Raw genomic sequence first — 57,671 nt, 5'->3', positions numbered from 1 at the left:
CTGACTTCTTATGCGATTCCTCCTCAAGCTCCAGCTTGGACATCCGTGCCTTGAGAAGGCCTATGTGTTTTTCCGTGGCCTTATTTTTCTGGGTTTTTTTAATTTCGTCCTCTATTTCCTTTATTCTTTCCTGTATTGTCATTTTCTCACTATTAGCTCATACAACCTGATAGTTTCAAAATCAAAACTCTCTGACGCAATTTCTGTAAATAGGTAATTTTTATTTTTCCTTATAAATGATTCTATATCTGTAAGGTCAGATAGTATAATATAAATGTTCCCGCATCTATTCAGGTATTTATCTGCAGATGCAAGGAACCTGCCAGTAACCGCAAACCCATCACTGCCCCCGGCCCACTGCGGGCTTTCGTTTTCCACCGGGAGGTAGGGGGGATTGAATATCAGGGTATCGTATTTTCCGTGGACATTCTGGAAAAGGTCCGATTCGATTACTTCAATGCTAACGTTATTGATACGTGCATTATGGTTTATCAGTTCAACGGCATCATGGGATATGTCCACTGCCGTCACTGTATGTCCCTGGAGTGCAAGATTTATGGAGATTATTCCTGTTCCAGCTCCCATCTCCAGAACTTTTTTTCCGCATTTTACATGATCTATTAAGAGGTAGGTATCCTCTGCAGGCCTGTATACCTCATCGGAATAATCAATATTAATCATTGTTCTTTATAATACTACAGGGATATTTTAGTGTTTGGTGTTTTGTATGAAAAATCATGCATTTATAAGATGCTCCCTGCATTAACCCTGCCATGCGATGAATTTTATGAGAATGGTGAAAAGTAATTATGATGAAATTACACGTGTAGTGCCATTGTGTTTTACCATTTCATAAGATGAGTCCGCAACTGATATCAGTTCACTGTGATGCGTTATCATTATCATCTGTGGCACTATGTTATCACCCTTCAGTGAATAAAGTATAATATCCTTCAGATTATTCCTTCTGTCCTCATCCAGGAAATTTGTGGGTTCGTCCATTATGATTGTACTTATCCGGTCAAGAACATATTCCGTTACTGATAGGCGCAACGCAATTGCAAGTGCGGTTTTTTCACCGCCGCTGAGTGATTCAAGTGTCTGTTCCATGGAATTCTGTGTTACCTTTATGTCAAAATTCTCATCAATTCCTATATCGTCAAAATCGAGGTTGAATGATTGCAGGTATTTTCTGGTTAGGTTTGTCATGGATGCTGATGCATCCTTCCTTATCATGGACTGTATTCCATTGTAGTCAAATGACTCCCTGATTTTATTCAGGGTTGAGATGGTGTCCATAAGCTTGCTGTACCTCCCTGCATCCCCCTGAAGTTTGCCTATGGTATTTTTATCCTCGTTTATACGTTCACTGTATGTTTCCACAAGGGTACTGAACTTCGTCTGTTCCTTTATTGAATCAGAATGTGTATTTTCTGCATTTCTTAGTTCTGTATCAACATCCTTATATGTATTCAGTTGCTCCCTGGCATCAGAAAGTTTTTTTTCTACGTCAATTATTGATCTGTTCCTTTCCTCTATTTCATCATTAATGGATTTGACTGAAGCCTTAAGGTTTCTGGCCCTCTCCACATCTGATCGCATGTTTTCAATCTCCTTTGAAATGGATTCTATTTTTTCATATTCTGAGGGATCCGGTTCAAATCCTATTTCCCCAAGAAGGCTGGCGGCATCCCTGCGGGCCTCCATAAGCATATCCCTTGATTCACCTAACTCCCTGATCAATTCAGTAATATTGATCCCAGAAATTATATTTGAATATTTAACATAATCATCCTCATATTTCTGATATTCTTCTAGTTTCTTTGATATTGCATCATTTTCAGCTGATTTATCCATGAACAGTTTATGCCCACTGTAGTTGCTTCCCAGTTCTGACTCCAGCCTGGAAAGTTCATTTTCAGTTGACTTGATATCTGACAGGTATGAAACGGCAGTGGCAACCTCGTGGCTGTTCAGCTGCCGGTACATGTTTTCCATTTGGGCAATCTCCGAATCGATCTTCTGTTTTTCCACCTTGAGGCTATCAATGCTGGCAAGGATTTTTTCCTCCCTTTCCCTGTATTCCTCTGAAATTTCTGCCATGTGGTCCTCTGTAAGTTCTGTGCCGCATAGGGGGCATTTACTTTTTCCCCTCAGTGTCTCTTCGTTTTCCCTGATTTCTCCCAGCATGCTGTTATAGCTTACAACAGTGGATTTGATTTCAGAAATCCTTGTTTTTTTACTGATTATCTCCTGGTTGATTTTCTCCCTCCTGCTGGCAGAATCTGCAAGTTCTTCCAAACGCATTCCGCCTGTTTCCAGAAATTTTTGGACAAAGGCATTTTCCGAATCTATACGGGCTCTGAGGGATTTTACAATTCCCACAAGGTTGCTGTATCTTTCATGGCTTTCCCTGTATTTTATTATCTGCCCATTATTTTCGTTATATTTCCTCTTAAGTTCAGAATATTCCATATGCCGACCGGCAAGCTCCTCTATCTTTCTGGAATAATTATTATATTCCTCATTTGATGTTTCAAGTCTTCTTATATCCTTTTCAAGGTTTGAAATGCCAGTTTTTTTTATAAAATATTTATTTATGGCATCCCTTTTAATGTAATAAGGATTGGATTCCAGGGCATTCAGCCTATCAAGTTTCGATTTCAGCTGGAGAAGATCCGATTCCATGCCTTTTATTTTTCCCTTGCGGATGTTTATTTCATCCCTGTAGCTGTATATATTTGATTCCAGGTTTTTTATTCTGGATAATATCTCATCTCTTTCCCTTACCATGTTTTTTATTTTTTCCAGATCGGCAGCCAGGTCCTCTGTTTTCCTTTCAGCCACAGCAAGAGCCTGAAGGGCATCAGATTTTTGTGATTCCAGATCCTTTATTTCTGAATTGAGATCCTTTATGCGGTCATTTGCTCCCTGAAGGGTTAATGCCTGATCCCTAAAATTTGCTATAATATCCCTTATTTTTTCTGCACTTTTTGAAAGTGATGTTAGACCTATGATATCAGAAAATATAGTTTTTCTCTCCTTTGGGGTCCCGGTTATCAGTGAATCCATCTGCCCCTGCTCCACAAATACAGAATTTTTGAAAACCTCCTTTGAGACATTGAGGATTTTTGTTATTTCCGCATTAACCCCCTCATATGTTTCAGCCACCATGGTGCCATCTCTTTTAACATATGCGAGCCTCTCGGCATTCTTTGCCTTTTTCACACCGAAATGGCGGTAAACCTCGTAATGTTCACCATTTATGTTGAAATTAAGTGTTATTTCAAAGTAGTTTTTGCCCTTCTTTATGAGCTCGTTGTTTTTTTCATTATTCCTGGATTCCGCAAAAAGTGCGAACTTGATTGCGTCCAGAACACCTGTTTTTCCAGCTCCATTTTTTCCTGTTATAATATTAATGCCGGGCTCGAAATTTATTTCCGTATCCTCATGTGAAAGAAAATTTACTATTTTTAGCGATTCTATGATCATTATTCCACCTTCATTATCTCCCTTATGAGCCGGTATGATGTTTCACTGTCTTCATTTTTTATAGAATTGAATATGTTTTCGGCAAGAATTGCCATATTGGCATCATGGAAATATGCCATAAAATAGTCCTGAAGTTTTGACATATTGGGCCTGGCCTCAACGGTTTTAACCTCTTTCTCAAATACCGGGCCACGGATTATTACATCCCTCAATGCATTTATTTTCATTTTAACCTCTTCACGGTTTGCATCTCCATGTATTGTTACAGAAATGAGGGGGTCCTTTCTGTTTGTCCTTTCCCTTGACATGATTTTATCTATATCCTGCATATAGTTTCCGTAATCAGATGATACTGTATCCTGATATCTTGTTGATTTCAGCCTTATCCTCTGGGCCTCCACAGTACCATTGTGGATTTCAACAAGATTTACGGATTTTCCATTTTTTACGAAGTTCTTCACCTCATTTGTGCTGTTCAGGTCCGTTGACCCTGCATAAGAAAACACAGGATACCTGTCTGTTACCAGATGAGAATCATGCACATGCCCGAAAGCCAGATATTTATAATTTACAGGCAAATCCTTTGAATCCACCTCGCAGGCCTCTGCTATGAGATATGGTGAAACCCCCTGGTGTGACATTAGAATTGAGTTTTTATAGGGCCTGGCCTCAACGTCTGCCTTCCTGTACTGCTCAATCAGGCCATTTTTTCTCAAACCTTTCATATTGGATATTCCTGATAAAAGTATATCCTCTCCTCCATAGTTTATGACAGTATTCTGGAGGCCCTCTGTGCCGAGGAGTTTCACACCGAGAAAATCAAATATCCTGGATGCAACCTCATCTGTTCTTTTAGGGCGGTCATGGTCACCCATTATAAGATACATTACCTTGTTTTTCTTATACAGTTTTATCATTGCTTTTTTGAATTCGTTCATGGCCCTGTTTGATGGAGACCAGGTATCAAATAGATCTCCTGTATGGACAAAAAAATCAACATTTTCCTCCAGGCCAGTATCTATGGCCTCGTTGAATGACTCATAGAAATCTTCCTCACGCAGGTCCATCATGTACTGCCTGTATCCCAGATGTGTATCTGATAGATGTAGAAACCTTGCCATCAGAATTCACCCAGCAGGTCCCTGGTTTTTTTCCGGACTTCAGAGGGGTCATTTCTCTTCCTTACCTCCTCCCTGGCCTCCCTTAGAAGCCCAATGACATCAATATCTGAACCTCCTGCCCTTGTTTCCCTGTCCCTTATTTTTACTATGGCAGGCATCTTCACTATTTCACCCACTATTATGGCCTCTCCTGTATCCAGTGAAGGGAGGTCAGCCATGAGATATCCTGTTATATTCTCACTGCTCTCAAGTATGGCATTCTGGTCAGATGGATTGGTAACACGGAGGATAATCTGTGAATTGCACTGGCTCAGTACATCAGCGTCTATCTTTCCAGGGCGCTGGGTTATAACTACCAGGAATATCCCGAATTTTCTGCCCTCGCCAGCTATCTTTTTTATCATCCGGGCAATATTGCTGTTATTTCTTGGAGGCACAAAATTATGGGCCTCCTCTATGAATACAAATACGGGATATTTGAATTCTGATGAAAGCTTTACATCGTAAATTGAGCTCAAAACCCTGTATGAAAAATAATTTGCCAGAAATTGATCCATTCCAGACAGATCCATAACAGACATTTTTCCTGGTCCAAGGTAATCGGTTATACCGGTTGTATAATCCTGGAATATATCCTTTATTTTATTCAGGAACGCCAGCCTGCCCCGTATTTTTCTGTAGTCCTCCTGCGGAAGCGACTCTGCGGTCTGCAGGAAGTCTGCAAGATCCTTTCTTCCCTTCATTCTCTTGTAGATATCATCAACTATTGAATTTAAATTTGTATACCCTTCCTTTATATCCATTATTCCCTTTACATCCTCCGGTGCCAGGTCACTGAACCTTATTGTAAAATTATTTACAATACCCACATCATCATTTGTGTAACGGCCTGTGCTCAGCGGTGTCCTGAAAACGCTTATGCCATCAGAGTATATCTCCCCATTAACACCCTTTTTCATGAATACATAATCGGCATGAGGGTCAAGGACTATTATTGATGCACCCTTTTTCAGCAGCTCCTCCATAATTACTGATGCTGTATGGCTCTTTCCGGCGCCTGTCTGTGCCAGTATGGCAAGATGCCTTCTGAGGCCGTTGACATTCAGGGATACTTTTACATTATTGTCAGGAAGGCTGCCTATGTCAAGGGCCTCCTCAGGATCAAATGAGAATATTTGCTGTAGTATGTCATCACCAGCAGGGTAAACAGGCATCCCTGGCCTGACTATTTCCCTGGACTGCGTGAGAAATCCATCTTTAATCTTTCCAAGAGTGGTAGAAATGCATATATTCACAAAATCGTTGAGCCCGTTGCTTGAATACCTGTCAATACTCTGGTAGTCCATATTTTCATTCATCAGCTCACTCTTGGATACGACCTCCTCTATTCTGCCTATTACGATTTCGCCCTTAATCATAAGATAAACATATTCCCATTTCTTTATATTGCTTTCATCCGATATGACAAACTGGAATTTCCCAGATGTATTTTCACCTATTGTATAACCTATTTTAAGCCCTGATTCTTGCACGTCTTTCACCCCTGGTTTCATAGAATGTTATGCCCAGTTTCCGCTCCAATGCGCGCATATATATGCGCTCCATTTCAACCGACCTGAATTTTACCTTCTTATCCACATCAACCAGCCACAGATTATAAACCTTGTAGCCCGTATATCCATAAAATATCAAATTTATTATCTTTTCATCCATATTATATGCCCTTGCATCAAGGACTTCCCTGAGGAAATCCCTGGATATGACCTGGACTTTTAAAGGCAGGTCTTCCGGGTCTGGCAGGACATCAAGTGATACATAACTTATATCAGTGCCCTCCAGGCTCCTGCGGTACATAACAGGCTGTGTATATCCTTTATCCATGGCAAATGACTTTATTAGATAATGGTCATTTCTGTATGTCCCAGATTCCTTTTCTATGACCTTTAATGTTTCCGGGTCCTTTCTTGCGGTTCCCAGAAGGTATTTCTTGAAACAGTCAGTATAGCTGCTTTTTGCCATGAATATTAATGTAATATTTTTATCAAGTGCTCTTTTGATCATTTCTTTAAGGGTTTTTACATATTCGTACATGAAATTTTCATAACCCTCAATGGGAAGCGGGTCTATCCTGTGGGAGAGCCTGCCTTTCAGAGACCCGTCAATGAATATATACTCAGGTGAATTTTCTTCCATGAATTTCAGTATGGATTTATGTTCAGAATGTTCCATGAGGAGAATGGTAAAATTCCTCTGGTCCACAGGGTCAACGGCAACTATATCTGCAATGAAGTCAGATGTTATTGTATTCCGGTAAAGGGTGTAAGCCCTGATCAATATAATATTTTTCCCGTTATACAGCATCCTGAGGAACTGGGAACTATCGGTTGCTGCAACGTCAATCTTCCCCGGGTCACTGGGTTCAAATTTATGGTAGCTGGATTCGAATAAATTTCTGTAGAATTTATATATGTCAGATGTTTCATCCAGTTTAAGGTCCCTGCGTATAGAATCCTTATTTTTATCAAGATAGTTCATAAACTCTGAGAAGGTATCCATTTGAAATCAATATAATTCATTCAAAAATAAATCTTTCCATAAAACAGAAATACCTCAAAAATAAAAACCGTAAATTTAGGATGCACCATAAAAGTTTAAAAGCAGTGCTACATTATGAGTTATTGCTACCAGTATTTAGGTTACAGGGAATATAGGTGTTGTTATGCTTCAGAGTGTAAAGATTGAAAACGAGAATATGAAGGGGGTCATTGAAACCGTAAAATCCAAAATTAACACATATGAAGTTATAGCCAATCCTGCAAGCATAAAATTCCTCTTTTTTGACAGTGACAACCCGGATATAAACCAGCAGTTTGATGATCTCCGGAAAGTCCTTGTTCCTGAGGGTTATATCCCATTTCTTGTTCTGGATACGGAACATTATGTAGAGGTGGGCATAAGGCCAAAATCATCCTATAGAAGCAACAGGGTTAATCTGGTAATGCTGGTACTTACCCTGGCATCAACAATATACGTTGGTTCAATATATGCAAGCAGCTTTGTGCATCCTGGCCCCTTTGCCGAGGAATACAAACTGCTCTATGGATTTATATTCTTTTCGCTGCCGCTTATGTTTATCCTTGGAATACATGAAACTGCCCATTATATAGTTGCGAGAAAATACAGCGTGAATGCATCACTTCCGTTTTTCATACCTTTTCCCTATCTTATAGGCACATTCGGGGCATTTGTATCATTACGTGATCCTGTTCCCACCAGGAGGGCTATGGCAGAGATAGGTGCAGCAGGCCCCATAGCTGGATTTGTTGCAGCTGTTCCACTAATGTTTCTGGCACAGTATTTCGAGCACATATTCAAGCCCATAGGAAATTATATACCATTTGTGCTTAACTATCCTGAAATATACCATATTTTCGGCATTGTAGAACCATCAAATGTTCCGGTATTTCCCATGGTATTTGCTGTGTGGGTTGGAATGTTCGCCACTGCGATGAATCTCATACCGGCTGGGCAGCTGGATGGTGGCCATATTGCAAGGGGGATACTAGGACCAAAATCATACATAATAGGTTATATATTCATAGGATTTTTGCTATACCTTACCATTGCATTCCATTACATAGGTTGGTTTTTCCTTGCACTGTTTGTGATATTCATGGGAATGGTCCATCCGCCTGCATTGAATGACTATGAAAAAATATCAAAGTTTGATGTGGGAATAGCAGTCTTTGCACTTGTCATGTTTGTTCTGACATTTACGCCACTACCCATTAAACCCTAAAAAATTAATAACTAAAATACCATATGGATGCAAGGGGCTTGTGGTCCAGTGGTTATGACGCTTCCCTCACACGGAAGAAATCGCCGGTTCAAATCCGGCCAGGCCCATTTTTTGTCAAATGCCGGAAAGATATTATTTTTCTTATATAATCTGCAGTTTATCGTAGGCTTTAGGTAGTCCAGACTATGATAAAAATATGTCATATGGAAATAATGGTATGCATCTAAAAACTTTATTGATTTGAATAATTATACATATATAAATACCGGTAAAAGAAAAAATTTAAGTATAATATGCGGTTGAACTTTTGGTGATAAAGATTAATAAAAAAAGCATTTTGATTTTAACAGCTATTTTTGTGGCGGCTATAATGATAGGAATTCCTGTTTCAGCGGCGGCAACTCCTTCCACACCTTCCTATCTGGCTGCAGGATCTTCCATGAATTACATGTTCACTACTTCAGGATATACATACTGCCAGTCATATTCAGTAATTAATGGAATGACAGCTACAACAACAGATAATACTACAACCACGCCAACCACGTCTTATTACAACGTTACTATAAGTGCTTCCAACAGTACAGCTGTTAATATAACAGTACCCACAAGTACAGGAACAACAGCCTTTACAGATATGCCAATAAATAATGCAAAATACGCCGTTCCTGTATATGTAGGCAATACATCTAAAAATGTTACTATGTATCTAAACGGGGAAAATGGTGTTTATTCTTTTACACCAAGACCCTATACTGTAAATTACACAAAAGCAGTAGGTATGCCATATTATAAGGCACCGTTCGGTGCAGTAAAGGCGGTGGAGTTTGTGATAGATGAACATATAATCACCACAAAGGCAACGTCTAAAACTGCAGCATCATATTGCAATATTACAGGAAGCATATACGCAAATCCTTCAACAGACCTTATACTTGCATACAGTATCAACGATTATTCCTTTTCAGTGTCCAGTGGAACTACCTCAGCAAATGAAACATATACTGCAGCATCCTCTACATTCACAGGAACCCTTGCAGACACAAATGCCGTTCCGATACACACAGATTATGCCGGAGCATATGTGGGTATAGCTATTGCGGCAGTTATACTGGCAGGAGTCCTGTACTATTACTACATAAGGAAACCATCAAAGCCAACTGCAGTTAAGCATGAGAACAGTAATCAGAAGGATGAAAACAAATAAAAATTTTTAAACATAATTTCCATTATATTTTTTGTCCCTGTACAGCAACATAATTCCTGGAATTATTAATATTGCCGTCAGTAAAAGAAACTCAGTATTTGTCACAAGACCGAAGAGGATCATTAACCCGAATCCAGCAAAGGAAAAGATTGATAACCCCAGGTAAAATAGTTTCATATGCATTTTAGATTTGTGTGTATACAGGTATATTCCTGTAAATGCATCCACACCAAATTCCATCATCAGGAATATGCCTGATATGGACAGTAGCTCTGCGAAGAAGCTTTCTATTGACGGCATAAAGAGCATCACGGCATTTATAGATTCGGCTGCCACCCCAATCATGAGGAGATTTGCATAGGGACTCTGCCTTGTTTTATTGAGATATCCGAACTGCCGTGGAAGAAGCCTTTCCCTTGACATTGCATACCAGGCCCTGCTCAGGATATATGTTGTGAGCCATAATGAACTGGCAGTGGATGCTATGACCGCTATATCCATTATAAAGGAGTAATGTGGTATTATATACCCTGACCACGTTGCCAGTGGGTCCAGACTTGCAGAGAGCATGCTCATGGGCGTTTCAATATCCATTAATGTCATGGTTATAAGATAAATACAGAACACTGCAATCAGGCCTAGTATGCCTGTAGTGCCAGGCCATTTCTCCCTGTTGAAGGATTCCTCTGATGCATATGAGTCAATTTCCCAGCCATCCATTATTGTTGCAATCACCGGAAATGCTATCATGAATCTGTAAGGATCATTAAAAAGTTTATTAAACCCGAAAAACCAGCTATAGGATATATTATTTACAGTATGCCCCGGAAGGAAATAAACGGCTATTACTATGAACATGGCAATTATAGAAAGTTCAATAATAAGGAATATTTCTGTTAGCCGTGCTGTTGGCCTTGCACCCAGAATGGATGCCAGCAGCGTAATGCCTATCCACATGCTGCCTATTATAAAAATAACGGCCGGGCTGCTGTATGCCGAATAATTTATAATGCCTGTATTATAGAGAAGGGCCGCGGTGTATTCCCCTGCAGGTATAACAATAGGTGGAATAGAAAAGAAGTATGCAAGGGTAATGATCCAGGCCTGCATTGTGCCGTATCTTCTTGAAACAATCCTGCTCCCCCAGTGATATGAAGCGCCGGCATTTGGATACAGCCTGTTGAATTTTCTGAATATTATGGCTGCTCCCAGCCACACGGGAAAGGTCAGGATGATTGCCATTAAAGAATAAAAGCCAAGATAAAGTGCGATGACCCCATAGGAAGCGGCAATGCTGAAGGCTGGGGCGACACTGGATGTGGACAGTGCTGACAGGTCTGCAAATTTGTGCACATTGCTTTTAAGTGTGCCTGAGCTTTTATTAAGTTTAAATACCATTTATATTCACTTAAGTAAACTTGATAAAAGTGAAGTATACTTTTATATTTAAATATATTTAAAACGTTTACACACTGCTGTACCTAGCCTAAGCCAGCAAACAAAAGAAAGGATAAATGAAATAACTTCAGAATGTGCTCCGACCGGGATTTGAACCCGAGTCATCGGCTCGAAAGGCCGGAATGCTTGGCCTGACTACACCATCGGAGCATGTGAAAAGAGCAGCAAAAACATGCCCTTCAAACTGTATGCCATAATTGCATTATATTAATTAAATATTTGTTTTGTAATGGTCATTTTACGGTCTTCTCCCAGAGATACAATATCAATGCTTTTCCCTGTTTCTTCCTCTATGAATTCCAGGAATTTTCTCATATTTTCGGGCAGTTCCTCATATCCGCCTGAAAGTATTGCGTCCTGATTTTTTATAGTACCCCATCCAGGGAATTCCCTGTACTCGACCCTGAGCTTTTCGAAATCTTCAAGGCGCCTAGGGAAATAATCTATTTCATTCCCATCAATAGTATACCTTGTTGCAACCTTTATGGTTTTCAGCTGTCCAAGAACGTCAACCTTTGTTATTGCAAGAGAATCAACATCGTTCACCATTGTGGTGTACTTCAGGAGTGGCAGGTCCAGCCATCCAACCCTTCTTGGCCTACCTGTTGTCGTTCCATACTCGCTCCCAAGGTCTCTCAGGGTGCTGTCGTTGAGTATTTCCGATGGAAATGGGCCTGATCCTACCTTGGATGTATATGCCTTGAATACACCTATTACGCGATCTACCTTTCTAAAAGAAAATCCGGATCCTGTGGACAGTGCGCCTGCCAGTGTGTTGGATGATGTGACAAATGGATATATGCCGAAATCGATATCCAGCATTCCACCCTGTGCACCCTCGAAAAGGATATTTTTGCCGCATCTGTAATGGTTGTATATTGTGTTTTCTGTGTAATCCATGTATTTGAGAATTAAACTGCCATAGGAATAGAGGTCCTCCACCATTTTTTTCCTTTCTTCCGGGTTTTCGTATACACTACCCTTCAAAAGCTCCCTTTTCATATTGAATATGGTTTCAATTTTATTTGATATTATTTCCTTATTTGAAAGGTCGATAAGCCTTATCCCTGTCCTGGCATACTTATCCTCATATGTTGGACCAATGCCCTGTGAGGTTGTGCCTATATTGAGTTTGGACCTTACTGCTTCCTCTCTTTTATCAAGGCACTTATGCATTTTTGTCACTATGTGTGCCCCTGCACTTATCTTAATTTCTATATCTTTTTTCGATTTTTTTAGCAGTTCTATCTCAGATACAAGTTCTTCAGGATCAATGACCATGCCATTTCCCAGTATGACCATTTTGCTCTGCATTGCACCAGATGGCACCAGATGAAATTTGAATTTCTCACCATTTATCACAACAGTATGGCCAGCATTGCTGCCACCGTTAAAACGGACCACATCGTCATAGTCCCTGCTTATAAAATCTGTAATTTTTCCCTTTCCCTCATCACCAAACTGCAAACCAAGAATGACAGAAATCATTTAAACCTATATGTTATGATAATGAAGTATAAAACTATTTATTTTAAAATATGAAATTACCTTAAATCTGAAAAATAGAATTATAAATTAAAATAATATTCAACTTAGATATTTCTGGACTTCCTCAATTGTGTATATATGGAATGTCTCGCCCACTTTTATGGAAGCGATTTCAGGCTCCTTCATAGATTCAGAATCTGCCACTGCTGATTTAAGTGCTGCGATGCCAAGCTTAACTGCATCTTCAAGGGACATGTCATCCCTGTATTCCTTTTCTATATAATCGGTTACTGCATCCTTTCCTGCACCAATGGCAACGGACTTGTATTCGTTTATTGTGCCTGCCGGATCACAGTCAAAGAGTCTCGGCCCTATTGTGTCCGTTCCTGCGAATATAATTGAAACACCGTAAGGCCTTACACCGCCAAACTGTGTGTACTGCTGCATCTGGTCTGCAACCTTCTTTACCAGATTTTCAATATTTGTGAGTGAGCCATAAGTTACCTTTTCCTGCTGTGCACCAACTCTCGCAAAATCTATAAGCACTCTTGCATCGGCTACGAGGCCAGATGTTACAGTTGCAACGTTATCATCAACAAGCTGTATTTTTTCCATTGAATTTTTTTCAACAAGTCTGCTTCTCACTTTCTTTTCTGATAAAAGCAATACGCCATCCTTGAATTTTATACCTAGGGCTGTAGACCCTTTCTTGACTGCTTCTCTTGCATACTCAACCTGAAATAATCTCCCATCTGGGGAAAATACTGTTATTGCTCTATCATAAGCCATTTGACCCTGTTGCATTTATTCACCTCTTCCTTAATTATAACATAAGATTATAATCTTTTCTTTAAATGCATATGTACATTTCATTATAAAATTTTCCCTTAAAGGTTTAAAGAAAAAAACATTAAATATAGAGCCGTTAATTAATCAAAAGCATAATAAATATAATATCCACTTTATTATCATATATGGCCATATTCAGAACGGTATTTGATAACTTCCTCCATTTGAGAAGAAATGGGTATTTCCTTGATGCCGTGGAAGATTTCAAAAGATATGGTGGCACATCCATGAACATAGTCAATTTCCCGGAATACATATATCCACCGAAAAGGCATTATGAGGAAATTTATAAAGAAACCATTACTGTGGCCGGCAGGGTTTCACATGCCGGGATTAATACAGTTATTACACTTGGGCCTTATCCACTGGATTATTTTTTCTTCCGTTCCTCAGGAGATGACCCTGTGGCTTCTATGAAGGCTGGGATTGATATGGCGGCGGAGTTGATCAGGGATGGCATGGCGGATGCCATGGGAGAAATTGGATTTCCACATTTCCCCGTGGACGGGGATGTGTATGGTGATTCTGGCAAAATTCTTGAATATGCACTGGATGTTTGCAATGATTACGACATACCATTGATACTTCATACAGAGGATATGTCTTCAGATGGCTATGCAAAAATTGAAAACATAATTAAAAGGCATTACCGCACTGACAGGGTTATGAAACACCATGCAAATTCCGTGGACCTTGAGTATCCCGGGCATATCCTCAAATCACTGGTTGCATCCAGGAATAATGTACGGGCTGCACTTGAATCCGGAAAGGATTTTCTGCTTGAAACTGATTATACTGACCAGAAAGAAAAGCCGGGAAAGGTTATACCAGTATATTCTGTCCCCAAGAGGTGCGAAATGATTAAAAATTCATGTGAAAATTATATTGAGGTATTCCACAGGATATTTGAGGAAATACCATACAGATTTTACAGAAAGGAATTTTTTAACCTGTGAATGTGGCTATTGCATGAAGAAACACAGTATTTTAAACGTTCACAGCCAGATACAGCACACACTGATAACTATTTAAATGGCTATGATATTCGCAATCATAATGATTGATGTTAGCAAATATGACAAGCTCCTGGAGGATATAAAATCCATGCTGTTTTCTGAGAGAAAATCCAGAAAGCTGAATAAAATAGAGCCGAATTTCTATAAAAATATATATTCATTATTTGTTGAGCTGAATGCAGAAAAAGAAATGGTAGTATCCACAGACATAACAGAATATATGGAAATAACAAAACTTCTGGACGATGCTAGAAAAAATTTCAAGGCATTTTTCCAGGTCAGATTCGAAAAAATTGCAAAGTATTCTGTATACGATGATATAGAGGAATTCCTGTACAATATGAGCCCTGAAGAAAAAGGGATAATGAGGGAACTAAATGAACAGATGAAAAATTATTACAACGATTTCATCGGTGCAACCAGGCATGTAGAAGAGCAAAAAGAGGAGGAAACTTTGCAGGAGGAAATAGAGGAACCTACCAGAAAAATACCTGAGCCAGAGATTGAGAATAATGAGGCCACAGAAGATCTAATTCCTGTGCGAATTTTAAAGGACCAGCCCCCAATAGCACAGCCAGAGGGGGATTACTATCTGCACAAAAATGATGTAATATATATTTCACCTTCTTTTGCCAGAATGTTGAATAGCCATGGTATCTGTGCATATATTTCAAAAGGTAAAAAATTATAAACACATATTATATTGTCATTATATGGAAAAAATATGCGATGTTACTGGATGCAATGAAAAAAGTTTTCAAACGGTCCCGGCAGACCTGGCCGGGAAGGTATTCTCACTGAAAGAGGAAAAAACCAAGGTACATTTATGCAAGGCCCATTACAAGGAGTATAAAAAGAATACAAAAAAGGAAAGGGAAACCCAGAGAATGGACTGGTAAAAGTTAAATGGAAGGCATTTCAATAGTTGTCACCGTTCTCAACGAGGAGAAAAATATTAGGGATTTAATGGTATCCCTGATACCACAGGAGCAACCCTTCGAGGTCATAGTAGTTGACTCTATGAGCTTTGATAAAACTCAGGATATTATGAATGAATATTCGGCGAAATATGATTTTATCAAATATTACCGGGAAAGGACAACAAGGGGAGCAGGAAGGAATTACGGCGTTTCAAAATCAAAATACAATTACGTAGCGTTTATTGATGGAGATGCTATTGCCGGGGAAAACTGGATCAGGAACCTGAGGGCATACACTGGATATTATGATGTCGTGGCAGGCATTACAAGAAACACCGGGAATATGAACTACTCCATGGAAAGATTTAAGCTATTTTATAAAGGATTTGATGTTACCATGCCATCATCAAATCTAATGTATTCCAGGGATTTATTCAATAAAATAGGGGGATTTGATAGCCATTTTGTTACTGCCGAGGACATAGACCTGAATATAAGGGCTATCAGCCAGGGCGCAAGGCATGCTGTATGCAAAAATTGCATAGTGTACACCAAAACCAGGGAAACCTTCAGGGATTTCAGAAAGCAGGCATACTGGAACGGATATGGCCGCTGGCAGCTTAAGGAGAAGTACAGCAATAAAATAGATTTCAAGCATCACCTAACGGCAAAAGAATTATTTTCACCGGTTTATATGGTTAGAAATTTTTACGGGCTAAGAGGTTATATGCATGGAAGATTCGGCCGTAAAAAGGGATAACGTTTATTTTGAAATGAAGCATGATAAAATTTTCCTTTCTGCATTCCTTATATGGAATAAAACTGTTGGCTTTGAGATAGCGAACTTCTCTGCCAGTTCATCCAGGCTAATTGATCTGGGCCAGTCAAGATAACCGGCATTCAGGGCTTCATGTATAACTTTTTTTTCAGTTTCAGTCAGGTCAAAAAAGTTAATTTCTCTGTTCAGCCGCCTTGATATGTCCATTATCCCATCGCCTGAATCAATTTTAATATAATCATAAAATTTTAACCGGTTATATTTTTCTATGCTATGTATATTATTCATCATAGATTCACGGTTCGTATGAATGATAAAATAGCTCTCACCGCCATTCATGGCAATAAATGGATACATGGGAACCCCACCTGTTTCAAATATGGACTTCATTATACTGTGCCCTGTTTTTGTGCCTGTAAACATATTGACGTGCTTACCTTTGAGAAAGTGTATTTCCCTGAAATCCATGCTATGGTTATCCATTATGGTGCTCCCTATAGAATATGCTATCAGGGAATTCTGGTCATTGTATATATTATAAATGTTTGATATTATTATTTTTGACTGGTTGTTGTCTGTAGATTTGGAAAGGCTGCAATCGCCGTCTACATGCAGGGTCAGGAAATACATGGTAAGCTAGCATTTGCATATATATAAATTTAATGTAATACCACTATATCTATTGCCGAATCTATGTGCATTTGCTGAAAAATTTAACATATTATATTATGCCATTATATATGGCTTAATAATTGTATTTTATGATTACAGATGATACTTTGCGGGAAGGTATGCAAACACCGGGGTTTTCATTTTCAACTTCAGAAAAAATTGAGCTGGCGCGATTGATTTCAGAATCAGGCATAAAAAGGGCACTTGTTTCCTATCCTCCGGCACACAGGTCTGAATTTGATGTTACACGCAGTATAGTAAATAAAGGCTATTTTACAGAGACTTTCGCACTGGGGAGGACATTGAAGCAGGATATAGATATTATCTATGAAACTGGTGCAAGCATATCCCTGCATCTGCCCTTCAAGATTGATAACATGGATCCCATTGTAGATAATATAAAATATGCGTGCTCAAAGGGGAGATCGGTTGAAATTGGATTCGTGGACATTGATATGTTTAATGTGAATGAAATTGTAAAATTCTGTAAAAAAATGGAAGATGCTGGAGTTGATGTTATCCAGTTGCCTGATACAAGAGGAATGCTGGACCCCGGCAAAATATGGAGCGTCATCAAATCTGTCAAAAACGGAACAAAAATAAAAATTGAAGCACACTGCCACAATGATCATGGGATGGCTGTTGCCAATACTGTATCTGCTATCACAGCAGGTTCTGATTATGTTGATACCACGATCTTCGGGACAGGTGAGAGGAATGGAATAGCTGATAGCATGACCATTTCAGACTATCTTGTCAGAAACGGCATTGAGAAGGGGATAAATCTGGATAGGTTGAAAATTGCATACAATTATATGTACGGTTTAATAATGAAAAAAATAGGCTCAAAATTCTTTTCTGACAATATGCCACTGTATGGAAATAATTCTGTAATACAGACAGCAGGAACTCATGTTGCCTATAGTTCTGTTTTTGAGGAAAAAAATTATTCAGTTAATGTTTACACAGGAAAAAAAATGATTATGGAAATACTGAATAAAAATGGAATTAATTATGATGTTAGAAATCTGGATCGCATTGTGTCTCTGGTTAAGGATGAATCTGCCCGTAGGGGCGAGGTGCTTACCGTAAATGATATAATCAAAATTGCAGGTGAAATTGCATGAAACGGGTATTAGAGATAGGGCAGATAGTTGCAGGGCCCACTGCAGGACTTGTACTGGCAGATATGGGTTATGAAATAATCAAGATAGAGAAACCGGGAACCGGGGACGTATCCAGGAACCTAAATGGTACAAGTTCCGGCACCTTTCTGTACTACAACAGGGACAAGAAGAGCGTATCACTGGATATAGGAAAAGAACAAGGAAAGGATATTCTGAGAAAACTCATAAGAACTTCCCATATAATTATTGAAAATATGGCCCCCGGTACCATGGATAGGCTTGGGTTTTCCTTTGATGAGTGCAAAAAAATCAATCCAGATATAATTTATTTATCGTTAAAAGGATACATGCAGGGACCGTACCACGGGAGAAAATCCCTGGATTACCCAATAGAGATAGAGTCTGGGCTTGCGTATATGACCGGCATGAATGGAAAACCTATGAGAATGGGAGCTTCCGTTGTTGACATGGCTGCTGCCATCATAGGGGTTTCCAGAATACTTCAGTTTATCTCTGAAAACAAATCTGGCTTTATAGAAATAGGGCTATTTGAGACCGCAATGTTCCTTGCAGGTCAGCATATTGCCACATACCAGATCGAAAATAAAGATTTGCCACCGATCAATGAAAAAAATTTTGCCTGGGGTGTCTATGATTACTTTTTATCAGCGGACAATAAAAAAATTTTCATTGCGGTTGCAACTGATGCCCAGTGGAAAGATTTCTGTCAGGCTTTTGAAATGAAAAATTTCATTGACAACCCGGACATGGAAACCAATACGGCTAGGTATACACATAGGGACACACTTATTCCTGAAATTCAAAAAGTATTGATTTCTTTAGATTATAATACCATAAAGGCAAGGCTTAATACCTATAATATCAGTTACGGGGTTCTGAACCGCCCGTGGGATCTGCTTCATGATACTCATGCAGGGAGATATCTCATGGACACGGCATATCTTGATAAGGATTATAAAATTCCTGGAATGCCATTTGCCGGATCCAGAAGGCATGTGGCTCCTGATCTGGGAAGGGATACAGAATCGGTTTTATTGGAAGCAGGTTACACCGAAGATCAGATAATGGCGTTTAGGAAAGAAATGGTTATATAATGAAAAACTCTAACATATTATAATACTACTTTATATATACATATATGATGCATTTTTATGCAAAATAAACCTTATAAGGGTAGTGTTTCGGATAGGTTAGAACGCCTTCCATTCAGTTCGGTGCAGAGGGATTTCCTCCTCATGGTTGCAGGCGGCGAGTGGGCTGAGACACTGATGCTTCTGGGCAATGGTGCCATACTAGCACTTGTTGTATCCGTGCTTGGGATATCAGACAGCCTCGGTGCCACAATAATAACAACAGCTTTCTTTCTGGGTGAATTTTTTGGAAGTGCTTTTTTCGGATGGCTAGCAGATAGGCGTGGCAGGAAATTTGTGTTCCTGTATAATTTATTAGTATTCTCAGTGGGAATGCTGATTGCAGGTTTTATGTCTATTCCTATTCTGATAGCTATATTTGTATTCATAGGAGGTATAGGTGTGGGAGGGGAATTCCCACTGGTGGATTCATTCACCACAGAAATGATGCCAGGAAAGGTTAGGGGGAACAGGCTGGCCTGGGTTTATACTATAGCTGTAACCGCAGGATTTGTAATAGCAGTCCTGACCTTTGCAATGCAGAAGGTCGCTCCCGTGTATTATTCCTGGAGAATACTTTTCTGGTTCATGGCAGTAGTCGGATTCGGCATATGGGCTGTCAGGACAAGGTTAAAGGAATCGCCCAGATGGCTTGAAGTGCACGGAGATTATAAAAAGGCAGATACAATAACTACCGACTGGGAGCAGAGGACCATGAAGGCAAAGAACCTGAAAGAGCTGCCTCCCCTAGAGCATAATACACCAATAGAGGAAAACAAAAGCAAATACGAGGATATATTCAAGCCTGATGTCAGAAAGAGGACAATAATGATGCTTATATTCCAGTTCTTCCAGTCAGGGATATTCTACGGATTCACCGCCCTATCACCTTTATTCCTTATTGAAAAGGGATTTGATCTTCCAAAAACACTGGAATTCACGTTTTTGATATATGCTGGCTTCTTCTTCGGTTCAGTTTTCAATCTGTTCATAATAGACAAGGTAGAAAGAAAATGGGGGATAATAGGCACAGCAGTACTTGCAGGAATATTTGGAACGGCATTCGCTGTTGTGAACAATGTATATCTAATAGTAATATTTGGGTTTATAACAACGTTCATACTGTGGAACTTCTCGAACTTCTTCCATGCATACCAGGCTGAAATATTCCCTACCAGAATAAGACCCACAGCAGCAGGAACAGTTTATGCAGTAAGCAGGGTATCCACTGCAATACTTACACTGCTTATAGTTGACATATTCCTGCCACATGGAGTTCTTGCAAGCTTCGGTATAATATGGGTATTCATAGCCATAGTTGTCGTTGATATATGGGCATTTGGGCCAAGAAGCTCAAGGGAGCAGGTGGAAACCATAGCCCAATAAATTTTTATAATGTATTTTTTTATTTATCTTTGGAGATCAATTTACTGTAAAACAAAAAAGATGCCGCGAAGTTAGAAATTATTGCTTTTTTTATGCTATCAGTCTTATTAACAATATTTAACTCTTAAGCGGGAAGCCCTTCGTGTTGGCGATGGGAGGAGGTCATCCATCCATTGCTTCAATAATTCATTCGGGAATAGTAAGCAATCTTATAAAATCTGGAATATCGTTATTTATGGCATATGTTTATAGCAATAGAAACCAAGTCCAAGGAATTCCAAATAAATGGGACCGTCCGAATTTGAATCGGAGTCACCAACACCCCAAGCTGGTAGGATACCAAGCTACCCCACGGTCCCTTTTTTTTATGAATACCAAGATAGGATATAAAATTTTCAATATGCATGGTTTAATAAAATTTATCCATGCTCAATAAATATATTTTTTAGAGTTTATGAGTATGAGATTACTTCCCCAAGAAGGTCCGCGTTTGAAAGGATCATTCTCCTGCAGCAGTATCTCTCAACACCGAGGTTATCCAGAATTTTAGATTTTTCCTCGCCTGTTGGATCGTGCCCGGTATCTTTCCTGATCTTCTTTGATTCCTCTACGAATCTAACGTAATCGGATCCTACCACCTTTCCACAGCTGAAACATCTTACCGGTATTATCATGATATCACCTGTAGGATTTCTGCCTCTTGGCACGTGCTCCTGAACCCATAGGTTTCTTCGGCATTTTTCTTCTTATATCATTTACCAGCATGGTCCTGTCATATGTCCTTATGGTGTTTTCCAGTTCATGGTCGTCAGAGAAGTATTTCACTATCCCCTTAGCCATGGCGGTTCTGGCAGCATCGGTCTGACCTGTATTGCCGCCACCCTCGACCTTTATTTCAATGTCTATTTCATTTGCCCGGTCTCCAAGTATCTTCAGAGGCTCCATGAGTTTATTCCTCAGAAGGTCTATTGGATACAGTTCCACCGGCCTGCCATTAATCAGGACCCTGCCAGTGCCCTTGCGGGTTACTGCCCTTGCAATGGCAGTTTTTCTCTTCCCTATTGTAAGTATCTCATCGCTCATTGGTTCTCACCCAGTATTTTCGAAATATCTCCTAATGTTATGAAACCTGTTGCATTTATATTCATAGCCTTATCGATCTTGATAAATTCCACATCCTTCAAAGATCCAGGTATCCCACTGTATACCTTGCATCTTTTAAGTGCCTCCAGACCCTTTGTTTTCTTTATTGGCAGCATTTCTCCTATAGATCTCCTCATTATCTGATCAGGAGTTCTTGGATAGTATGGACCTTTTCTAACACTGCCTATGTTTCGTCTATGGTTGAATTTGTCAAGGATGAATTTTCTGCTTCCGGTAATGGCAATTTTCGACGCATTTACGATAACAACCTCTTCCCCGGAGAGAAGCTGTTTGGCAACATATGCTGAAAGCCTTCCATAAATATGATTATCCCCGTCTATATATATCATTTTCATCACTTTATAATTTTTAAATCGGTTCCCCTGGGATTTTCCTTTGCAAGTTCCGTTAACTCTATAAACTCGCTGCCTGATTCTGCAAGCTTAAGTTTAGCTTTTTCACTGGCTTTTAGTGCAGCTATCCTTATTTTTTTATGCAGAATCCCTGATGATAATAAATTACCCGCTATTACCACTGTTTCTCCTTCAGAAACAAACCTGTCAAGTTTCCCCAGGTTCACGTTTGCATAATGGTTTCTTGAAGAATTCAATCGAGAGGCGATATCGCGCCAGAATACGCTCTGGTTTTCCCTCGATCTTTCAAGCAGGCTATTTATAACGTCTATTAGATAGACGCTTGTCTTTCTCTCTACTTTGACCGACATATTAGTGTATTGATAATTAATTAATAAATCTATTTATAAAAGACCTGTGAAGGCTATATGGATAATAAATAGTCGGTAAAGCCTAAACGATTCCCAGCCATTAACATAAAAAATGGATTGCAACAGCTGTCTAAGTTCTGGCAGTTGCAATTGTATATATTATTTTAAATATATATTTTCATTAACAAATTATATTGGTCAGGAATTGATATATTAACCAGGACATATTTCCAATTAGTTCCTGACTTTTCTATGTCAGCGCCCTGTTCCTTGGCTCGGGTGCCAGTTTATATGTTATAGAAAACCCGATTATTTCAAACACTACTAAGAATATCAGAACATAAGTAAATGGCAACGTGAAAAGAATCAGTGGAAATGCTATGGTTCCCACTATGGCGCCTATTCTGGATACAGATGTGGCAAATCCCATGGCAGTCCCCCTAATTCTGGTTGGAAAAATCTCAACAGGATAATCATATGTAAGGTTTGTTGGGCCCATGTTGTGGAAAAGATGCATGGTGGCAAATGAAAAGAATGTGAGAAGAATTCCCAGTGCGATGAAATTTGAAACCATGGCAAATATGGCCAGGGATAGTGCAGCCCCTCCGAAACCTATGAGTTCAAGACTTTTTCTTCCAGTCTTCTCAACGTAGTACATACAGATAAGAAATCCTATGAATACTGGAAGTTCCTCAAGGAGCGTTGCCAGCACAACCATAATTATGTTTGAGTTGCTGTAGGCGAATGCAGAAGGAGTGTATTCCCATACACCGTAACTGGAAACATCATAGGAAAACCAGGCCACTGAAACGAATATGGTATAGTAAAGATACTTTTTTGAAAATAAATCTCTTACCCTGGAATTGCCTTTTTCCACCGATGGCAGTTCATTTACCTCCACACCAGCAGATTTGCCCAGATAGTTTGACGATTCCAGCGCCTCAGAATCCCTGCCCTTTCCTGTAAGCCAGAAAGGACTCTCCGGAAGGTTCCTCCTGGATAGTATGACAAAAAAGGGAATTACTGCACCTGTCAGGTAAAGTACTCTCCAGTTAAATGTTACAGGAAGATACAATATTACTGGTATGGCGACAAGCAGTAGGACTACACCGCCTATTGTCCATGAAAATATATTGAATACGAGGAATTTGCCCCTTTTGTTTTTTGGTGAAAATTCTGCCTGGATTGAGGAACTTATAGGATAGTCAGCACCAATCCCAACGCCAGCCAGGACCTCGAAGATGATAAATTCCAAAATATTTGTGGAAATAGCGGTGAGTATCAGAAATACCATGGTTATTATTAAATCATATTCATATATTTTTTTCCTCCCATATTTATCTGAAAGATTACCCAGGATTATACTCCCGAAAAACATCCCTATAAAAAGAGATGACCCCATCAGGGCTATGTAATATACATAAAACGGAGTACCTGAAAAGAGATGAAAATAATCCCTCATATAAAGTATCGCGATTGAGTATATTGAGAGGACATAGCCATCCATAAAAATTCCCATGGAAGAAAGAAATGTAATTTTCAGCAGAAATGGGCTGACCGGTATTTCGTCTACTCTTCTGTGGACAGAAATCATCTTTATCATGACTATATGCTATATATAATCATAAAGTTTGCCGATTTTTTATTTGAGCCTGTTAATGGTCTGCCTCAGTATGCCCATAATTTTAAAGAATTCTGATTCTGTAATATTAGATCTTGCAACTATTCTCCCAAGCATGTTCATGAGTATTTCACTTTCTGCCCCGGTGTAATCAATTCTGGAAAGCAACTCCCCCATTCTCCCCATCAGGACATCCATTTTTTCCCTGCCAATTATATCGTGTGTTATAGTTGCATTTCCAGAATAGTTGTATTTTATCATTTCGTAGAGAATTATTGCAACTGCGTGTGAAAGATTGTATACTGGATATTCGGGGCTGCCTATGATTTTTATGAAGAAGTTGCAGAGCCCCAATTCTTCATAGTTTAACCCATTGTCTTCCCTTCCAAATACCAGTGCTACCTTCTGCCCGGTAAGCCCATTATGGGTCCAGAATTCCTCCGGCCCTGTTGGCACCCTCCTAAACTTTTCCCCGGACTTTGATATATCTGATGTGCCTGCAATAATATCAAAATCTTTTACTGCCTCGCTTAAAGTATCAAAAATTTTTGCATTTTCCAGGATATACCTGCCATGCATGGATCTGTATAGTGCCTCGGTTTCAACGTGGGTTTTTACAATCCTTAGATCACTTATCCCGCTGTTGGCCATTGACCTGGCCACTGCACCTATATTGCCCTGGTATTTAGGCTCTACAAGCACCACGGAAATAAACTTATCAAGTTCCAACATTTACTGACTTTCTTTTACGTTGTCTTTTGGTTTGTCAGTGCTTTCTTCATTTGTCTGCTCAGGTTTTGGTTCCTCAGCAGCCTCTTCCTTCTTTTCTTCTCTCTTGTACAGTTCTTTAATTTCCACATCCTTGTCGGGTATGTATTTTCTGATATCGTTGGCTATCTTGAACTTTGAATCTATCCAGTTAACATCAAATTTGGCATTTTCCGGAATCTGTATACTGATTAGATCGTTGTTAATATCAACGGTGAACTCCTCGGAATCTGTATAATCCATATCTATTATGGCATTTACCTTCTCCTTCACATCATCGATAACCTTTACAACCTGGTATTTATAATAGAGGTCTTTTCCTGCCAGTTCGTGGTTATAGTCTATAAGAACCCTTCCAGGAGTTACTGATATAATTTTTCCGACTTTATTGTTGATATTTACCTCCTTTCCAATTTCAGGATTTATTTTATTCCTCTGGAATTCTCTCATGGGAACTACTTTGATATTTTTATTGTCCCTCATTCCGTATGCGTCCTTGGCCGGTACAGTAACCTCATACTCCTTGCCGATTTCCGCCTGTTTAAATGAGTCATTAATTTCCTTGAATAGTCCCTCAGTTCCTATAACAATAACAGCATTTTTATACTTCTTTTTGTCATCGAATATATCTTCCTTTTTTGCCAGATCTTCCTTGCTAGTTGAGATTAATTTTTTGTCCTGCCCTGCTCTCATTTCAAAGCTCAGTTCTATGAAATCACCATCATTCATCAATAATCACCGATAATTTACTGTATGGAATTATTTATTTCTATTTATATTTATTGAAATCATGTGTTTGCGTGCCAGTAGCTTTAGATATTCCAAGAAATGTGGTATTTAATCAACCTTATACTGAAGATATCTTTTTGATCATAAATATCTATATGCCAAAAATTATCCATCCATAGTGCCACCACGGCGAATTATAAAATGCTTTCATAGTATCCCAATCTAAACACATTTATATTAAATTGGAATGTTATTTTTATGAAAATATATATTGATGGAATATGGAAGGATTCATCAAACCAGGCAGTTCTTAATAAATATAATCCCAGCACAGGAGAGGTTATAGATACATTCCCCGCTGCAACTAAATCAGATGTTGATGCAGCAATGGATTCCTCTGAGGAGGCATTTAAATCCTGGTCTGAAATGGGAAGCCCTGATAGGGCAAAAATACTTTACCGTGCCGCTGACCTTATAGCCAGAAGCAGGGGTGACCTGGAAAACCTTTTAACACTGGAGGTCGGGAAGATAAAAAGGGAGGCTGCTGATGAGGTGGATGGTGTCCTTGACCAGATACAGTACTATGCTGAATTCGAGAGAAAACTTACAGGGGACATAGTTGAGGGAACAACCCCTGACAGGAAAATATTCCAGTACAAGGTTCCATATGGAATTGTTGTTGCCATAACACCCTGGAATTTCCCGGCTGCAATGGTGGTCAGAAAACTTGCACCGGCATTGCTTACAGGAAATACCGTAATTTTGAAGCCCAGCTCTGATACGCCATTAACCGCCGAATGGCTGGTAAAGAAATTTATAGAGGCTGGAATTCCAAAAGGCGTATTGAACTTTATAACCGGGAAGGGATCAGAAATAGGTGATTACATAGTAAACCATAAGAAGGTGGCACTTGTTACTATGACAGGGTCTACTTCAACGGGTCAGAGAATAATGCAAAATGCATCGTCCAACATGGCGAAATTGATTCTGGAACTTGGAGGGAAAGCACCTTTCATGGTATGGAAGGATGCAGATATAATGAAGGCACTGAAAAGCCTTGTATGGGCGAAGTATCTGAACGTCGGGCAATCATGCATAGCAGCTGAGAGGCTTTACATACATGAGGACATATACGATAACTTTATGTCCAAATTCATTAAGGTAACAAAAAAGCTTTCAGTAGGCAACCCGGAAACATCCGATGTCGGGCCTCTGATAAATAAAGGTGCCCTATCTGATATGGAGAAAACTGTTCAGGAGGCTAAGAATTCCGGCTATAAAATACTCACGGGCGGTGCACCGCCAGTACTTCAGGGAAAATTCGGGAGTGGCTACTTCTTCGAGCCCACAATTATCGATAACGTTGACCAGAAATCTAACCTGTTCCAGAATGAAATCTTCGGGCCAATAATAGGTACACAGAAGGTTTCCACGATGGATGAACTTTACGAGAAGGCCAATGACTCTAGGTTCGGGCTTGCCTCATATCTATTTACGGAGAGCCCGGAATTGATGCTTGAAGCCTCGGAGAAAGTAAGGTTCGGTGAACTATACATAAACATGCCCGGCCCTGAGGCATCCCAGGGATACCATACTGGATTCAGGATGACTGGCCAGGCAGGAGAGGGTAGCAAATACGGAATTGGGGAATATCTCAAATTGAAGAATGTCTACGTGGATTATTCAAGAAAACCATTGTTTATAAACACCATAAACAACAGCGTGTTTGATAACCTTTAAAAATTTTATAGGAGATAAATTTATTTAATTTTTTATATATAATTTAATATAATGTTACCTCATTTATATACATGTAATTATTCCTGTGTCCGCATCGATGCTTATTGTTGATCCGGTTTTTATTTCAGATACCAGTTCTGTATTGTAAACAAGTGTTTTCCCTGCCTGCATGAATGTATCTATGATTCTGTTTGTAACATCAGATTTTATTATAGCCGCGTCGTACTTTGAAAAGTCAATACTGCTATCATATCTATCGAGAATAATTATATTGCCCTGGCCAGAACGATCAATGTCTATCTTTCCAGTAATGCTCTTTCCTGCGGGATACCCACGGCCAATGAAGGTTCCGATGGAGAGTACCCTTATATTATTAGTACCTCCAAGGTAAAATGATGGAGATCCGGAAACAACAATGGTTTTCTCGCCGGGCTTTAAATTTGCCAGCGGGGATATTTTTGAGATTATTTCATATATATTTTCTGACTGTGCATATTCTCTGGGAAGCACTACCGGAATTACACCCTTCATCAGGTTCAGGGACCTTGCAAGCCATTCAGACTGTACAACTGCATATATATCATTCACAGGCCTTATGGCAGATATGATCTTTGCTGTATGGCCCGATATTGTAAGTGCTATAATAGAATTCACATCAATGGTGCTTGACATTATTTTAACACCCTTTGCCACTGAAAAGGCTATGGGGTCAACCATGAAATTTTCCGGCTCTGGAAATGACATGAACTGCGATTCAACGTATTTTGAAATTTCGTAGAGATATGTTACAGCTTCAACAGGGTATTTTCCCATGGCTGTTTCCTCCGAGAGCATAAGTGCGTCTGTATCGTCCAGGATAGCATTGGTAACATCTGAGACCTCTGCCCTGGTGGGTGAGTCGGAGTTTACCATTGACTCAAGCATCTGTGTAGCAACTATGGTGGGCACAGCGTATTTATGTGATATGTTTATTATCCTTTTCTGTGCCATTGCAACCTCCTTCAATGGTAACTCCACACCCAGGTCTCCCCTGGCAACCATAATAAAATCTGAAACTTTTACAATGGATTCTATACTATCATATCCGCTTTTTGTTTCTATTTTGCTGATTATATCACCCTGCCCCTTTTTGTCGAAAATATAATCCTGAAGTTCGTATACATTCTCACGGGACTGGACAAATGATAAAGCATAAAAATTAACATTATTTTTAAGGCCTTCCTCGATGAATAATTTATCCCGGTCTGTGAGTACCCCCAGTTCTATATATTTCCCTGGTATGTTTACCCGGGACCTGTCATGTATCACGCCATTATCCATTGACTTTGCCTTTATTATGCCATTATCCAGGGAAACTACATTGAACCTTACACGGCCATCGTTAATAGCTATAACTGTATCCTTATCAAGATAGCTGGAAATTTTATAGTTTATTGAAATATCTGATTTTACAGGGCCTACATCTGAGATTGTATATATTTTTCCGGCATCTATATTCAGTGTCCCGCCGGGGAATTTTCCAGTTCTCAGTTCAGGGCCCTTTAAATCTACCATTACCCCAAGTTTCCTGTTATGCTCTGAATTAATTTTATATATCATTTTGCTGACATCAGTTATATAACCCGGATCTATGTGTGCGGTATTGATCCTTACTGTTGAAAGCCCCTTGTCCGCCATTTTTATGATTGTTGATTCGTTAAAACTGGCAGGGCCGATTGTGGCTACTATCTTAGTTTTTGTCATAAAAATGGATAATTCATAATTAAATAAGCTTATTGGTTAATCCAGGAATAGAATCTTTAAATTTTTTCGAGAAGCTGGATTCCCAGAAGTTCAGAGGAATCCTCCATAATGCGCTTAAATGCCTTCAGTATGCCTATTCTTTTCTGTTCCTCCTCATTTCCTATAACCGGGCAGTTAAGATAGAATTCATTGAAAGATTTTACAAGGTAAAGCATGTAACCGGCTATGATATCCGCCCGTAAAAAATCCACTGAATTCTGAAGATAATATGGATATAGATACATGGCTTTTATAAGGTTTTTTTCGTATTCATTGTATTCTTTGCTGCTACCCGTAGAGTTTCCGGCCTTGGAAAGCACGCTGCATGCACGGGCATATGCATACATTATATACGGTGCCGAATCCCCCTCGAAGTTTAGCGCTTCAGACCACCTGAATGTAAGCGGCTTGTTAGCATTTATTTTCACTATATTGAACCTTATGGATGAGGATGCTACAGCCCTGCTGATCTGGCCTATGGTTTCCTGAGAATAATCTGGCCTTTTTTCCCTTATTATTTTTTCCGATTCTTCTATGGTTTTTTCGTAGAGGTCATTTACCGTGATTATATTCCCCTTTCTTGTTGACATCTTTCCGGTGTCAAGGGATACAAATCCATAAAACAGGTAATCTATTTTAGATGGAAAATCAAGGTAATTATGAAGCACATAGTCAAGGTTTTTTGCGTGGTCCTTGTGGTCTTCCCCCAGCACGTCTATAATCCAGTCAAAATTTTCTGATTTGAACATATGGTATACGAGGTCCCTGGCAAAATAGAGGGATGTCCCGTCCTGCCTTGTCACAAATATTTTTTTGTCCCCTATCTCAAGGTATTTTGCATTTCCCTCCAGCTTTAGTTCATCGGAAAGGCGGTTTATCAGCGAGGACACGTCCCCGTAAAGTATAAAATTAGATTCCCACACATATGTGGATATGTGTATCCCCAGTTTCTCCAGGGTTGCTGTTATTGATTCCAGGACTATGGCTGCAGTTTTCTGTATGCTGCTTATTAATTCACGATCCCCCCTTTCATATCTTTCATCCAGCTCCTGTATTTCCTTTTTGATGTTTGGATCCTTTTCCATGTTCGAATATATCTTCTGGTAACCATCAAGGAGGTTTTCTACAGTCATTGGCTCTCCATCATGATACTTTACATGACCCAGGTACAGGGAGATGACCTGCTTGCCGGAATCGTTAACAAAATACTGTGTGCATGACCTTGTCCCGAAACGGTTTATTATCCTGTATATGGAATCGCCGATTATTGAATTCCTTATTCTGCCTACGTGGATTGGCCCGGTAGGATTTGAGCTTGTATGCTCGATCAGTGCCTTGGATGTATCCTGAAATATGTTAGGATACATTCCGAAGGTTTCAATGGAATTCTCCACAGCGTTGAGCATTTTACACGCCTTGATAAAGAAGTTGATATAATTCCCCTGAAGCTCTATTTTTTCAATATAATCCTTATTCAATGCCGCCTTGATTTTACTGTATACCTCCTCTTTCCTATCCTGGAATTTAAAAATCTTCAGTGTAAAATCACCGTAGTCCCCGTTTATATCCATGTCATTTTCCGATACACTGTACATTTTCTTGATTTCTTCCAGTATATCCTTTCTGTAATCGTCAAAGAGAAGCATAGAATGGTAATAATTTAAATGTAGTTATATTTTTTTATATTGAAAGATCCATAGCATGGCCTCAATCGATTGGTAAATATAATACCTTGACATTATAAAGCATGGAAGTGCTGGAAAGGACCATAAATGGCAGTAATGTAAAAATATATATCGGGTCCGGACTTGAAATAGAAATAAACAGGGCCCTGGAAAAATATAATGGCAATATTAGTTTTGTAAGTTCTATCCTGAGGAGCATATATTCAAAGAAGATCAGGGCTATAAATTCCACAAAATCATTTATGAAAGATGGGGAAAGGGCAAAGTCCATGGCATCACTGAATGCTGTATTCAGGAAGTTGATCAAAATGGAGGTGGAACGTGATTCCTCAATTTCTTATATAGGTGGAGGCACTCTCGGAGACCTCACAGGTTACGCTGCATCGGTGTACAAAAGAGGTGTCCATTATCTTGGAATCCCAACCACGCTCCTGGCCCAGGTGGATAGTTCTATTGGGGGTAAGAATGCCATAAATTTTATGAATATCAAGAATGCCATAGGTACGTTCTACAACCCAGAGGCTATATTCAGTGACACTGATTTTCTTCTGAATTCTGATCCAGCACTTCTCAGGGATGGAATAGCCGAAGCAATAAAAATGGCGCTGATTATGGACAGCCATCTTTTCAAGTACTTCACCGAAAATGATATTAAATCTATATACTGTTCAAAAAACCTTCAGTACATAATAAAAAGAAGTGCAGAAATAAAATTGGACGTGGTTACAGCAGATTTCCTCGATTCCAGGAAGATACGTTACCTGTTGAATTTCGGCCATTCGGTTGGGCATGCCCTTGAATCATACTCAGGAAACACCATATCCCATGGCACTGCGGTTGCAAACGGCATGATTCTGGAAAGTTATATAGCGTACAAGTCCGGTTATTCCAGCATGTTGCATGAGGAGATCAAGGACGCTGTAACACGATACGGCATACCATTGATTAATTTCAGGGATATAGAGGCAGATAAATTGATCAGTTATATGAAAAATGACAAGAAAGTTGAACATGGAAAACTGAACATGGTTATGCTTAATGAGAGTGGCCGTGCCAGTATAGAGGAGATTGAGTTCCAGCAATTACGCAGATATATTAATCTTTACAGGGATGGGACATGAAATTTTCCTGCCTTATTGGATTTCCTGTGGGGCAGTCAGCCGGACAGGATATTTACAGTAAAATTTTCAGAAACCACGGGATAAACTCAAGATATTATGCCGTAAATTTGCACAGGGAAAACCTCGAAGGATTTTTTGAATTCGCCAGGGAGAATGTGCTGGGGTTCAATGTTACTGCGCCGTATAAGGAGATGGCTGCAGAACTGGTTGACATTAAAGATGAGGTAGTTTCGGCAACGGGATCGGCCAATCTTGTCAAAAATATAAATGGCAAACTTGCAGGATATAACAGTGATTATAACGGTTTCCTGCTGCTGCTCAAAAATAACGGAATAGATCCTGATGGCAAAAAAATCGTAATCATGGGTTCCGGTGGTGCAGCAAGAACCGTGGCATACGCATTGAAAGCTAACCACAATGCAGATGTGTCCATTGCTTCCAGAAAACCCGGTGTGGAAATTATGCCCGGCATTATATCATCGGGATATGATAGCATAAAAGGATGCGACATCATAATAAACTGTACCCCCCTGGGAATGTATCCAGATACTAGAATGGCAATACCTGTTGAAAAGATTCCAGCAGGGGCTACAGGAATAGATGTTATCTATAATCCACTGGAAACCCCATTTTTGAAGGCTGTAAAATTGAAAGGAGGGATAACTGTCAACGGGGCGGATATGTTTATCGGGCAGGGAATTGAAACGCTGAAAAAGTTATATGAATTTTCAGTTACATATGAGGAGTTCAGGGATATTTTTTATGAAAAAATAAAATAATATTATAAGATAACATCCCATGATAGTGGAGGCCAATGGTGGAATTTCAATAATTTCCGCCTTCGTTAACGGGCATGGGGCAGCAGCTGCACTAAAGCTGCCTATGCAAACTGAGATTACACCAACCGATCAGGATTCTTTTCCTTCTACTGAAATCGGGAAGCTGGTAGATTATATAAGAAATATATACAAAATTTCTGGAAATTACAGTATCAGCATCAGGAGCGAGATTCCACCTGGCATGGGTCTCAAAAGCAGCAGTGCACTTGCAATTTCAGTGGTTTTTGGCCTATTGAAAATGAATTCCATAAATTTTACCGATAACGAAATACTAAGGAATGCTGCCAGGGCATCAATTTATAATAATACATCTGTAACAGGTGCCATGGATGATCTGGCAATGTCATATTACGGTGGGTACTGCTTAACAGACAATGGGAATTTCAGGCTACTGAGCAGGCATGAGCTGGAGGAGGATTTTGTACTGATCTGCACCGGCAAAGATACAGTTGAAAGTATCAATCTTAAAAAAAAGGATTTTTCACCATACATAAATTTCTATAACCGTCTTGAGGATAATTTAAAGGCAGGGAGGGTTTATGAAACAATGGTGCTAAATGGTTTAATCTTTGATGATGGAAATGACAGTAAAGCAGTTAAAACAATCCTTGCCACTGGTGCATTCCTGGCCGGGAGAAGCGGAAAGGGCCCAGCAATTTTCGGTTTATATAAATCGGAGGAACATATTGACAGGGCCAGCAAACTGCTTCTCTCCGATGGGTACAGTATAATAAAAAGTAGATTTAATAACAGAGGTATTCATATAAGTGAGCCATGAATATAAGGATAAAGAGAGAGAATATTGGAGGGATAATCTTTGCACCATCATCAAAGAGTTTTACCCAGAGATATGTACTTTATTCTGCATTTTCAAATAAGCCCGTACGTCTGAACAATGTATCGTTTTCTGAAGATGAGATTATATCAATGAAAATTGCCGAGAAATGCAATGCGGTAATCGAGTATGACAGGAAAAATATGCGTATAGTGCCTGACTTCCGCTGCCCTGAAAACATGTATGTTGGTGAGTCTGGCACATCCTACAGGCTCTCTATTGGGCTTTTATGCGCCAGAAATTGCCAGACATCCATAACCGGGGAACCCTCGCTGGCCAGAAGACCGGTTGATACCTTAATCAGTGCACTTTCAGATGCTGGATCCAGGTTCAATAAAAAAGAGGATGGCTTTTACGCAGTAGATGGGAGGGGGGCATCCAGTACCCCGGTTGAAATCGATGGAAGCGTGAGTTCACAGTATGTTAGCTCTATGCTATTTTATTATTCAATTTTGGGTGGTGGATCCTTCAGGGCGCTTAATACAGTGTCAGGAGGTTATTTAAAAATAACTGAAAACTGCCTTGCAAATTTTGGGGTAAAAGTTGAGGAAGATGATGGAAGATACCAGATTATTAACCAGAAATGCCCTGAAAAAACTGTAGATATTGAGGGAGACTATTCATCTGCCTCTTACTTTATAGTACTGGGAATTTTCACTGGCAATATAATCATCAAAAACCTTAATTATATGTCATTACAGCCAGACAGGAATATAGTGGAACTAATTAACAATGCAACGGGAAGTGTAAAACCAGTAAGCCAGGGCATTGAAATAAGAAAGGCAGATCATATTAACAGAATTATAGTTGACGCAGCAGTATCCCCAGATATGGCACCGGTAATATCTGTGATAGGGATATTTTCGGAGGAGGGCGTACAGATTTATAACTACCAGCGCCTGAGGGAAAAGGAATCTGACCGGTTCATGGGCATAGTTAATATGTGCAGGAGCTTTGGTGCTAAGGTAACAGTAAATGATTCCTGCATCTATATAAAAAAGGGCCGCAACCTATTCCCGGATTATATGGAATACAGTGACCATAGAATGACCATGAGCAGTATAATAGCTGGAGTAATAGCGGGTTCAGATACGGAATTCGGGAAGTGTGAGAGTATAAATAAAAGCTATCCAGAGTTCCTCAATGACCTTAAAAAAATTGGAGTTGATATATATTTCGATGCAAATTTATTTTAGAAAGCCTTTACAATGAATGAAATCAGTGCATTAAAGTCAGTTTATAAGAATGAAAATATATATTCTATAATTATTATTTCAAATATTATATAAGTTAAAGAATTGAAAATACTTAAATATCCCTAAGTAATTAAGATAAGTCAACACAACACCAATCTACAGCAAATAGATGGATAAGCACAATGTGCCTTTATGAAATCTATATTCCAGGATTGGGACAGATGAAGTTCTCATCGTATGATGGGTTCCGATATGTAAGGTAAAGCCGCTAATTTCTTATTAATAAGAGTGGAGGTAGGATTAACTCCGGTTGATCCTGCCGGCGGCCACTGCTATCAAGTTCCGACTAAGCCATGCGAGTCAAGGTATCGTAAGATGCCGGCACACTGCTCAGTAACACGTGGACAATCTAACCTTGAGTAAGGGATAACCTCGGGAAACTGAGGGTAATACCTTATAATTGCTTAAAACTGGAATGTTTAGGCAATAAAAACTACGGTGCTCAAGGATGAGTCTGCGACCTATCAGGTAGTAGGTGGTGTAATGGACCACCTAGCCTCAGACGGGTACGGGCCCTGGGAGGGGTAGCCCGGAGATGGACTCTGAGACATAAGTCCAGGCCCTACGGGGCGCAGCAGGCGCGAACACTGTGCAATGCGCGAAAGCGCGACACGGGGAGCTTGAGTGTCTTGGCATAGCCAAGACTTTTCTCATTCCTAAAAAGCATGAGGAATAAGTGCTGGGTAAGACGGGTGCCAGCCGCCGCGGTAACACCCGCAGCACAAGTGGTGGTCACTTTTATTGAGCCTAAAGCGTTCGTAGCCGGTTTTGTAAATCTTCAGATAAATACTGAAGCTTAACTCCAGAAAGTCTGAAGAGACTGCAAGACTTGAGATCGGGTGAGGTTAAACGTACTTTCGGGGTAGGGGTAAAATCCTGTAATCCTGGAAGGACGACCAGTGGCGAAAGCGTTTAACTAGAACGAATCTGACGGTAAGGAACGAAGGCTAGGGTAGCAAACCGGATTAGATACCCGGGTAGTCCTAGCTGTAAACATTGCCCATTTGATGTTGCTTTTCCGTTGAGGGAAGGCAGTGTCGGAGCGAAGGTGTTAAATGGGCCGCTTGGGAAGTATGGTCGCAAGACTGAAACTTAAAGGAATTGGCGGGGGAGCACCGCAACGGGAGGAATGTGCGGTTTAATTGGATTCAACGCCGGAAAACTCACCGGGAACGACCTGTGCATGAGAGTCAACCTGACGAGCTTACTCGATAGCAGGAGAGGTGGTGCATGGCCGTCGTCAGCTCGTACCGTAGGGCGTTCACTTAAGTGTGATAACGAGCGAGACCCACATCTTTAATTGCAAATGTATATGGGAATATGCATGCACTTTAGAGAAACCGCCAGCGCTAAGCTGGAGGAAGGAGTGGTCGACGGCAGGTCAGTACGCCCCGAATTTCCCGGGCTACACGCGCATTACAAAGAACGGGACAATACGTTGCAACCTCGAAAGAGGAAGCTAATCGCGAAACCCGTCCATAGTTAGGATTGAGGGCTGTAACTCGCCCTCATGAATCTGGATTCCGTAGTAATCGCGGGTCAACAACCCGCGGTGAACATGCCCCTGCTCCTTGCACACACCGCCCGTCAAACCATCCGAGTTGGTGTTGGATGAGGTTTAATTCGAGAGGGTTAAATCAAATCTGATGTCGGTGAGGAGGGTTAAGTCGTAACAAGGTATCCGTAGGGGAACCTGCGGATGGATCACCTCCATGTGAAAGGCAGCTTTGCCTTACAAATTTTATTTTTTATAATTAGTTTTATTTTGATTTGATATTTCTGTTAATGATATCTTACATCGCTGTTGTTCATAATAAAATAGTTTATAATGGCATGAATATAACCGTTTAACATAGTATTAAAAATATATATCACAAATATATGATTATCATAATGATAGTATAATTTAGAAAAGATTTTATTTTATGTTTATCTTATCTATATTAATGGACAAAAGTATCGAGGACCGGCTGGTGGAACAGCAGGAAAAAATAGAACGTAAATTTCAGGGTATAGGAAAGGGGAAATATGCCCGTATTCTAAAAATGGCCAAGAAGCCAAACGGCAACGAATATACTAAAGTTGTCCTTATAGCCGGATCTGGTATTGTTCTGCTTGGTTTAATAGGGTTTATTATATATTATATAATGCAGATAGTATTTTAGGTGGAATGAATGATGGAATATGACTGGTTAACATCAGATATATCCGATGTTATAAAAGTAGCATGCGATAAACGCATTAAGAAACTGGATGAGAAAGATGACAGGGAGAAAATAGTCCCCATGAACGTTGCTGTTAAAAATATTCAACCATCAAAGCGAAAATTTGACGTAAATATAGTTACTTCTATGCATTTAAAGGATCCCTCCATAGAATGGAAAATGAAACTCAGGGATGAGTACAGCTTATCCGAAGAAAAAAAGGAGCTAAATTATGAATTTGAACTGGATGGAAACAAGAGCAGGGATCTGGGACTTGAAATAGATACGCCCATTGGCGGATATGAGGGTGATGAACTTGATGTGCACCTGAGCATAAAATCCGAGGACGGGATCAACAGTTATGAAAAGAATTTTAAAGCCGTCCTGGTACCTGTGATAAAAATAGCAAAATGCACCATAGGAAAGGAACTGGACATAGCCATTGACCTCTCAAATCATGCTGAAAGGGACAGAGAGGAGAGAAAGGCCAGAAACCAGAATGCAGAAAATGAGGTTATGGCCATAATGTCACCATATGAAATTAAGGGATATTTCTTCATTGAAACCATGCATGCAGACAGAATTGAGGTGCTTTCAAAAGCCATAAGAGGATTTAAGGGGTTTGTAACAGGCGACATAGACATTTCTGAAATTGAGAAGTACCTGACGCCTAAACCGGCTGTAACCGGTCTAGAGATGGGTTCCCTCATTGAAATAGTTGAAGGCCCATTCAAGGGCGAGAGGGCGAAAATAACTGCCATAGATGCAGCGAAAGAAGAGGTCACAGTACAGCTAATAGAATCCATGGTGCCTATACCAGTAACAGTAAAGGCAGAGGCAATAAGAAATCTCGATAAGGCATGATAATTAAATCTAACTCAAAGGAATCTGAAAAGGTATTCATCGAAAATATCAAAAAATTTTTTGATAATCCTGAGGTTCTGCTTCCCCAGTGTACAGATAGTTGCTTCATGTGCCCCATAAAGGGTTACAGCAAAAAAATTGAGAAAATGAAGGATTCCGGTAATTTCGGGAAGTACCATAATTCGGCTGACCAGTTCCTTGCTGGTGTGTCTGAAACGTATAAAATTCTGGAAAATGAAAAGGCCCCTCTCATGGGAATGATAAAAACCAATTATGGATCAGTGAATTATTGCAAGAGAGGCAACGCAGATGAAATAATCATAGCAGGAATACAGAACTATGATAATGACATATACAGGCTCCTGGCATTTACAAATGTAGTAAAGCTCAAGAAACTCAGGGTTTATTCAACAAAGAATTATTTCACAGCCACCTGCAGGGATAAAATTGATATGAATTTCATTGAAGATTTGCTGAAGGAGGAAAATGTCCCATATTCAGTAAATGATGGCAGGCTAGTTATCGGAAATTCTGGAAATAAAATTAATGTCCAGATATACGATGGTGCATTTGAGGTCTATGAAGATTTTGATGGCAATATAGTCCATATAATGCTTAAGCACATGCTTCTCCCTGACATACCCTTCGTAATTAACTCTGATTTCATGGACTTTATACCTGATAACCAGGAAATAATCAATGAATTTATACAGAAAAGGCTTACAACGAAACAGCTCATGGCACGGATAAGAAAGGATAAGACCGCATACGCCATAAAGAACAATTATTACGTTATCGGATCACAGCATTACACGCTTGAGGAATTCCTTGAAAAACTTGAGTTCGATGAAAAATTGAGGCCGTTTATAGGAGAGAAGATATCGTCAAGGGGTTTTGTGCTGGATTCCCCCAGCCAGAGGAAGATTCTTGAATACCTGTTTCCCCAGTACAAAACAGAAATAGTCAAACTCCTGTACAATTTGAGCGACGCTGAGATCAAATCATTGAAGGGCAACCCAATGGAAGTTATGGAAAATGCCAAGCTGCTAAGCAGCAAGAAATCAATGGCATCAAAAATTATGGACCCGTGGTCTGAAAATTCAAAATATCTAATAGACCTGCTAACTTACTATTTTAACTACGGCAAAGCTGATTCTATAAAGTTCGGCAGAAAAAATATGCACAATGATATAGAAAAATCAATTTACTATGCCTTTCTAAGGGCCATAGGTAACGATGAGGAATGGATATTTTCTGAAAACCAGATACTTCTGGGAAAAAGAATATATGAGTATATGGATGACATGGTAAACAATCAGAATGTCAATGAACAGCTTAAAAAATTAAAGGGGATTATTTAATAATGTCCAGGCATATACTATCAAAGAAGGATTACAAGAATTTTATGCAGAGGCTTCAGCATTTCAATATAGACGGCACCTCCATGGCGGATATTGAAGTCGACAGCAACAAAAAAAATGAAATTTATTATTTCAGTGGAAAACCAATATTTTACAATGGCATGCCAACACTGTACCTCATAAATTACCTGAAGATCAGAACACATACAGTTACAGTTGATAACGGGGCTGTACCACACCTGATGAATGGATCAAACCTTTTTGCTCCTGGTATCCTGGAGATGGATCCGGAAATAAAGAAGGATGATATGGTATTCATTAAAAACCGTGATGGGCTGTATATAGCAATAGGGGAGGCCAATGATGATGCCCAGAATATTATGTCAACCAGGAAGGGTGAGGCAGTGAGGATATTGCATCACCTGAATGATAAGATAATGAAAGATCTATAGGATTACGAAAATACAGTTATTGAATTGATTTAAACAACAAAATGCTTATCTATAAATTATATATGCATTCTTATGGAAACGTTAAATGTAGGAGATACAGCTCCGGACTTTGAAGCTGTAGATCAGGATGGGAATAAAGTCAGGCTTTCTGATTTTAAGAATGATGTGGTTGTGCTATATTTTTACCCGAAGGATAACACTCCAGGATGTACCATGGAGGCGAAAAATTTCCGTGACAACATGGATATTTTCAAGGATAAGGGGATAAAGGTCCTGGGGGTAAGCGTTGATTCAAGCGAGTCACATAAAAAATTTCAGGATAAATTCAATCTGAATTTTACCCTGGTAAGTGATAAGCAGAAGGATATAGTAAAAAAATATGGGGTAATGGGGCTGGCAACGGCAAAGAGGGTTACTTACTTAATAAAGGATGGCAAGATAGTTTTTGTATACCCAAAAGTAAGTCCTAAAGAACATGCAAAAGAAGTTTATGACAAAATCATGGAATTAAAGCTGGTAGAATAATACCGGTGTTTATCCTTTTACAAAATTGCTTTTTATGCTGAAATTTATCAATGAAACAACAAGTGTTGCAAGAAGCCATAACACTGCTACCATGATAAAAAACGGATTAAACTTGATTATAGAATATATGAGAATTGCCACTGGAATGACGTATTTAATTAGAATCCATAAAATATTATAAAAACCCATAAAAATCTAAAATAAAAAAATAATTTTATCCGAAAAGAGAGCTGAGTCCGGCCATTGCATCTGCGTCGGAGTCTTCCTTCTTTTCTTCTTTCTTCTCTTCTTTCTTTTTCTCTTCCTTCTTCTCTTCCTTTGCTGGTGCTGCTGCTACAGGTGCTGCTGCGGCGCTTTTTAAAACGTCCTCTATATTGACGTTTTTCATGCTTTCAAGCAATGATTTAAGCCTTGCATCATCTGCGCTTACTCCTGCATCGGTTAAGACCTTTTTCAGGTTCTCCTCATCTATTTCCTTTCCTGCTGAGTGAAGCAGTAAAGCTCCATATATATATTCCATTTTGTCACCTCATCCAAATAAAGACCCGAGACCCGCTGCTGCGTCATCTTCAGATCCTTCATCTTTCTTTTCCTCTGGCTTGCTTTCCTTTTCAGGGTTTTCATTCTCTATGTTTTCATTGTTTAAATCTTTATTTATTAATGAATTTAGAGTTGTAGCGTTTATTACAGCTTTCCTTATAAAAATATCTATATTCTTTTCATCCACAAAGTTTGTGGCGAATGCCAGACTCTGGGCCTCTAGATATGCCCTGGACATTAGCTCAGGTATTATCTCGGGTACAAGGAAGTTTGTCTTCAACGCCAGTGCCTTAGCCTTAAGGAAAGCTCCGGCAATATCTGATACTATCTGCTCTACAGTAATAGACAGGGCATCAGATGTGTATATCAGTCCATCGCTGTAAGCAGCTATCATCTCCAGGCCCACGGTAACTGGAAGTATTTCCAGTTTCTCCATAACCTGAGCCTTGTCCTTGGATATTACAGATCCCTTTTTGACCAGCGTAACCTCGCTCTTAATTACTATCTTACCCTTTTCTATTCCTGCAGGTATGCCTGCCTTCTGGAATATAGATATCATTGGCCCTGGTGGGAACGATGTTTCCTTGGGTTCTATGACTATATCCTCCTCGGCAATTTCACCACCACGTGCTGCTGCCTTTGTCCTCCTGGAGACAAGGGTATCGTAAACCTTCTTCGGGGATTCTGTGGTTGTTATCAGGGCCACCTGTCCCTTTGTGTATTCACTTAAGCCTTTGATATTCTTCTTATTGGATTTCTCCAGTGCGAGCCTGAGCAGTCTTGCCCTGAAAACCTGTATCCTGATCTGCCCCCTGACATCGTTTCTTATCTTCTGGAACTCCTTATTTCTAAGTCCCTTTATGCTTATTACGGCAGATACCGGGCTTTCATTTATTTCCTCTGTAATGGAATTAACCAAATCTACCTTCCACTGTGCTGGCTCTCTCATTCTATATCACCTAAATTAATTTCAACCGCACTGCCCATTGTACTCTTTATATAGGCAGAGGATATGTTTCCCTTACCCTTGTCAAGATGTGAGATTACCCTTTTCATTACTGTGTTGATATTTGTGTAAAGGTCCTCATCACTCATGGATCTGGTGCCTACAGGGACATGAAATGTAATCTTGTCCCTGCTCCTGGCCCTGACACTCTTCTTCAGATTTTCTATAACAGGGGTTGGGTCCTGTCCGGGAGCCATTGGCTTGGGCATTTTGCCCCTTGGACCCAGGATAATACCCAGGTTTTTACCTATGTTCCCCATCAACGTAGATTCGGCAACAAAGAAGTCTATGCCCTTGGCTACCTTCTTAAACGCCTTTTTGTCATCCGCAAAATTATTCAGATCTTCTAGAGAATACGTGAAATCTGCATTCTTTGCCTTGAGGCGCATTTCTTCACTGGCTATGAGACCTATTTTTATCTCCTTGCCCCTTCCTGCAGGGAGGATAATCTCCTCATTTATCCTGTTTTTTGGGTCTGCCATATCAACATCTTTGAGGTTTATTCCAACCTCAATGCTTTCTTCAAACTTGCGTTTCTTGGATTCCTTTACTTTTTTTATATCTTCTATAATACTATTTGCCATTACTGCTCACCGACATCTATTTCGCCGGCCTTGATTTTCTGCTGTATTTCAGCAGCGTTCTTTCCTTCCACTGTTATTCCCAGTGAAAGCGCTGTACCCAGAACTTCAAGGACAGCTCCTTTCATATTGTATGAAAGTAAGGCGGATTTTTTGGACTCCGCAACCTTCTTTATCTGATCCAATGTCAGATTTCCGGCATATGATTCCTTATTTTTGCCGGATCCCTTTTCAATCCCCGCCTCTTTTTTCAGCAAAGCTGAGGTTGGGGGAACTCCTATTATAATCTCATACTTTTTAGTGGATGGGTCCACAACATTAACAGTTACAGGGACCTGCATTCCTGCAAATGATTTTGTTTTTTCGTTTATATCCTTTATAACCTGACCCAGATTCAGTCCCAGGGGACCTAGGGCCGGGCCCAGAGGTGGACCTGTTGTTGCCTTTCCACCCTCAACCATTGTCTTGACTGCTACCATTTATTACACCTTCAATTATACCGTATTTCTAACTCATTTTTAATATTTTCTTTTTATTATTATTTTGGCAGGTATTTCTGGGATTTCAACAACCCGTCAGGAAAGCAACTACAGCGGTACCTCCCTGCATCGCCCCTCAGAGCCTTCTTGCATTATCGGCTATATGTTTCCATTCAGGCACCGGGGGCAGGAGTTTATCCTCCGGAAGCACCATGACCTCTATAATAACTGGAGACGAATCAGAAAATGCATCTTTTATTCCTGGCTCTATATCTGAATCCCTTTCAATACGTATATATTTCATGGAAAATGCATCAGCAATTTTACTATATTTAGTATCATAAAAATCTATCCCACTGAGGATCCTTCCATAATCTGAAACCATTGTCGCCCGTATCCATCCAAATGATCTATTGTTGAATATGAAAACCTTAACCCCAATATTATATCTGGCCACAGTCTCAAGTTCCCCCTGAACAAAACCCATGCTCCCATCAGATGTGAGGCACACTATCGTGGATCCAGCTGCGTAGTATGCCCCTATGGCCGCAGGGAGTGCGAAACCCAGTCCCCCGGCAGAGTAGTTAAAAAGGAATTTTCTTCCCGGTTTTGTGCAACGGTAGAACGCAGAAGTGTAAATGGCACCTACTCCGGGATCTGCTGTGATGATCCTGAATTTTTCGTCGTATTCCATCAGGTATTTTATAAATTTAGCAGGGTTCACATGGGAATTATACTTTACTGATCCAATAAAGCTGGATTCCCATATATTTCTGGCATCCAGTATTTCATTCGAATACTTCCTTTTTTGAACAATTTTCCGTATTAATATATTGATTCTTGAAAGAACTTCAAGGGCATCACCAAGAAGACCGATTGCAATTTTATAGTTATTACCCAGCTGGGATACGTCACTATCCAGCTGTATAATCTGTACATGCCTGGATGGATTGGGAGACTTCCACCATGATGTTGAGGCAGAATCAGTATTGGTGCCAATGAAAAATATCAGATCCGCAGAGTCCACCTCGTTACGGGATATTTCACTTCCACCCCTGCTGCCTACCACACCTATTGATAATGGATGGTTCTCAGGAAAACTGCCTTTCCCTGAAATGGTTGTACCGACGGGTATGGAAAGCATTTCTGAAAGTTCCAGAATAGGTGCCCAGGCACCTGAATAAAGAACGCCCTGACCGCATATTATTACAGGCCTTGAAGCCTCAACCACCATTTTTGCAGCCCTGGCTATTGATGCGTCGTCACATGATTGCCTTATGGATGGGAATCTGGAAAATGTATCGTCTGAATAGAGTTCCGATTCACTGACACCTTCCTTATACACATTTAAGGGAAAATTGATAAAAACAGGGCCGGATGGTGGGGTTGTTGCTATCCTGAACCCGTATCTGATCATCCTGGGTATATCTCCAGGCGTAGCCACATTCAGAACCTTCCTCGTCACACCAGAAAACATGAAGGTTTTATCGTATTCTGTAAGTACGTTTTTCTTCATGGAATCTGTGGAAATATCACTGGAAAGTTCAATCAGTGGTGTCCCGCTGGTATAGGCTTCTACAATGGCAGGTAGAGTGTAGGATGCCCCAACTCCAGGAACTTCACATACTCCGGGCTTTGATGATACCCTGGCGTATGCCTCTGCCATTATTGCAACATTCCTTTCATCCCTGCCAGATATGTGGTTTATCCCCTCAAAACTTTCCCATTCATAATATAATGGGAAGGAAGTTTCCCCAATCAGGCCGAAAACATGATCCACATGATATTTTTTGAGCATTTCTAAAATAGACCTGGCTCCGTTCATATTAATTTAATTTCAGGTGATATATATTGTTTGCTATTGATTGGCAAACACATAAAAATATGAATTATATGAATATATTTAGTATTCTATATATGTAAGAAATAAAAAATAAGATATATAAAAAGGATATCCGTTATAGATGAATGTTAATATTATTGATGGCAGAAAGGAAAAAAAATTTGATGATTCAACAAAGGTTCTCATAGATATTTTCAGGGCAACCACAACAATACCGCTAATGATTTACAGGGGCGCATCTTCTATAATACCTGTGAGAACGGTAACAGAAACCAGAAAGATGAAATCCAAAAATCCTGATTACCTCACAAGCGGGGAGAGATATGGCATCAGAATTCCTGGATTTAATTATGGCAATTCACCCAGCGTTATAATGAATACGGATTTATCAGGAAAAACCCTTCTGTTCACATCCACCAATGGAATAAAGGTTCTTTTTAAAATTATTGAATACCCTGGTGATATTTACATATCATCTTTTATAAACTTCACTGCAACATACAATGCAGTTAAGGATATGGAAAGAGTGTCTATAATAGTCTCTAACAGGCCAGATGGAATATCTGATGAGGATTACATATATGCGAATATGCTAAAAAGCAAACTGGAAGGTAATGATGTTAACGTACAGGACTACTGCAACCAGATAAGGGAAAGCCATGGGTCGAAGAGGCTCAAAATCATGGGGGCTGGAGCGGACATAGAGAGCTCATTACAGGTCGACCTTTACAAAAACCCGATTATATATAGCGATGGAAAGATTATGCCACTGGTAAAGAACTAGATTTCAATAACACTGCCTTCAGTGAAATCACTCCCCCGGGAATTTGCAAGGCAGTTTAAGAGGTATTTTGCCCATGCCAGCTTTATGCTCTTTCTGATCATGGAATTACTATCATAATAATTTTTTTTATTAACATGGTTAAAATCGAATCCTATTAAGGTTATTATTCCAGCACCAAGATGGTCAGCAAGAAATGCAGCCCGGTCCCCATCGCTGAATCCACCAAAATTATAAAGATGTATCAGGGGGATATTCTGTGTCGTAGCCACAGAATCTGGGAAATATTTTGCATAGTGCAATATTTTTTCCCGGTTATCTCCATGTGCATGCAGGACTATTGAAGACCCTTTCCTTGAGGAATCTATTATTGATTCTATATTCCCATCCAGGTCAGATACTATAATATCAGGTATCCCCCGCAGTTCCATATATGTGTCTATGGCCGAATCGGCAACAACAACGTATCCCCCTGATACAGTTGTAAGGGCATCCTCAAGGTCAGGTCCATTTCCGATTATAAAGGCATTTCTCCCACGGTACCGTTCAAGTAAAGATATATCATTATGAATTAATCTATGGAGTTCCATAGATGATGTATAATCCTCTGTCCTGTTTATCCCAAGAGAATCCGTAATTCTTAGGTAAAGTGGAAACCATTCACAGAATTTCATTTTATCTCCATAACATTTCCATTTTTGCTCTTTATGGATGAAAAATATTTATGCACTGCAGAGGCAGAAAGCGCAATTACAATTCCGGCTATGATATACCCGAAATACACGGTCATCACAGAGAGAGGTATAAAACCAACAATGTACCTTATATAATTTATCATGCCATAGAATATCAGTGCCATGGAGAGTGAAAAGGCAATCCCGTACCACATTCTGGACATGCCATGCCTTTCCTCTATGTAAATATCAAAGGCATCAAAGAGCTCCTTTGAAACAAAGGACGCAAATATCCACCATACAAAAACTGTAAGGAACAGGAGAATTTTGTTCAGTATAGGCACCCTCCTGACTGTGGATTCATAGCTGTATGCAATTCCAATAACTATGATGAAGAAGGAAACCACGTAGGATAGCATGGAAATCTTTGCCTCCTGCGAATACTCTTTCATATTCACTGCAAGCCTGACAATAAGCTGGTTTAATTCCACTGCCCTTGCGACAAAATACGCCCCCAGGATTATAGTTACCAGCATTACTGCACCGCTTCCCGGGTTAATTATATAGGATTTTGTTAGTATCATATAATAAAGGGTAAAAATCAGCAGTGACAGGCCGTAACTTAACAGAAGCAGCCCTACGGGGATCGTAAATTTTCTTGCTATTTTTTTGTCCCGTATTCCCCGTATAATGTAATAATAAAGTGATTCTATATTTTCGTTATGCCTTACCAGAATATGCTTTACATACCTTATTTTTATTCTTGATGATATTATGGGAGTTATATAATCATCCTCAGCACCGTCTGAAACCAGTATGAGATCATCATAATGCTCCATGCTGAGCACATCGTCAAGCTGTTTACTCAATATTTCGTCAGATTTTGATCCCACATCATCGTCCCCTGTGATAAGGGCAATTTCCACATTCTCATTTTTTCTCTTCAAATCCTCATAAAGTTTAATTGTACCAAAAAGTGCATTTGCATCTGAATCCTCGGGATCCACTGAGATTAGCTTAAGGGCTGCGTTATAGCAATCGCCATACCCTGTAACAGGACCTTCTATACCAGCCTTTATGCCGTAATCATTATCACGGTCCACATTCAGTATTAGAGTTACCATACCTTATAATTAATAAAGGAAATGTGACTATATAAGTTTTATCAATTCATGGTTATAAAATAAATGTTATATTGAAGGCAGGGAGAGTATAGATAAAGTTTATCTACTTTATTATAAAATACCCTGCACTTTTCTGCCTTGCCACCCTTTTTACAACCTTTTTATCTATCAGTTCCTTTAGCCCTGCATTAACAAGGCCCTTCCCCAGTGATGCTTTTTTCATTATATCATCTGCTGTTTTCAGCTTTTCCTCTGAAACAGCTCCCATTGCCTTTAAGGAATCGTATATCTTTTCTGCATTGCCTGATAGGTCTGACATTATTGCCACCTCATAGTATATATTATATAAATATATAAATATAATTAAATCAATAATAAGGAATAAAATTGGATAAAAAAATATAGAAAAAACGTATGTAGAGTTTATGCTTAACTTTTATATGCTTTCCTCTGGAAGCAGGGGAAATTCCACTGTGATATGGGATGAAAATGACATGATCATAATAGACTGTGGCATTAGCCTGAAAAAATTTCTGGAGAAAACTTCCATGCTGGGCATTGATGACCTTGAAAAGTCCATATTTATTAGCCATGAACATTCAGACCATTCATCTGGTGCCAGGGCCATATCGAGGAAATTGCATGCAGATGTTTACTCACGGGCTAGAACACTGGATAAAATGAGATTTGAAAAGGGTTATGGCATAAACGGCGAGGTAGCCATAGGAAATTTCACAGTTACCCCGGTTTCAGTGAACCATGATGCTGTGGACCCTGTAGTATATATAATACGTAATAGGGGAATACGGATATCAGTGGTTTCCGATCTGGGAATTGTAAGCGATGAACTCCTGGATGAAATGAATGGTTCTGACATCATGGCCATTGAGGCAAACCATGATCCAGAGATGCTGAGAACCGGCCCCTATACGGAAATGCTCAAAAGGAGGATAAGAAGCGATCACGGGCATCTTTCCAATGAACAATCAGCCGAGGCAATAGGTATCTCTGCAGGGGATAATACAAGAATTATACTTACCCACCTGAGTGAAAAAAACAATACGCCTGATACTGCACTGGAAACTGTTAAGGCATATCTCTCCAACAGAAATAAAAGGTATATTTCCATAGAGACCGCATCACAGGATTTTGGCAGTACACTTTACAGGCTATAACCACCATAATGATAAATTAGATTATACCAAAGTTTTTGTATTGCATTTATATATTCGTGGCATGGAGGATTACGATCTTGTTATAATAGGAGCAGGTCCAACCGGACTTTTTGCCACGTTTCTTGCAGGGCTCAGGGATATTAAAAGCGTAACCCTGGAGGCCCTTGACTATACTGGTGGACAGATACCTGAACTTTACCCGGAGAAGATGGTATATGACGTTCAGGGTATACCACGGATAAATGCCACTGAGCTCAGGGATAAGATGTATGAGCAGGCAAAATTATTCGATGGTGAAATCAAGCTAAGCAGCAAGGTAACAGATATAATACCGGGTGATGATAAGTTTACCGTAGAGGTAAATGGGGAAAAGGCATACACATGCAAGGCAGTTCTTGTATGCACAGGCATAGGGGATTTCACACCAAGAAAAATTGGATGCCCTGGAGAGGAAGAATTCAAAGGCCGCGGTGTTGAGTACACAGTCAAGGATATAAACAGGTTCAAGGATCAGGTAGTCGCCATAGTAGGTGGTGGAGATTCCGCCCTGGATTATGCAAGTGAACTTGCAGGCACTGCGAAGAAGGTCTATGTCATTCACCATAGCGAAAAATTCAAGGCAGCTGAAAAAACACTGGACAGCGTGATGAACAATAAGGAGATATCATTGCTTATGAATAGCTCCGTAACAGAAGTATCGGGCAAGGATAGGGTCACCAGCATATCGATTTCAAATGCACAGGATAAGAGCGTACAGAAATTAAACATTGATTCCCTGATAGTTGCAATAGGGCATGTTGGCAAGGCAAATACATTCAAATCTGTAAATATAGAGATGAGCAAAAATGGCAGGAATATACTTGTAAACGATGAATTCCAGACAAATATAGAAGGCATATTTGCAGTTGGGGATGTGGCTACAATGCCAGGGGAGCCCGTACACCCAATCATAGCGATAGATGGTGGGAATGCCTATGTTGCCATCAACTTTATAAAGAAATATCTGACCCCCAATGCAACCATTTTCGGTGGCCACAGCTCAAATCTTAATATTTAAATAGATATAAAACGATAAGCTGTGAATGGATGTAGAAGAGGCTATAGAAGAGTTAAAGAATCGTAAGGCAGAGAAAATACTGCTTCAGATTCCGGACGGATTGAAACCGGAATCATTCAATATATTTAATAAATTTTCAGAACAGTTCAAGGTTATTATTAGCTCGCAGTCGTTTTACGGTGCATGTGATATAGGGAACATGGAGGTTTACAGGGATGTTGACTGCATCGTCCAGTTCGGGCATTCTGAGATCCCCAATATAAAATATACAAAACCTGTTATTTTTATAGAATACTATTATAAGACTGTGGAACTTGAAGATGATGTTTTTTCAATACTGGCGAAAGATGGGGTTTCAAATATAGGCCTTCTTTCATCCGTACAGTATTATAAGGAAATGCAGTATGTCAGGGAAAAACTTGAGAAACTTGGATACAATGTAATCATAGGCAGCGTTGATGGAAGGCTGAAATATCCCGGGCAGGTTCTGGGCTGCAATTTCAGTTCGGCACATTCCATATCGAACAGGGTCGATGCATACCTACTTGTGAGCACTGGCCTCTTCCATGGAATAGGTGCCCAGTTATCCACAGACAGGCCAGTTTACATACTGGACCTTAACCAGAAGTCCATAAGGAACATAAAACCAGAAATTGAAAGATTTCTCAGAAAGAGATATGCCAGGATAGAGCCAGCACTGGATGCAAAAAAATTCGCCATAATTATAGACACAAAAATCGGTCAGTACAGGAAGAAACTTGCGTACAGCATTTACGGGAAGGTAAAGGAAATGGGGAGGGATGCCATAATAGTAACGGCAGACAATATAAATCCAGTGGATATAGAAAATCTTATGTGTGATGCCGCTGTATTTACAGGCTGCCCGAGAGTTTCCATTGATGATGGTGAAAAATTCAGGATACCCATACTTACACCTATAGAATTCGAACAGATCTTCGGGTTCAAGAGCAATGACAGGTATATAATGGATGAGATAGTGGGAGTGGATTCCTATTCCCCGATAAGATAATTATTTCCATGCCCCACAATTTTACAGTTAACGTCCGTGTATTTTTTATAGTCTCCCTTCAGTACAACTGGCCTGTAATTAGAATCCCTGGCAACCATGGTTCCATTCTTACCCTCCTCAGTAACCATAACCCTTTCCTCCCTGCCGAGAAAACGATCAAGTTTTTTCTCCATCTGTGTACGGTGCAGATCTATGATTTCCTGGGACCATTCCTTGAGAAGGTTTGAATTCAATGGGGTTTTACTGTAATCTTTAGTGTAGGGCCTGGGGGAGAACCTGGTAACGTTTATAATATCAGGGCCGTAATTCTCAAGGAATTTAAGGGTTTTTTCGAAACCTTCCCTGGAATCATTGTAATATCCCAGTATTATATCCGTGGCCACTGACATATCTGGATATACATTTACGAATTTTTTCCACACGGCTTCCGCCTCCTCTATGGTATATTCACGGTTCATTGCCTCAAGTACAGAATTTTCTGCGCTCTGCACAGGAATATGAAGAAATTTGAATACCTTCGGGGATGCATATGCCTGAACAAGTTTATCAAGTATGTCATAGGTATTTCTGGGTTCGAGCATTCCAACCCTGAGGAGGAAATCACGATTTATGGAGGTTATGCTGTTCACCAGGTCAGCCAGATCTGTGCCTATATCCTTTCCGTAGGCTGCAGTATCAAGGGAAGAAATTCTTATTTCCCGTATATTTCTATCAAGCTCCATGTTTACCTGCTTGACTATCTTATCCACTGGCCGTGAGAGAAGTTTTCCCCTTGCTATATGGGAAATGCAGAAATTGCAGCTTCCAGTACATCCCTGGTTTATGGGTATCCCATCATATATGTCGGAACTGATTTCTATGTCATCAAGGGCACCCTCATAAAAGCTTCTGAACTCACGTGGCTTGATGACCCTTACGTTTTCAGATTCTATGGTATTGCCATTAACTGTGGCCAGGCAGCCCAGTACCTCAACCTTCCCAGATTTTCTTGACAGGGATGAAATACGCTTTACCATCCTGTCCTCTGTATGCTTTATTACAACGCATGTCCCTATAAGGCTCAAATCAGCATCCTCAGGATTATTAACCACCTGATTATTTTTATCCTGAAGCAATTTATTGAGATAAAGGGATGATTCGGATTTTTGCAATGTACATCCATATGATTCGAAATAGATTTTCACATTTTTTAATTACAATTACGTTAATAACAATTTTTATCCACTGCACGGATTTAATTTTTTAACATGAATCTGGAAACCTGCTGCCATGGCGGGAAATGCCAGTGCATTTGAATAATGTATACATATGCGGTCATATTAAGTGTTAATTTCGATATTCATAAATTATATATTTCATTTTGAATGTGAAAAAAGTTATATATTGCTTTAAAATATAATTTTATGACGGAAGAGAATAATTCAAGGAAGTCAGAGGATAATAAAAATTATGAATGTGACCTATCTGTTAGATGGGGGCATATAGACCCCTCAATTTTGCCATTTGATGATCTTGATAAGGAAATTATGTGTTTTCTTAGATATAATGCCAGAATGTCTAATGCCGAAATAGCAAAGATGCTTAACACAAGCGAGGCAACCGTAAGGAGGAGAATCAATGAACTTGTAAGAAGAAAAATTATAACGGGATTCTCAGCACTTGTGGATTTGCATGCTATAGAAAATAGCATAAAGGTATGCATAAGGATAGATACCGAGGGAGATAAACTGGATTCAATTGCAGAATCACTTGCCGCCAACCCGAATATACTTTCTCTGTACAGAAGGAGGGGGCAGAACCAGCTGCTACTCCAGGGGCTTTTCCTGAATCTCGAAACAATCCAGGAGTTTGAGGATAGCCTTGCAAGGAAGGATGGCATTGTAAAATATGACACAATGGTTGTTTCCAAGGCCTTCAAGAAAGACCCATGGGTCGGAATATAAATAAAATTGATATATAAATTTAAAAGCCAGGATGGGCAATCCTGATAATTATCATAAATGTATTACAAATTTCCTTTAATTGAGGAAATTGAATATTTCATTATACTTCTTCTCATCTATCTTCCCTGTTTTGAGCACAAGCTCCTTTATACTCTTTCCTGTTTCCAGGGATTCCTCAACTATTTTTGCCATGGTATCGTAGCCTAGATAGGGGTTCAGCAGCGCCGCAGATCCGAAGCTTCTTTCAATGTTTTCCTTTATTTTATTGCGGTCAGGGATTATTCCCTGTATAGCCTCCTCATCCAGCATTTTGATTCCGTTTGCAAGCCTTTCAAGGGACTTTGAAATCTCATAATCTATGTGTGGCATCATAACGTTGAGCTCCAGCTGGCCTGCTTTCACTGAAAGATTGACAGCCTGCTGTGATCCAGTGATAGAATGGCATATCATGTTCATTGCCTCGGCTATTGATGGGTTTATTTTACCGGGCATAATTGAGGAGCCCTGCTGTACTGCCGGCAGAACGATTTCATGAAGGCCTGCACCTGGCCCTGAATATAATAGCCGGAGATCATCAGAGATCTTGCTGAGATCCAGTGCCATGTTGGACATGGAATTCATTACCCTGGAAAAATCGGTCATGAACTGCATAATGCCCATGAGATTTTCACCGGGGCGGAAATTGAACCCTGTTTCTTCTGATATTTTCTTTACAGCGTTTTCCTTATAATTTTCCGGTGTGTTCGCCCCGTTTCCAACTGCGGTCCCGCCGATGTTCAGCTCCAGTATGTAATCAAGTGCCGATTCAAATTCCTTTAAATCGCGTTCCACGGCAAAGGCCCATGCATTGAACTCATCACCCAGGGTTACCCTTACAGCATCCTGCAGATGGGTTCTGCCCGTCTTATAAATGTTTGCAAATTCCTTGTATTTGGATTTAAGCGATTTTATCAGTGCCTCAGTGTTTTTAATTAATTTAGTGGATTTCAGCATAATGCTTACACGCATCATTGTTGGATAAATGTCATTGGTGGACTGGCTCATGTTAATTACGTCGTTAGGGTGTACGTATTTATATTCCCCCTTTTTATGATTGAGTGATTCCAGTACAAGATTTGCCAGTATCTCGTTTGTGTTCATATTGAAAGACGTCCCGGCACCGGCCTGGAAAACATCCACAACAAACTGTTCATCAAATTCACCGGAGATTAACCTGTCACAGGCTTTGCTTATGCTTTCATACAGTTCCTTGCTCAATTTCCCGCCAGTAAAATTGGCATAGGCAGCACCCTTTTTTACTATGGCCATAGCCTTTATGTGATCACGATCCCTGGATTTTATTCCGGATATGTTAAAATTGTTTTTAGCCCTGAGGGTATTTATCCCGTAATATATGCTGTCATCAATCTGGACATTGCCGATTACATCTGTCTCCGTTCTCATGATTAATAATGTTACCTTGGTATAAAAATATTTTAATCGAGATATTGAAAAAAATTATAAGCTGTTATGCATGGCACATTTAATGTATGTAAAATTTACAGATGCTGGAATGGTTGTCCCAGACATGCTCACGGTTGGATACATAGAGGGAGATGGCATAGGGCCTGAAATCACCGGTGCCATGATAGATGTAATCAATAGTGCCATTGAGCTAGCATATGGTGGCAGCAAATCCATAGAATGGCGGAAAATCCTCATAGGAAACGATGCGTATGAAAAATTTGGGATATACATACCTGATGAATCAATAAATGAAATCCAGAAGACATCCATAGTTATGAAATCCACATTGAACCTTATGCCGGATAACAGGGATATAAACACCATACTGAGGAAGCGGTTAGGGCTTTATGCCAATTTAAGGATGGTTAAGTATATTCCTGGCATGGAGATTCTGGTAAAATCCTTCGACAGGATCAATATTACTGTGATACGGAACTCCTTTGCAAGTAATCATGTTTTCTACCATTCATCAGAAAGCACGGACGACCTGATAAAATTTATTTCTGAAAATTATGATTTAACCATCACACCAGATTCAGGCATATACATGTTCAGCCAGAGCAAATTCAGGACCCTGAAGGTTGTAAAGCAGGCAGTAAATTACTATAAAAAATACGGCCACAAAAAAATAACAGTTGTGGATGATAGGGAAAATCCAGAATTTGGACAGTGGTGTTACGATGAACTGCAGAGGCATGATGGTATTGAGTTCGAAATGATCAAAACAAGGGAGTTTATGAAGAAACTTGTTGCAGAACCTGAAAGCCTGGACATTTTGCTGATGGATACTGTGCTCAGCAGATTTGTGCTTGATTTCCTTACCGGTGCTGTTAATATTGAGTACGGTGCGAGCCTTGGAGATGAGTGTTCCCTATTCGAGGCGGTGCAATCATCCTCTCCACTTGAGGCAGGATATGATGCCGCTGATCCACTCTCATTTATACTTTCAGGCTGTTCCATGCTCAGGCATATAGGATGGATTGAACCTGCCGATATAATAGAGAGGGCTATTACTGCTGCATTCCTTGACAATAAAATCCCGCGGGACCTTACAGGGAGGCAGGATGTAACACCTGTGAAATGCTCTGAATTCTCTTCAGAGATAATAAAGAGAATGGAAAAGCAGAGATAACCATTAGAATTCTGAATAGTTTTCCTGTATTGTCCCGGAATAGTACCATGTTAGGTTGAATTGAAATGTCCCGCCGGTTTCATTGGTGCCAGGCCATGTCTGCATATTTATGGGAGGAGGCAGGGGTGGCGATATCTGCCGGGGAAGTATGTGTACCGTTATAATCATGGCCATGTTATTTGATTCCAGTATTGCCAGTTTCCATATACCTGGAGTTGTGACCTCAAATTCCATTGTTGTGTTATTTTCCGGGCTAATTGTAAAGGTTAATCCGGTGAAGGGATCCCCTGCCAGATTTATGAATGTGTTCCTGGATGGTACCATCATATAAACGCCCATGTTGCCTGAAAAGGATAGCAGCGTTGCCTCCACTGGAGATGTGCCGTTATTGTAAAGGGTCAAATTGAAAGGTTCGTTCTGGTATTTTGTTAAAGTTAATGGCTCATCAGAGTTATTTACACTAATATTTTTAACCGGGTTCAGAAAATATACAGTCACGGTTTTATGAAATATTGAAGTACCGGTGTTTACAGTGATATTAAAATGCTTAATCCCGGAATAGTTGGATTTATATGTTATAAGTTCAAGTATGTATGTTACAGCTGTGGCATTATCTCTTTTGTGCCCCATTATAGAAAATTTTCCCGGGTGCACAGAGAATGAGGGTATGATGCGGGATCCGTGCTCATTTACTGTTATATTAACACTTACATTGTCCGGGCTCTGTTTATCTATAACGTAGTACGAATCAGGAATAATAACACTGCTGTTATTTGTATTATGGAATGGAAGTGGCGCAAACCCCAGAAGTATTATAATTATTATAATTATGGTGAGATACTTCGCATAATGCCCTGGCATGACAAGGTTATTCATTGGAAGGGCACCCTTAATTCCCAGGAGGAACAGAAGAACAACAAGAATGAGTATATACGGATACAGAATCGCGGCAAGAATCAGCAGGGCTATTGAAACATATGAAATGTACCTGAAGCTCCTTCCTGCTAACCCTGAGAATACCAGGCCCCCATCAAGGAATCCAGCAGGTATAGCGTTTATGGCAGTGGTTACAAGGCCGGTATATCCTGCCAGTGCAAGTGGGTCAGGAACAATTGATACAGGAATAAAACGGTCAATCAAAACTGGATAAATTACAGGAAAATTAAGATATGATATTGGAGACCTTACTAAACTGCTGTACTGTATAAATGGGGATGTAATTGAACCTAATGTTATAAGGATAATAGACAGGGCAAAACCGGATAATAGAGAAACGGTGCCCGCCATTACCATGGATTTTGATTCCCGGAACTGGCTTTTATTGGAGTTTATGGTTCCAAGGGTTCCAATTCCCGGAGATGGAACAAAAATTGGAAATCTATACTGTATGTGCCTTTTTTTCAGATACAGATATTTACCCCCTTCCCGTGTTAAAAGTACACCTAAAACAGGCACCGCATAGAGCAGTATACCGTCTAAAATTCCGCCATGAAATGAGATGTGTGAATAATAATCTGATGAATAGGAGTATCCGGCATATACCAGTGTTATTATTGAGATCAGGAACATGATAGTTTTAATGCCAGCCCTTTCCCTGCCGAGGTTTGAGCTATTTATGACTATTATCTGGCTATCAGGAAAGTCATTTGTAAATGCAGTAACACCTATCCTATCAAGGTCTGCCAGAAGCAATTCAAACGTCTTTTCGTTCCCTGGAGTATTTATGTGGAATATTATAGAATATTTAGTATTCTCAACATCCGAGAAGCCGTAATATTTTTTAACAATACCTTCTATGATCTGAGAATCTCTCATATTATAGCATCTACTAAAATCTCCTTTATTAACTTTTCACTTATTCCACTATCTGAGATTGCACTGAATAGTTTTTTATTTCTGGTCTTTTCCCTGATATGTATACCGTGCTCCAGCATGGACGATGACAGCCTGTTAACAACAGGCTCAATCCCTATTCCTGTTATTTCATTTCCACGGTTTATTACAATGGATTGTGAATTTTTCCTGAAAATTCCCTGTATCAGTAGGTTAAGTTCATCCCTGTCCAGATCGGTGATGTACAGGCTTATATTTCCTTCCATAGCAGGATTATTTATAATGCCCTCTATCTTTTCCTTTCTGTATTTATCTATCAATTTAATATTCTCAAGATTTTCATGAAAAATTTCCATTGAATGGCTGTAAACGTCCTTTAAATCTACCTTCATATATTCCTGCTCTCTCACCACTGTATCATGGAGAATCTGTACGTATCTCAATGCAGCGGGCCCGGCGGCGAATGTAATCCTCTGTATCCCTTCCTGTATTGTCTCGGTTTTCATAATTTTAATGAATCCTATCTCACCTGTGTTTTTCAGATGTGTACCACCGCAGCCCTCCGAATCTATGCCATCAATCGTTACAACCCTTATTTTTGAAGAGACAGGCACACCGCCCTCGAAGAGCCTGAAGCCATATTTCTCTATAGCAGGATTCCAGCTTACGTTAGCAACGGTTATTTTCCTGTTCTGTTCTATGGCCTCCAGGCACATATCTTCTATATTCCTGATATCCTCCAGTGTGATTTTTCTGTAGTGGGTTACATCTATTCTGGATTCATCAACATCTTTTTTGACACCGCTCTGCCATATATGCTCACCGAAATACTTTCTCATTATCCCGAGAAGCAG

56 protein-coding genes, 3 tRNA genes and 1 rRNA gene (2 of these 60 only partly in view) are annotated in these 57,671 nt (G+C 39.8%); 27 read left to right on the top strand and 33 right to left on the bottom strand.

Annotation, left to right across the window (positions count from 1 at the left end; translation table 11 throughout):
• From RE471_RS02575 to RE471_RS02550, 6 genes are all read right to left on the bottom strand, one after another.
• Positions 1–142, bottom strand: the 5' end (the start) of a protein-coding gene (locus tag RE471_RS02575; protein ID WP_309215215.1) for a GTP-binding protein. It extends 941 nt beyond the left edge of the window; 142 of the gene's 1,083 nt are visible here — the first part of the coding sequence; it begins with the start codon at positions 140–142; the stop codon falls past the left edge of the window.
• Positions 139–681: a HemK2/MTQ2 family protein methyltransferase gene (locus tag RE471_RS02570; protein WP_309215214.1), complete on the bottom strand. Its 543-nt coding sequence runs from the start codon at positions 679–681 to the stop codon at positions 139–141. The genes RE471_RS02575 and RE471_RS02570 overlap by 4 nt, the downstream gene beginning before the upstream one ends.
• 126 nt (positions 682–807) lie before the next feature.
• The gene (locus RE471_RS02565) at positions 808–3,492 is read right to left on the bottom strand and encodes an AAA family ATPase (RefSeq protein ID WP_309215213.1); all 2,685 of its coding nucleotides are present in this window, start codon (positions 3,490–3,492) and stop codon (positions 808–810) included.
• On the bottom strand, positions 3,492–4,613 hold the full coding sequence (locus RE471_RS02560; RefSeq protein WP_309215212.1) for an exonuclease SbcCD subunit D: 1,122 nt from the start codon (positions 4,611–4,613) through the stop codon (positions 3,492–3,494). Before RE471_RS02560 ends, RE471_RS02565 begins: the two co-directional genes overlap by 1 nt.
• Entirely contained in the window at positions 4,613–6,145 is a 1,533-nt protein-coding gene (locus RE471_RS02555; RefSeq protein ID WP_309215211.1) for an ATP-binding protein, read from the bottom strand. Before RE471_RS02555 ends, RE471_RS02560 begins: the two co-directional genes overlap by 1 nt.
• A complete protein-coding gene (locus RE471_RS02550) occupies positions 6,126–7,169 on the bottom strand; it encodes a DNA double-strand break repair nuclease NurA (protein WP_309215210.1) in 1,044 nt (347 codons plus the stop codon). The genes RE471_RS02555 and RE471_RS02550 overlap by 20 nt, the downstream gene beginning before the upstream one ends.
• A 163-nt stretch (positions 7,170–7,332) precedes the next feature.
• Between RE471_RS02550 and RE471_RS02545 the strand changes: the two genes are divergently transcribed.
• The 3 genes from RE471_RS02545 (at position 7,333) to RE471_RS02535 (ending at position 9,619) form a co-directional block, all read left to right on the top strand.
• A complete protein-coding gene (locus tag RE471_RS02545) occupies positions 7,333–8,412 on the top strand; it encodes a site-2 protease family protein (protein WP_309215209.1) in 1,080 nt (359 codons plus the stop codon).
• Between the two features lie 34 nt (positions 8,413–8,446).
• A tRNA-Val gene (locus RE471_RS02540) sits at positions 8,447–8,519 on the top strand.
• A gap of 203 nt (positions 8,520–8,722) precedes the next feature.
• Positions 8,723–9,619 (top strand): hypothetical protein, encoded by an 897-nt coding sequence (locus RE471_RS02535; RefSeq protein ID WP_309215208.1) that lies wholly within the window; start codon positions 8,723–8,725, stop codon positions 9,617–9,619.
• 6 nt (positions 9,620–9,625) lie between these two features.
• Here the strand turns inward: RE471_RS02535 and RE471_RS02530 are convergent, their stop codons facing one another.
• From RE471_RS02530 to psmA, 4 genes are all read right to left on the bottom strand, one after another.
• On the bottom strand, positions 9,626–11,017 hold the full coding sequence (locus tag RE471_RS02530) for an APC family permease (protein WP_309215207.1): 1,392 nt from the start codon (positions 11,015–11,017) through the stop codon (positions 9,626–9,628).
• A 135-nt stretch (positions 11,018–11,152) separates the two neighbouring features.
• Positions 11,153–11,227 (bottom strand) — tRNA-Glu (locus RE471_RS02525).
• A gap of 57 nt (positions 11,228–11,284) precedes the next feature.
• On the bottom strand, positions 11,285–12,565 hold the full coding sequence (locus RE471_RS02520; RefSeq protein ID WP_309215206.1) for an adenylosuccinate synthase: 1,281 nt from the start codon (positions 12,563–12,565) through the stop codon (positions 11,285–11,287).
• Positions 12,566–12,664: 99 nt separating this feature from the next.
• On the bottom strand, positions 12,665–13,369 hold the full coding sequence (psmA, locus tag RE471_RS02515; protein WP_309215205.1) for an archaeal proteasome endopeptidase complex subunit alpha: 705 nt from the start codon (positions 13,367–13,369) through the stop codon (positions 12,665–12,667).
• A 170-nt stretch (positions 13,370–13,539) separates the two neighbouring features.
• Here psmA and RE471_RS02510 point away from each other — a divergent pair, with 170 nt between their 5' ends.
• The 4 genes from RE471_RS02510 (at position 13,540) to RE471_RS02495 (ending at position 16,110) form a co-directional block, all read left to right on the top strand.
• Positions 13,540–14,370 carry a TatD family hydrolase gene (locus tag RE471_RS02510; RefSeq protein WP_309215204.1) on the top strand — a complete coding sequence of 277 codons (831 nt, stop codon included), beginning with the start codon at positions 13,540–13,542 and terminating at the stop codon, positions 14,368–14,370.
• A gap of 100 nt (positions 14,371–14,470) precedes the next feature.
• Entirely contained in the window at positions 14,471–15,121 is a 651-nt protein-coding gene (locus RE471_RS02505; RefSeq protein ID WP_309215203.1) for a hypothetical protein, read from the top strand.
• Between the two features lie 22 nt (positions 15,122–15,143).
• On the top strand, positions 15,144–15,329 hold the full coding sequence (locus tag RE471_RS02500) for a hypothetical protein (RefSeq protein ID WP_298278692.1): 186 nt from the start codon (positions 15,144–15,146) through the stop codon (positions 15,327–15,329).
• Positions 15,330–15,336: 7 nt separating this feature from the next.
• Positions 15,337–16,110, top strand: coding sequence for a glycosyltransferase (locus RE471_RS02495; RefSeq protein WP_309215202.1), 774 nt, complete (start codon positions 15,337–15,339; stop codon positions 16,108–16,110).
• Between the two features lie 3 nt (positions 16,111–16,113).
• On the opposite strand, the gene RE471_RS02490 is transcribed toward RE471_RS02495, so the two are convergent.
• Positions 16,114–16,758, bottom strand: a complete 645-nt coding sequence (locus RE471_RS02490; protein ID WP_309215201.1) for a helix-turn-helix domain-containing protein — start codon at positions 16,756–16,758, stop codon at positions 16,114–16,116.
• 131 nt (positions 16,759–16,889) lie between these two features.
• Here RE471_RS02490 and RE471_RS02485 point away from each other — a divergent pair, with 131 nt between their 5' ends.
• The 3 genes from RE471_RS02485 to RE471_RS02475 are packed head-to-tail and all read left to right on the top strand — an operon-like array spanning position 16,890 to position 20,464.
• Entirely contained in the window at positions 16,890–17,927 is a 1,038-nt protein-coding gene (locus RE471_RS02485) for a hypothetical protein (protein ID WP_309215200.1), read from the top strand.
• Positions 17,924–19,042 (top strand): CaiB/BaiF CoA-transferase family protein, encoded by a 1,119-nt coding sequence (locus RE471_RS02480; protein ID WP_309215199.1) that lies wholly within the window; start codon positions 17,924–17,926, stop codon positions 19,040–19,042. Before RE471_RS02485 ends, RE471_RS02480 begins: the two co-directional genes overlap by 4 nt.
• A gap of 57 nt (positions 19,043–19,099) precedes the next feature.
• Positions 19,100–20,464, top strand: a complete 1,365-nt coding sequence (locus RE471_RS02475) for an MFS transporter (protein WP_309215198.1) — start codon at positions 19,100–19,102, stop codon at positions 20,462–20,464.
• 286 nt (positions 20,465–20,750) lie between these two features.
• Here RE471_RS02475 and RE471_RS02470 read toward each other — a convergent pair.
• The 8 genes from RE471_RS02470 to RE471_RS02435 all read right to left on the bottom strand — a co-directional run bounded on the left by RE471_RS02470 (position 20,751) and on the right by RE471_RS02435 (position 25,449).
• Positions 20,751–20,823: transfer RNA gene (locus tag RE471_RS02470), tRNA-Pro, on the bottom strand.
• A gap of 93 nt (positions 20,824–20,916) precedes the next feature.
• Positions 20,917–21,138: a DNA-directed RNA polymerase subunit N gene (locus tag RE471_RS02465; protein ID WP_309215197.1), complete on the bottom strand. Its 222-nt coding sequence runs from the start codon at positions 21,136–21,138 to the stop codon at positions 20,917–20,919.
• Positions 21,139–21,142: 4 nt separating this feature from the next.
• Positions 21,143–21,547 carry a 30S ribosomal protein S9 gene (locus RE471_RS02460; RefSeq protein ID WP_309215195.1) on the bottom strand — a complete coding sequence of 135 codons (405 nt, stop codon included), beginning with the start codon at positions 21,545–21,547 and terminating at the stop codon, positions 21,143–21,145.
• The gene (locus tag RE471_RS02455) at positions 21,544–21,957 is read right to left on the bottom strand and encodes a 50S ribosomal protein L13 (protein ID WP_309215194.1); all 414 of its coding nucleotides are present in this window, start codon (positions 21,955–21,957) and stop codon (positions 21,544–21,546) included. The genes RE471_RS02460 and RE471_RS02455 overlap by 4 nt, the downstream gene beginning before the upstream one ends.
• Before the next feature lie 5 nt (positions 21,958–21,962).
• Positions 21,963–22,331: a 50S ribosomal protein L18e gene (locus RE471_RS02450; RefSeq protein ID WP_309215193.1), complete on the bottom strand. Its 369-nt coding sequence runs from the start codon at positions 22,329–22,331 to the stop codon at positions 21,963–21,965.
• Between the two features lie 250 nt (positions 22,332–22,581).
• On the bottom strand, positions 22,582–23,925 hold the full coding sequence (locus tag RE471_RS02445) for an MFS transporter (protein ID WP_309215192.1): 1,344 nt from the start codon (positions 23,923–23,925) through the stop codon (positions 22,582–22,584).
• A 48-nt stretch (positions 23,926–23,973) separates the two neighbouring features.
• Positions 23,974–24,684 carry an RNA methyltransferase gene (locus RE471_RS02440; protein ID WP_309215191.1) on the bottom strand — a complete coding sequence of 237 codons (711 nt, stop codon included), beginning with the start codon at positions 24,682–24,684 and terminating at the stop codon, positions 23,974–23,976.
• Positions 24,685–25,449 (bottom strand): peptidylprolyl isomerase, encoded by a 765-nt coding sequence (locus RE471_RS02435; protein WP_309215190.1) that lies wholly within the window; start codon positions 25,447–25,449, stop codon positions 24,685–24,687. It lies immediately after the preceding gene.
• Positions 25,450–25,707: 258 nt separating this feature from the next.
• Between RE471_RS02435 and RE471_RS02430 the strand changes: the two genes are divergently transcribed.
• Complete coding sequence (locus RE471_RS02430; RefSeq protein WP_309215189.1) at positions 25,708–27,189, top strand: D-glyceraldehyde dehydrogenase; 1,482 nt, start codon at positions 25,708–25,710, stop codon at positions 27,187–27,189.
• Between the two features lie 63 nt (positions 27,190–27,252).
• Here RE471_RS02430 and pyk read toward each other — a convergent pair whose 3' ends face one another.
• Together pyk and argS are read right to left on the bottom strand one after the other, a co-directional pair.
• A complete protein-coding gene (gene pyk / locus RE471_RS02425) occupies positions 27,253–28,932 on the bottom strand; it encodes a pyruvate kinase (protein ID WP_309215187.1) in 1,680 nt (559 codons plus the stop codon).
• A 56-nt stretch (positions 28,933–28,988) separates the two neighbouring features.
• Entirely contained in the window at positions 28,989–30,617 is a 1,629-nt protein-coding gene (gene argS, locus RE471_RS02420; protein WP_309215186.1) for an arginine--tRNA ligase, read from the bottom strand.
• A 101-nt stretch (positions 30,618–30,718) separates the two neighbouring features.
• On the opposite strand from argS, the gene aroB reads away from it, so the two are divergent.
• From aroB to RE471_RS02370, 10 genes are all read left to right on the top strand, one after another.
• Positions 30,719–31,777, top strand: a complete 1,059-nt coding sequence (gene aroB, locus RE471_RS02415) for a 3-dehydroquinate synthase (RefSeq protein WP_309215184.1) — start codon at positions 30,719–30,721, stop codon at positions 31,775–31,777.
• Complete coding sequence (locus RE471_RS02410; protein WP_309215183.1) at positions 31,774–32,556, top strand: shikimate dehydrogenase; 783 nt, start codon at positions 31,774–31,776, stop codon at positions 32,554–32,556. The genes aroB and RE471_RS02410 overlap by 4 nt, the downstream gene beginning before the upstream one ends.
• 19 nt (positions 32,557–32,575) lie before the next feature.
• On the top strand, positions 32,576–33,394 hold the full coding sequence (locus RE471_RS02405; protein ID WP_309215181.1) for a shikimate kinase: 819 nt from the start codon (positions 32,576–32,578) through the stop codon (positions 33,392–33,394).
• On the top strand, positions 33,391–34,647 hold the full coding sequence (locus tag RE471_RS02400) for a 3-phosphoshikimate 1-carboxyvinyltransferase (RefSeq protein WP_309215180.1): 1,257 nt from the start codon (positions 33,391–33,393) through the stop codon (positions 34,645–34,647). Before RE471_RS02405 ends, RE471_RS02400 begins: the two co-directional genes overlap by 4 nt.
• Positions 34,648–34,950: 303 nt before the next feature.
• Positions 34,951–36,420, top strand: a 16S ribosomal RNA gene (locus RE471_RS02395).
• Between the two features lie 212 nt (positions 36,421–36,632).
• Entirely contained in the window at positions 36,633–36,872 is a 240-nt protein-coding gene (locus RE471_RS02390; protein WP_298276903.1) for a protein translocase SEC61 complex subunit gamma, read from the top strand.
• Between the two features lie 9 nt (positions 36,873–36,881).
• Positions 36,882–37,775 carry a transcription elongation factor Spt5 gene (locus RE471_RS02385; RefSeq protein WP_309215178.1) on the top strand — a complete coding sequence of 298 codons (894 nt, stop codon included), beginning with the start codon at positions 36,882–36,884 and terminating at the stop codon, positions 37,773–37,775.
• Positions 37,772–39,136 (top strand): hypothetical protein, encoded by a 1,365-nt coding sequence (locus tag RE471_RS02380; RefSeq protein WP_309215177.1) that lies wholly within the window; start codon positions 37,772–37,774, stop codon positions 39,134–39,136. The genes RE471_RS02385 and RE471_RS02380 overlap by 4 nt, the downstream gene beginning before the upstream one ends.
• Before the next feature lie 2 nt (positions 39,137–39,138).
• Entirely contained in the window at positions 39,139–39,588 is a 450-nt protein-coding gene (locus tag RE471_RS02375; RefSeq protein ID WP_309215176.1) for a DUF1947 domain-containing protein, read from the top strand.
• A gap of 72 nt (positions 39,589–39,660) precedes the next feature.
• On the top strand, positions 39,661–40,113 hold the full coding sequence (locus RE471_RS02370; RefSeq protein WP_309215175.1) for a peroxiredoxin: 453 nt from the start codon (positions 39,661–39,663) through the stop codon (positions 40,111–40,113).
• Positions 40,114–40,327: 214 nt separating this feature from the next.
• Here the strand turns inward: RE471_RS02370 and rpl12p are convergent, their stop codons facing one another.
• The 5 genes from rpl12p to RE471_RS02345 form a co-directional block, all read right to left on the bottom strand.
• On the bottom strand, positions 40,328–40,633 hold the full coding sequence (gene rpl12p / locus RE471_RS02365) for a 50S ribosomal protein P1 (RefSeq protein WP_298276889.1): 306 nt from the start codon (positions 40,631–40,633) through the stop codon (positions 40,328–40,330).
• 9 nt (positions 40,634–40,642) lie between these two features.
• On the bottom strand, positions 40,643–41,602 hold the full coding sequence (locus RE471_RS02360; RefSeq protein WP_309215174.1) for a 50S ribosomal protein L10: 960 nt from the start codon (positions 41,600–41,602) through the stop codon (positions 40,643–40,645).
• Positions 41,599–42,243 (bottom strand): 50S ribosomal protein L1, encoded by a 645-nt coding sequence (locus RE471_RS02355; protein ID WP_309215173.1) that lies wholly within the window; start codon positions 42,241–42,243, stop codon positions 41,599–41,601. Before RE471_RS02355 ends, RE471_RS02360 begins: the two co-directional genes overlap by 4 nt.
• Positions 42,243–42,719: a 50S ribosomal protein L11 gene (locus tag RE471_RS02350; protein ID WP_298276881.1), complete on the bottom strand. Its 477-nt coding sequence runs from the start codon at positions 42,717–42,719 to the stop codon at positions 42,243–42,245. Before RE471_RS02350 ends, RE471_RS02355 begins: the two co-directional genes overlap by 1 nt.
• A 136-nt stretch (positions 42,720–42,855) precedes the next feature.
• A complete protein-coding gene (locus RE471_RS02345) occupies positions 42,856–44,544 on the bottom strand; it encodes a thiamine pyrophosphate-binding protein (RefSeq protein ID WP_309215172.1) in 1,689 nt (562 codons plus the stop codon).
• A 139-nt stretch (positions 44,545–44,683) separates the two neighbouring features.
• Between RE471_RS02345 and RE471_RS02340 the strand changes: the two genes are divergently transcribed.
• A complete protein-coding gene (locus tag RE471_RS02340; protein WP_309215171.1) occupies positions 44,684–45,346 on the top strand; it encodes a 2-phosphosulfolactate phosphatase in 663 nt (220 codons plus the stop codon).
• Here the strand turns inward: RE471_RS02340 and RE471_RS02335 are convergent.
• The 3 genes from RE471_RS02335 to RE471_RS02325 form a co-directional block, all read right to left on the bottom strand.
• Positions 45,343–46,017, bottom strand: coding sequence for a 6-hydroxymethylpterin diphosphokinase MptE-like protein (locus tag RE471_RS02335; RefSeq protein ID WP_309215170.1), 675 nt, complete (start codon positions 46,015–46,017; stop codon positions 45,343–45,345). The two genes, RE471_RS02340 and RE471_RS02335, sit on opposite strands and share 4 nt — an antisense overlap.
• The gene (locus tag RE471_RS02330) at positions 46,014–47,141 is read right to left on the bottom strand and encodes a DUF373 family protein (RefSeq protein ID WP_309215169.1); all 1,128 of its coding nucleotides are present in this window, start codon (positions 47,139–47,141) and stop codon (positions 46,014–46,016) included. The genes RE471_RS02335 and RE471_RS02330 overlap by 4 nt, the downstream gene beginning before the upstream one ends.
• A gap of 103 nt (positions 47,142–47,244) precedes the next feature.
• Positions 47,245–47,460, bottom strand: a complete 216-nt coding sequence (locus tag RE471_RS02325) for a transcriptional regulator (protein WP_309215168.1) — start codon at positions 47,458–47,460, stop codon at positions 47,245–47,247.
• Positions 47,461–47,566: 106 nt separating this feature from the next.
• On the opposite strand from RE471_RS02325, the gene RE471_RS02320 reads away from it, so the two are divergent.
• The 3 genes from RE471_RS02320 (at position 47,567) to dph2 (ending at position 50,403) form a co-directional block, all read left to right on the top strand.
• Positions 47,567–48,316: an MBL fold metallo-hydrolase gene (locus RE471_RS02320; RefSeq protein WP_309215167.1), complete on the top strand. Its 750-nt coding sequence runs from the start codon at positions 47,567–47,569 to the stop codon at positions 48,314–48,316.
• Positions 48,317–48,377: 61 nt separating this feature from the next.
• Positions 48,378–49,373, top strand: coding sequence for an NAD(P)/FAD-dependent oxidoreductase (locus tag RE471_RS02315; protein WP_309215166.1), 996 nt, complete (start codon positions 48,378–48,380; stop codon positions 49,371–49,373).
• Positions 49,374–49,398: 25 nt separating this feature from the next.
• Entirely contained in the window at positions 49,399–50,403 is a 1,005-nt protein-coding gene (gene dph2 / locus RE471_RS02310; RefSeq protein WP_309215165.1) for a diphthamide biosynthesis enzyme Dph2, read from the top strand.
• Here dph2 and RE471_RS02305 read toward each other — a convergent pair.
• On the bottom strand, positions 50,385–51,587 hold the full coding sequence (locus tag RE471_RS02305; protein ID WP_309215164.1) for a tRNA (N(6)-L-threonylcarbamoyladenosine(37)-C(2))-methylthiotransferase: 1,203 nt from the start codon (positions 51,585–51,587) through the stop codon (positions 50,385–50,387). The two genes, dph2 and RE471_RS02305, sit on opposite strands and share 19 nt — an antisense overlap.
• 219 nt (positions 51,588–51,806) lie before the next feature.
• On the opposite strand from RE471_RS02305, the gene RE471_RS02300 reads away from it, so the two are divergent.
• Positions 51,807–52,346: an Lrp/AsnC family transcriptional regulator gene (locus RE471_RS02300; RefSeq protein ID WP_309215163.1), complete on the top strand. Its 540-nt coding sequence runs from the start codon at positions 51,807–51,809 to the stop codon at positions 52,344–52,346.
• Positions 52,347–52,421: 75 nt separating this feature from the next.
• Here the strand turns inward: RE471_RS02300 and RE471_RS02295 are convergent, their stop codons facing one another.
• Positions 52,422–53,789: an aspartate ammonia-lyase gene (locus RE471_RS02295; protein ID WP_309215162.1), complete on the bottom strand. Its 1,368-nt coding sequence runs from the start codon at positions 53,787–53,789 to the stop codon at positions 52,422–52,424.
• Positions 53,790–53,859: 70 nt separating this feature from the next.
• Between RE471_RS02295 and RE471_RS02290 the strand changes: the two genes are divergently transcribed.
• On the top strand, positions 53,860–54,984 hold the full coding sequence (locus RE471_RS02290) for an isocitrate/isopropylmalate family dehydrogenase (RefSeq protein ID WP_309215161.1): 1,125 nt from the start codon (positions 53,860–53,862) through the stop codon (positions 54,982–54,984).
• Between the two features lie 3 nt (positions 54,985–54,987).
• Here RE471_RS02290 and RE471_RS02285 read toward each other — a convergent pair whose 3' ends face one another.
• Positions 54,988–56,799, bottom strand: a complete 1,812-nt coding sequence (locus tag RE471_RS02285) for a hypothetical protein (protein WP_309215160.1) — start codon at positions 56,797–56,799, stop codon at positions 54,988–54,990.
• On the bottom strand, positions 56,796–57,671 hold the end of the coding sequence (gene alaS / locus RE471_RS02280) for an alanine--tRNA ligase (protein ID WP_309215159.1). 1,797 nt of this gene lie beyond the right edge of the window; only the last 876 of its 2,673 coding nucleotides appear in the window; the start codon falls outside the window, past its right edge; the stop codon is at positions 56,796–56,798. The genes RE471_RS02285 and alaS overlap by 4 nt, the downstream gene beginning before the upstream one ends.

Source organism: Ferroplasma sp. (assembly GCF_031200575.1).
GTDB lineage: Archaea > Thermoplasmatota > Thermoplasmata > Thermoplasmatales > Thermoplasmataceae > Ferroplasma.
The sequence above is the reverse complement of the archived record's forward strand: the minus strand, read 5'-3'. Positions and strand labels throughout refer to the sequence as shown.

Bases quoted from the DNA above. Each gene is read 5' to 3' on its own strand.
- RE471_RS02380 (WP_309215177.1), top strand. From the start codon at position 37,772: ATGATAATTAAATCTAACTCAAAGGAATCTGAAAAGGTATTCATCGAA.
- RE471_RS02440 (WP_309215191.1), bottom strand. From the start codon at position 24,684: ATGTTGGAACTTGATAAGTTTATTTCCGTGGTGCTTGTAGAGCCTAAA.
- RE471_RS02335 (WP_309215170.1), bottom strand. From the start codon at position 46,017: ATGAAATTCTGTGAATGGTTTCCACTTTACCTAAGAATTACGGATTCT.
- RE471_RS02460 (WP_309215195.1), bottom strand. From the start codon at position 21,547: ATGAGCGATGAGATACTTACAATAGGGAAGAGAAAAACTGCCATTGCA.
- rpl12p (WP_298276889.1), bottom strand. From the start codon at position 40,633: ATGGAATATATATATGGAGCTTTACTGCTTCACTCAGCAGGAAAGGAA.
- RE471_RS02550 (WP_309215210.1), bottom strand. From the start codon at position 7,169: ATGGATACCTTCTCAGAGTTTATGAACTATCTTGATAAAAATAAGGAT.
- dph2 (WP_309215165.1), top strand. From the start codon at position 49,399: ATGGATGTAGAAGAGGCTATAGAAGAGTTAAAGAATCGTAAGGCAGAG.
- RE471_RS02345 (WP_309215172.1), bottom strand. From the start codon at position 44,544: ATGAACGGAGCCAGGTCTATTTTAGAAATGCTCAAAAAATATCATGTG.
- RE471_RS02570 (WP_309215214.1), bottom strand. From the start codon at position 681: ATGATTAATATTGATTATTCCGATGAGGTATACAGGCCTGCAGAGGAT.
- RE471_RS02560 (WP_309215212.1), bottom strand. From the start codon at position 4,613: ATGGCAAGGTTTCTACATCTATCAGATACACATCTGGGATACAGGCAG.
- RE471_RS02300 (WP_309215163.1), top strand. From the start codon at position 51,807: ATGACGGAAGAGAATAATTCAAGGAAGTCAGAGGATAATAAAAATTAT.
- RE471_RS02495 (WP_309215202.1), top strand. From the start codon at position 15,337: ATGGAAGGCATTTCAATAGTTGTCACCGTTCTCAACGAGGAGAAAAAT.
- RE471_RS02505 (WP_309215203.1), top strand. From the start codon at position 14,471: ATGATTGATGTTAGCAAATATGACAAGCTCCTGGAGGATATAAAATCC.
- RE471_RS02430 (WP_309215189.1), top strand. From the start codon at position 25,708: ATGAAAATATATATTGATGGAATATGGAAGGATTCATCAAACCAGGCA.
- RE471_RS02435 (WP_309215190.1), bottom strand. From the start codon at position 25,449: ATGAATGATGGTGATTTCATAGAACTGAGCTTTGAAATGAGAGCAGGG.
- RE471_RS02390 (WP_298276903.1), top strand. From the start codon at position 36,633: ATGTTTATCTTATCTATATTAATGGACAAAAGTATCGAGGACCGGCTG.
- RE471_RS02455 (WP_309215194.1), bottom strand. From the start codon at position 21,957: ATGATATATATAGACGGGGATAATCATATTTATGGAAGGCTTTCAGCA.
- RE471_RS02500 (WP_298278692.1), top strand. From the start codon at position 15,144: ATGGAAAAAATATGCGATGTTACTGGATGCAATGAAAAAAGTTTTCAA.
- RE471_RS02520 (WP_309215206.1), bottom strand. From the start codon at position 12,565: ATGATTTCTGTCATTCTTGGTTTGCAGTTTGGTGATGAGGGAAAGGGA.
- RE471_RS02340 (WP_309215171.1), top strand. From the start codon at position 44,684: ATGAATGTTAATATTATTGATGGCAGAAAGGAAAAAAAATTTGATGAT.
- RE471_RS02355 (WP_309215173.1), bottom strand. From the start codon at position 42,243: ATGGCAAATAGTATTATAGAAGATATAAAAAAAGTAAAGGAATCCAAG.
- RE471_RS02530 (WP_309215207.1), bottom strand. From the start codon at position 11,017: ATGGTATTTAAACTTAATAAAAGCTCAGGCACACTTAAAAGCAATGTG.
- argS (WP_309215186.1), bottom strand. From the start codon at position 30,617: ATGCTTCTCTTTGACGATTACAGAAAGGATATACTGGAAGAAATCAAG.
- RE471_RS02375 (WP_309215176.1), top strand. From the start codon at position 39,139: ATGTCCAGGCATATACTATCAAAGAAGGATTACAAGAATTTTATGCAG.
- RE471_RS02475 (WP_309215198.1), top strand. From the start codon at position 19,100: ATGCAAAATAAACCTTATAAGGGTAGTGTTTCGGATAGGTTAGAACGC.
- RE471_RS02545 (WP_309215209.1), top strand. From the start codon at position 7,333: ATGCTTCAGAGTGTAAAGATTGAAAACGAGAATATGAAGGGGGTCATT.
- RE471_RS02330 (WP_309215169.1), bottom strand. From the start codon at position 47,141: ATGGTAACTCTAATACTGAATGTGGACCGTGATAATGATTACGGCATA.
- RE471_RS02465 (WP_309215197.1), bottom strand. From the start codon at position 21,138: ATGATAATACCGGTAAGATGTTTCAGCTGTGGAAAGGTGGTAGGATCC.
- RE471_RS02350 (WP_298276881.1), bottom strand. From the start codon at position 42,719: ATGGTAGCAGTCAAGACAATGGTTGAGGGTGGAAAGGCAACAACAGGT.
- RE471_RS02320 (WP_309215167.1), top strand. From the start codon at position 47,567: ATGCTTAACTTTTATATGCTTTCCTCTGGAAGCAGGGGAAATTCCACT.
- RE471_RS02315 (WP_309215166.1), top strand. From the start codon at position 48,378: ATGGAGGATTACGATCTTGTTATAATAGGAGCAGGTCCAACCGGACTT.
- RE471_RS02485 (WP_309215200.1), top strand. From the start codon at position 16,890: ATGATTACAGATGATACTTTGCGGGAAGGTATGCAAACACCGGGGTTT.
- RE471_RS02360 (WP_309215174.1), bottom strand. From the start codon at position 41,602: ATGAGAGAGCCAGCACAGTGGAAGGTAGATTTGGTTAATTCCATTACA.
- psmA (WP_309215205.1), bottom strand. From the start codon at position 13,369: ATGCAACAGGGTCAAATGGCTTATGATAGAGCAATAACAGTATTTTCC.
- RE471_RS02285 (WP_309215160.1), bottom strand. From the start codon at position 56,799: ATGAGAGATTCTCAGATCATAGAAGGTATTGTTAAAAAATATTACGGC.
- RE471_RS02565 (WP_309215213.1), bottom strand. From the start codon at position 3,492: ATGATCATAGAATCGCTAAAAATAGTAAATTTTCTTTCACATGAGGAT.
- pyk (WP_309215187.1), bottom strand. From the start codon at position 28,932: ATGACAAAAACTAAGATAGTAGCCACAATCGGCCCTGCCAGTTTTAAC.
- RE471_RS02450 (WP_309215193.1), bottom strand. From the start codon at position 22,331: ATGTCGGTCAAAGTAGAGAGAAAGACAAGCGTCTATCTAATAGACGTT.
- aroB (WP_309215184.1), top strand. From the start codon at position 30,719: ATGGAAGTGCTGGAAAGGACCATAAATGGCAGTAATGTAAAAATATAT.
- RE471_RS02290 (WP_309215161.1), top strand. From the start codon at position 53,860: ATGGCACATTTAATGTATGTAAAATTTACAGATGCTGGAATGGTTGTC.
- RE471_RS02410 (WP_309215183.1), top strand. From the start codon at position 31,774: ATGAAATTTTCCTGCCTTATTGGATTTCCTGTGGGGCAGTCAGCCGGA.
- RE471_RS02400 (WP_309215180.1), top strand. From the start codon at position 33,391: ATGAATATAAGGATAAAGAGAGAGAATATTGGAGGGATAATCTTTGCA.
- RE471_RS02295 (WP_309215162.1), bottom strand. From the start codon at position 53,789: ATGAGAACGGAGACAGATGTAATCGGCAATGTCCAGATTGATGACAGC.
- RE471_RS02445 (WP_309215192.1), bottom strand. From the start codon at position 23,925: ATGATTTCTGTCCACAGAAGAGTAGACGAAATACCGGTCAGCCCATTT.
- RE471_RS02325 (WP_309215168.1), bottom strand. From the start codon at position 47,460: ATGTCAGACCTATCAGGCAATGCAGAAAAGATATACGATTCCTTAAAG.
- RE471_RS02510 (WP_309215204.1), top strand. From the start codon at position 13,540: ATGGCCATATTCAGAACGGTATTTGATAACTTCCTCCATTTGAGAAGA.
- RE471_RS02385 (WP_309215178.1), top strand. From the start codon at position 36,882: ATGATGGAATATGACTGGTTAACATCAGATATATCCGATGTTATAAAA.
- RE471_RS02490 (WP_309215201.1), bottom strand. From the start codon at position 16,758: ATGTATTTCCTGACCCTGCATGTAGACGGCGATTGCAGCCTTTCCAAA.
- RE471_RS02370 (WP_309215175.1), top strand. From the start codon at position 39,661: ATGGAAACGTTAAATGTAGGAGATACAGCTCCGGACTTTGAAGCTGTA.
- RE471_RS02405 (WP_309215181.1), top strand. From the start codon at position 32,576: ATGATAGTGGAGGCCAATGGTGGAATTTCAATAATTTCCGCCTTCGTT.
- RE471_RS02480 (WP_309215199.1), top strand. From the start codon at position 17,924: ATGAAACGGGTATTAGAGATAGGGCAGATAGTTGCAGGGCCCACTGCA.